Source organism: Bradyrhizobium sp. 26S5 (assembly GCF_036923295.1).
GTDB lineage: Bacteria > Pseudomonadota > Alphaproteobacteria > Rhizobiales > Xanthobacteraceae > Bradyrhizobium > Bradyrhizobium septentrionale.
Genome location: NZ_CP145948.1, coordinates 3490879 through 3546860 on the forward strand (window position 1 = coordinate 3490879; position 55982 = coordinate 3546860).

General features: G+C 64.9%; 55 protein-coding genes and 1 pseudogene (2 of these 56 only partly in view). 36 read left to right on the top strand and 20 right to left on the bottom strand.

Going from position 1 to position 55982, the window contains the following annotated elements; all coding sequences use genetic code 11:
- Positions 1-224: the beginning of a cobalt-precorrin-6A reductase gene (locus V5279_RS16085; protein ID WP_338698912.1), read on the bottom strand. It extends 526 nt beyond the left edge of the window; 224 of the gene's 750 nt are visible here — the first part of the coding sequence; its start codon is at positions 222-224; the stop codon falls past the left edge of the window.
- On the opposite strand from V5279_RS16085, the gene cbiE reads away from it, so the two are divergent.
- Genes cbiE through cobF form a run of 6 tightly spaced genes read left to right on the top strand, consistent with a single transcriptional unit; the run spans position 223 to position 5340 of the window.
- The gene (gene cbiE, locus V5279_RS16090; RefSeq protein WP_338698914.1) at positions 223-1404 is read left to right on the top strand and encodes a precorrin-6y C5,15-methyltransferase (decarboxylating) subunit CbiE; all 1182 of its coding nucleotides are present in this window, start codon (positions 223-225) and stop codon (positions 1402-1404) included. The two genes, V5279_RS16085 and cbiE, sit on opposite strands and share 2 nt — an antisense overlap.
- Positions 1401-1769 carry a cobalamin biosynthesis protein gene (locus tag V5279_RS16095; protein ID WP_166294014.1) on the top strand — a complete coding sequence of 123 codons (369 nt, stop codon included), beginning with the start codon at positions 1401-1403 and terminating at the stop codon, positions 1767-1769. The genes cbiE and V5279_RS16095 overlap by 4 nt, the downstream gene beginning before the upstream one ends.
- Entirely contained in the window at positions 1766-2551 is a 786-nt protein-coding gene (gene cobM, locus V5279_RS16100) for a precorrin-4 C(11)-methyltransferase (RefSeq protein ID WP_338698916.1), read from the top strand. Before V5279_RS16095 ends, cobM begins: the two co-directional genes overlap by 4 nt.
- Positions 2548-3858 (top strand): cobyrinate a,c-diamide synthase, encoded by a 1311-nt coding sequence (locus V5279_RS16105; protein ID WP_338698917.1) that lies wholly within the window; start codon positions 2548-2550, stop codon positions 3856-3858. Before cobM ends, V5279_RS16105 begins: the two co-directional genes overlap by 4 nt.
- A complete protein-coding gene (cobA, locus tag V5279_RS16110; RefSeq protein WP_338698918.1) occupies positions 3855-4583 on the top strand; it encodes a uroporphyrinogen-III C-methyltransferase in 729 nt (242 codons plus the stop codon). Before V5279_RS16105 ends, cobA begins: the two co-directional genes overlap by 4 nt.
- Before the next feature lie 7 nt (positions 4584-4590).
- Positions 4591-5340 carry a precorrin-6A synthase (deacetylating) gene (cobF, locus tag V5279_RS16115; RefSeq protein ID WP_338698920.1) on the top strand — a complete coding sequence of 250 codons (750 nt, stop codon included), beginning with the start codon at positions 4591-4593 and terminating at the stop codon, positions 5338-5340.
- 30 nt (positions 5341-5370) lie between these two features.
- Here cobF and V5279_RS16120 read toward each other — a convergent pair whose 3' ends face one another.
- From V5279_RS16120 to V5279_RS16130, 3 genes are all read right to left on the bottom strand, one after another.
- Positions 5371-5562, bottom strand: coding sequence for a hypothetical protein (locus V5279_RS16120; protein ID WP_166203936.1), 192 nt, complete (start codon positions 5560-5562; stop codon positions 5371-5373).
- A 364-nt stretch (positions 5563-5926) separates the two neighbouring features.
- A complete protein-coding gene (locus tag V5279_RS16125; RefSeq protein WP_338698923.1) occupies positions 5927-6448 on the bottom strand; it encodes a YkgB family protein in 522 nt (173 codons plus the stop codon).
- Positions 6449-6484: 36 nt separating this feature from the next.
- Complete coding sequence (locus V5279_RS16130) at positions 6485-7021, bottom strand: carboxymuconolactone decarboxylase family protein (RefSeq protein WP_338698925.1); 537 nt, start codon at positions 7019-7021, stop codon at positions 6485-6487.
- A 131-nt stretch (positions 7022-7152) separates the two neighbouring features.
- Between V5279_RS16130 and V5279_RS16135 the strand changes: the two genes are divergently transcribed.
- The gene (locus tag V5279_RS16135) at positions 7153-8148 is read left to right on the top strand and encodes an AraC family transcriptional regulator (protein WP_338698927.1); all 996 of its coding nucleotides are present in this window, start codon (positions 7153-7155) and stop codon (positions 8146-8148) included.
- A 54-nt stretch (positions 8149-8202) separates the two neighbouring features.
- On the opposite strand, the gene V5279_RS16140 is transcribed toward V5279_RS16135, so the two are convergent.
- The 4 genes from V5279_RS16140 to V5279_RS16155 form a co-directional block, all read right to left on the bottom strand.
- Positions 8203-8877 carry a peroxiredoxin-like family protein gene (locus tag V5279_RS16140; protein WP_338698929.1) on the bottom strand — a complete coding sequence of 225 codons (675 nt, stop codon included), beginning with the start codon at positions 8875-8877 and terminating at the stop codon, positions 8203-8205.
- A gap of 135 nt (positions 8878-9012) precedes the next feature.
- Positions 9013-9336: a hypothetical protein gene (locus tag V5279_RS16145; protein WP_338698931.1), complete on the bottom strand. Its 324-nt coding sequence runs from the start codon at positions 9334-9336 to the stop codon at positions 9013-9015.
- 143 nt (positions 9337-9479) lie between these two features.
- Complete coding sequence (locus tag V5279_RS16150) at positions 9480-10358, bottom strand: LysR family transcriptional regulator (protein ID WP_338698933.1); 879 nt, start codon at positions 10356-10358, stop codon at positions 9480-9482.
- Between the two features lie 102 nt (positions 10359-10460).
- Positions 10461-11339 carry an SDR family NAD(P)-dependent oxidoreductase gene (locus tag V5279_RS16155; RefSeq protein ID WP_166294031.1) on the bottom strand — a complete coding sequence of 293 codons (879 nt, stop codon included), beginning with the start codon at positions 11337-11339 and terminating at the stop codon, positions 10461-10463.
- A gap of 103 nt (positions 11340-11442) precedes the next feature.
- Here V5279_RS16155 and V5279_RS16160 point away from each other — a divergent pair, with 103 nt between their 5' ends.
- The 3 genes from V5279_RS16160 (at position 11443) to V5279_RS16170 (ending at position 14358) form a co-directional block, all read left to right on the top strand.
- The gene (locus V5279_RS16160) at positions 11443-12666 is read left to right on the top strand and encodes a Rieske 2Fe-2S domain-containing protein (protein ID WP_338698936.1); all 1224 of its coding nucleotides are present in this window, start codon (positions 11443-11445) and stop codon (positions 12664-12666) included.
- A gap of 85 nt (positions 12667-12751) precedes the next feature.
- Positions 12752-13123, top strand: a complete 372-nt coding sequence (locus tag V5279_RS16165; protein WP_338698938.1) for a non-heme iron oxygenase ferredoxin subunit — start codon at positions 12752-12754, stop codon at positions 13121-13123.
- On the top strand, positions 13120-14358 hold the full coding sequence (locus V5279_RS16170) for an FAD-dependent oxidoreductase (RefSeq protein WP_338698940.1): 1239 nt from the start codon (positions 13120-13122) through the stop codon (positions 14356-14358). Before V5279_RS16165 ends, V5279_RS16170 begins: the two co-directional genes overlap by 4 nt.
- Before the next feature lie 17 nt (positions 14359-14375).
- Here V5279_RS16170 and V5279_RS16175 read toward each other — a convergent pair whose 3' ends face one another.
- Positions 14376-15185 (bottom strand): MarR family winged helix-turn-helix transcriptional regulator, encoded by an 810-nt coding sequence (locus V5279_RS16175; protein ID WP_338698942.1) that lies wholly within the window; start codon positions 15183-15185, stop codon positions 14376-14378.
- Between V5279_RS16175 and V5279_RS16180 the strand changes: the two genes are divergently transcribed.
- Positions 15184-16368, top strand: coding sequence for an ABC transporter substrate-binding protein (locus V5279_RS16180; protein ID WP_166294041.1), 1185 nt, complete (start codon positions 15184-15186; stop codon positions 16366-16368). The two genes, V5279_RS16175 and V5279_RS16180, sit on opposite strands and share 2 nt — an antisense overlap.
- 21 nt (positions 16369-16389) lie before the next feature.
- On the opposite strand, the gene V5279_RS16185 is transcribed toward V5279_RS16180, so the two are convergent.
- Positions 16390-17367: a LysR family transcriptional regulator gene (locus V5279_RS16185; RefSeq protein ID WP_338698945.1), complete on the bottom strand. Its 978-nt coding sequence runs from the start codon at positions 17365-17367 to the stop codon at positions 16390-16392.
- Positions 17368-17598: 231 nt separating this feature from the next.
- Here V5279_RS16185 and V5279_RS16190 point away from each other — a divergent pair, with 231 nt between their 5' ends.
- The 5 genes from V5279_RS16190 to pcaG are packed head-to-tail and all read left to right on the top strand — an operon-like array spanning position 17599 to position 21438.
- The gene (locus V5279_RS16190) at positions 17599-18828 is read left to right on the top strand and encodes an ABC transporter substrate-binding protein (protein WP_338698947.1); all 1230 of its coding nucleotides are present in this window, start codon (positions 17599-17601) and stop codon (positions 18826-18828) included.
- Complete coding sequence (locus V5279_RS16195) at positions 18804-19532, top strand: nitroreductase (RefSeq protein WP_338698949.1); 729 nt, start codon at positions 18804-18806, stop codon at positions 19530-19532. The genes V5279_RS16190 and V5279_RS16195 overlap by 25 nt, the downstream gene beginning before the upstream one ends.
- Positions 19533-19546: 14 nt before the next feature.
- Complete coding sequence (locus V5279_RS16200) at positions 19547-20086, top strand: DUF4863 family protein (protein WP_338698951.1); 540 nt, start codon at positions 19547-19549, stop codon at positions 20084-20086.
- Positions 20087-20133: 47 nt separating this feature from the next.
- Entirely contained in the window at positions 20134-20835 is a 702-nt protein-coding gene (gene pcaH, locus V5279_RS16205) for a protocatechuate 3,4-dioxygenase subunit beta (protein ID WP_338698953.1), read from the top strand.
- Positions 20836-21438: a protocatechuate 3,4-dioxygenase subunit alpha gene (pcaG, locus tag V5279_RS16210; protein WP_338698955.1), complete on the top strand. Its 603-nt coding sequence runs from the start codon at positions 20836-20838 to the stop codon at positions 21436-21438.
- Positions 21439-21478: 40 nt separating this feature from the next.
- Here the strand turns inward: pcaG and V5279_RS16215 are convergent, their stop codons facing one another.
- Both V5279_RS16215 and V5279_RS16220 read right to left on the bottom strand, forming a co-directional pair.
- Positions 21479-22405 carry a response regulator transcription factor gene (locus V5279_RS16215; protein WP_338698957.1) on the bottom strand — a complete coding sequence of 309 codons (927 nt, stop codon included), beginning with the start codon at positions 22403-22405 and terminating at the stop codon, positions 21479-21481.
- Positions 22395-25763 carry a hybrid sensor histidine kinase/response regulator gene (locus V5279_RS16220; protein WP_338698959.1) on the bottom strand — a complete coding sequence of 1123 codons (3369 nt, stop codon included), beginning with the start codon at positions 25761-25763 and terminating at the stop codon, positions 22395-22397. The genes V5279_RS16215 and V5279_RS16220 overlap by 11 nt, the downstream gene beginning before the upstream one ends.
- A 168-nt stretch (positions 25764-25931) precedes the next feature.
- Here V5279_RS16220 and urtA point away from each other — a divergent pair, with 168 nt between their 5' ends.
- From urtA to V5279_RS16255, 7 genes and pseudogenes are all read left to right on the top strand, one after another.
- Positions 25932-27194: an urea ABC transporter substrate-binding protein gene (gene urtA, locus V5279_RS16225; protein ID WP_166203950.1), complete on the top strand. Its 1263-nt coding sequence runs from the start codon at positions 25932-25934 to the stop codon at positions 27192-27194.
- A gap of 119 nt (positions 27195-27313) precedes the next feature.
- Positions 27314-28240 carry an urea ABC transporter permease subunit UrtB gene (gene urtB / locus V5279_RS16230; RefSeq protein ID WP_029080655.1) on the top strand — a complete coding sequence of 309 codons (927 nt, stop codon included), beginning with the start codon at positions 27314-27316 and terminating at the stop codon, positions 28238-28240.
- A 16-nt stretch (positions 28241-28256) separates the two neighbouring features.
- Positions 28257-29390, top strand: coding sequence for an urea ABC transporter permease subunit UrtC (gene urtC, locus V5279_RS16235; RefSeq protein ID WP_338698966.1), 1134 nt, complete (start codon positions 28257-28259; stop codon positions 29388-29390).
- 12 nt (positions 29391-29402) lie between these two features.
- Positions 29403-30155 (top strand): annotated as a pseudogene (gene urtD / locus V5279_RS16240) (urea ABC transporter ATP-binding protein UrtD); the annotation flags it as partial.
- Between the two features lie 14 nt (positions 30156-30169).
- Positions 30170-30859 carry an urea ABC transporter ATP-binding subunit UrtE gene (gene urtE, locus V5279_RS16245; RefSeq protein WP_338698968.1) on the top strand — a complete coding sequence of 230 codons (690 nt, stop codon included), beginning with the start codon at positions 30170-30172 and terminating at the stop codon, positions 30857-30859.
- Between the two features lie 24 nt (positions 30860-30883).
- Positions 30884-32113, top strand: coding sequence for a formamidase (gene fmdA, locus V5279_RS16250; protein WP_338698972.1), 1230 nt, complete (start codon positions 30884-30886; stop codon positions 32111-32113).
- A 100-nt stretch (positions 32114-32213) separates the two neighbouring features.
- A complete protein-coding gene (locus tag V5279_RS16255) occupies positions 32214-32564 on the top strand; it encodes a zinc ribbon domain-containing protein (RefSeq protein ID WP_338698974.1) in 351 nt (116 codons plus the stop codon).
- Positions 32565-32579: 15 nt separating this feature from the next.
- Here V5279_RS16255 and V5279_RS16260 read toward each other — a convergent pair whose 3' ends face one another.
- From V5279_RS16260 to V5279_RS16280, 5 genes are all read right to left on the bottom strand, one after another.
- The gene (locus V5279_RS16260; protein ID WP_338698976.1) at positions 32580-33365 is read right to left on the bottom strand and encodes an ABC transporter ATP-binding protein; all 786 of its coding nucleotides are present in this window, start codon (positions 33363-33365) and stop codon (positions 32580-32582) included.
- Positions 33362-34135, bottom strand: coding sequence for an ABC transporter permease (locus tag V5279_RS16265; protein WP_338698978.1), 774 nt, complete (start codon positions 34133-34135; stop codon positions 33362-33364). The genes V5279_RS16260 and V5279_RS16265 overlap by 4 nt, the downstream gene beginning before the upstream one ends.
- A gap of 78 nt (positions 34136-34213) precedes the next feature.
- A complete protein-coding gene (locus V5279_RS16270) occupies positions 34214-35158 on the bottom strand; it encodes an ABC transporter substrate-binding protein (RefSeq protein WP_338698980.1) in 945 nt (314 codons plus the stop codon).
- Positions 35159-35309: 151 nt separating this feature from the next.
- The gene (gene hutC, locus V5279_RS16275) at positions 35310-36053 is read right to left on the bottom strand and encodes a histidine utilization repressor (RefSeq protein WP_338698982.1); all 744 of its coding nucleotides are present in this window, start codon (positions 36051-36053) and stop codon (positions 35310-35312) included.
- Positions 36050-37408 carry a formimidoylglutamate deiminase gene (locus V5279_RS16280; protein WP_338698984.1) on the bottom strand — a complete coding sequence of 453 codons (1359 nt, stop codon included), beginning with the start codon at positions 37406-37408 and terminating at the stop codon, positions 36050-36052. Before V5279_RS16280 ends, hutC begins: the two co-directional genes overlap by 4 nt.
- 84 nt (positions 37409-37492) lie before the next feature.
- On the opposite strand from V5279_RS16280, the gene hutI reads away from it, so the two are divergent.
- Genes hutI through hutU form a run of 3 tightly spaced genes read left to right on the top strand, consistent with a single transcriptional unit; the run spans position 37493 to position 41965 of the window.
- Positions 37493-38707 carry an imidazolonepropionase gene (hutI, locus tag V5279_RS16285; protein ID WP_338698986.1) on the top strand — a complete coding sequence of 405 codons (1215 nt, stop codon included), beginning with the start codon at positions 37493-37495 and terminating at the stop codon, positions 38705-38707.
- Positions 38704-40263, top strand: a complete 1560-nt coding sequence (gene hutH, locus V5279_RS16290; RefSeq protein WP_338698988.1) for a histidine ammonia-lyase — start codon at positions 38704-38706, stop codon at positions 40261-40263. The genes hutI and hutH overlap by 4 nt, the downstream gene beginning before the upstream one ends.
- Before the next feature lie 31 nt (positions 40264-40294).
- On the top strand, positions 40295-41965 hold the full coding sequence (hutU, locus tag V5279_RS16295) for a urocanate hydratase (RefSeq protein ID WP_338698990.1): 1671 nt from the start codon (positions 40295-40297) through the stop codon (positions 41963-41965).
- Between the two features lie 39 nt (positions 41966-42004).
- On the opposite strand, the gene V5279_RS16300 is transcribed toward hutU, so the two are convergent.
- A complete protein-coding gene (locus tag V5279_RS16300; protein WP_414645754.1) occupies positions 42005-43207 on the bottom strand; it encodes an ABC transporter substrate-binding protein in 1203 nt (400 codons plus the stop codon).
- A gap of 47 nt (positions 43208-43254) precedes the next feature.
- Positions 43255-44394, bottom strand: coding sequence for an acyl-CoA dehydrogenase family protein (locus V5279_RS16305; RefSeq protein ID WP_338698992.1), 1140 nt, complete (start codon positions 44392-44394; stop codon positions 43255-43257).
- Positions 44395-44474: 80 nt separating this feature from the next.
- On the opposite strand from V5279_RS16305, the gene V5279_RS16310 reads away from it, so the two are divergent.
- From V5279_RS16310 to V5279_RS16325, 4 genes are read left to right on the top strand one after another with little or no spacing between them, the layout of a single operon-like run.
- The gene (locus V5279_RS16310; protein ID WP_338698994.1) at positions 44475-45341 is read left to right on the top strand and encodes a FadR/GntR family transcriptional regulator; all 867 of its coding nucleotides are present in this window, start codon (positions 44475-44477) and stop codon (positions 45339-45341) included.
- Positions 45342-45397: 56 nt separating this feature from the next.
- On the top strand, positions 45398-46207 hold the full coding sequence (locus V5279_RS16315; protein WP_338698996.1) for an enoyl-CoA hydratase/isomerase family protein: 810 nt from the start codon (positions 45398-45400) through the stop codon (positions 46205-46207).
- An 8-nt stretch (positions 46208-46215) separates the two neighbouring features.
- Positions 46216-48444 (top strand): acyl-CoA dehydrogenase family protein, encoded by a 2229-nt coding sequence (locus V5279_RS16320; protein ID WP_338698998.1) that lies wholly within the window; start codon positions 46216-46218, stop codon positions 48442-48444.
- A gap of 10 nt (positions 48445-48454) precedes the next feature.
- Positions 48455-49648, top strand: a complete 1194-nt coding sequence (locus tag V5279_RS16325) for a CoA transferase (protein WP_338699000.1) — start codon at positions 48455-48457, stop codon at positions 49646-49648.
- Positions 49649-49768: 120 nt separating this feature from the next.
- Here V5279_RS16325 and V5279_RS16330 read toward each other — a convergent pair whose 3' ends face one another.
- Positions 49769-50263, bottom strand: a complete 495-nt coding sequence (locus V5279_RS16330; RefSeq protein ID WP_338699002.1) for a MarR family transcriptional regulator — start codon at positions 50261-50263, stop codon at positions 49769-49771.
- Positions 50264-50460: 197 nt separating this feature from the next.
- Here V5279_RS16330 and V5279_RS16335 point away from each other — a divergent pair, with 197 nt between their 5' ends.
- The 6 genes in view from V5279_RS16335 to V5279_RS16360 are tightly spaced (at most 50 nt apart) and all read left to right on the top strand, a layout consistent with a single transcriptional unit that may run on beyond the window.
- A complete protein-coding gene (locus V5279_RS16335) occupies positions 50461-50787 on the top strand; it encodes a hypothetical protein (protein ID WP_338699004.1) in 327 nt (108 codons plus the stop codon).
- 13 nt (positions 50788-50800) lie between these two features.
- Positions 50801-52120: a Rieske 2Fe-2S domain-containing protein gene (locus tag V5279_RS16340; RefSeq protein WP_338699006.1), complete on the top strand. Its 1320-nt coding sequence runs from the start codon at positions 50801-50803 to the stop codon at positions 52118-52120.
- A gap of 12 nt (positions 52121-52132) precedes the next feature.
- Positions 52133-53095, top strand: a complete 963-nt coding sequence (locus V5279_RS16345; protein ID WP_338699008.1) for a PDR/VanB family oxidoreductase — start codon at positions 52133-52135, stop codon at positions 53093-53095.
- A 27-nt stretch (positions 53096-53122) separates the two neighbouring features.
- Positions 53123-54346, top strand: coding sequence for an ABC transporter substrate-binding protein (locus tag V5279_RS16350; protein WP_338699010.1), 1224 nt, complete (start codon positions 53123-53125; stop codon positions 54344-54346).
- A 50-nt stretch (positions 54347-54396) separates the two neighbouring features.
- Complete coding sequence (locus V5279_RS16355) at positions 54397-55692, top strand: CoA transferase (protein WP_338699012.1); 1296 nt, start codon at positions 54397-54399, stop codon at positions 55690-55692.
- Positions 55689-55982, top strand: the start of a protein-coding gene (locus tag V5279_RS16360) for a thiolase C-terminal domain-containing protein (RefSeq protein ID WP_338699014.1). 903 nt of this gene lie beyond the right edge of the window; only the first 294 of its 1197 coding nucleotides appear in the window; it begins with the start codon at positions 55689-55691; its stop codon lies beyond the right edge, outside the window. Before V5279_RS16355 ends, V5279_RS16360 begins: the two co-directional genes overlap by 4 nt.

The window sequence follows — 55982 nt, forward strand, 5'->3', positions numbered from 1 at the left end:
AAGGGATGCGTCGCGTCGATCACATGGGTAATGGCTTCGCGACGCAGATAGTCGGCAAGACCGCTGACGCCGCCGAAGCCGCCGATCCGGGTCGGCAGCGGCTGGTCGGCCGGCGCACGCGTGCGGCCGCCATAGGAATAGACCGCGTCGATCCCCGCGCGCGCGATTGCAGCGGCGAGCAGATTGGCGTCGGCGGTTCCGCCCAGGATCAGGGCGCGCATCATGAATAATCCCTGGTTGACCATCATCGGCATCGGCGAAGATGGCCTTGACGGCCTCTCCGACGCAAGCCGAAAGGCGCTTCGCGAAGCCGAAACAGTTTTCGGCGGTGAACGCCACCTCGCGCTGGCCGGCATCACCGACCGTGGCCGTGCCTGGCCGGTGCCGTTCGATGCGGGCATCGTGCTTGAATGCCGCGGCCGTCCGACGGCAGTGCTCGCCTCGGGCGATCCGTTCTGGCATGGCGTCGGTGGGAGCCTTGTCGAGACGCTGCAGGCCGGCGAGTGGGTCGCATACTCCGGACCATCGACGTTCTCGCTTGCGGCGGCACGCTTGGGCTGGCGCTTAGAGACCGTCATCTGCCTTGGCCTTCATGCGGCACCGTTCGAGCGTCTGTTGCCGCATCTCGTGCGCGGTGCACGGATCATCTGCTTGGTGCGCGATGGCAAGGCAGCTTCCGATCTCGCGCAATGGCTCACGGGCCGCGGCTGGGGGCCGTCATCGATGTGGACGCTTTCCGCGCTTGGCGGACCCCGTGAGTCCGTCACGCAGCATCGCGCGGACGGCTACGCCGGCGACGCAAGCGACAGCCTGGTCGCGGTCGCGTTGGAGGCGAGGGGAACGCTAGGGATCGCGCGCAGCTCAGGTCTTCCCGACGCACTCTTTGTGCATGACGGGCAACTGACAAAACAGCCGATCCGCGCGCTTGCATTGTCGGCGCTTTCGCCGCGGCCTGGCGAGCGGCTGTGGGACATCGGCGCCGGCTCGGGTTCGATCTCGATCGAATGGGCGCTGTGCGGCGGGACGGCGATCGCGGTCGAGGCCCGTGGCGAACGTGCCGCGAACATCCGCAGCAATGCTGCGAGCTTCGGCTTGGCCCACCGGATCACCGTGATCGACGGCGAGGCGCCCGGCATTCTATCGAATCTCGAAGCGCCCGATGCGGTGTTCATCGGTGGTGGCCTCGATGCGGCGATGTTCGACGCGATCTGGTCGCGTATCGCGACGGGAGCGCGACTGGTTGCGCATGCGGTGACCCTGGAAACCGACGCGCTGCTCTCCGATCTGCATCAACGCCATGGCGGCGACCTGATGCGCGTCGAGATCGCCCATGCCGAGCCGTTGGGGCGGTATCGCTCCTGGAAGGCTACGCGGCCGATCGTGCAATGGAGCGTTATCCGATGAAGGTCGCAGGTTTCGGATTCAGGCGTGACGCCAGTGCCGCGTCCTTGCGCGAGGCGCTCGACGCGGCCGGCGGTTCCGATGGCCTTGCGGCCGTTGCAACGGTGAGTGACAAGGCCGATGCGGTGGCGTTGAAACTGCTGGCGCAGGAACTGGATTTGCCGATCCGGGGGATTTCGGCAGAGAAATTGGCTGAGATAGAGACCGTAACGCAATCCGGGTTCATCAAGGCGAGGTTTGAAACGGGCTCGGTCGCCGAAGCCGCGGCAATCGCTGCGGCAGGACGCGGTGCGCGCCTGATTTCGGTCAGGGCGACGTCACAGGATCGGATGGCCACTGCGGCGATCGCGGAAGGAGACGGCGAATGACGGTGCATTTCATCGGCGCAGGGCCAGGCGCTGCCGATCTCCTGACCTTGCGCGGGCGCGATCTCATCGCCTCTTGCCCGGTCTGTCTTTATGCCGGATCGCTCGTGCCGGAAGGGGTCCTGGCGCATTGCCCAAAAGATGCGCGTATCGTCAACACGGCGCCGCTGTCGCTCGACGAGATCGTCGCCGAGATCGCCTCCGCGCATGCGGAGGGCAAGGACGTCGCGCGGCTGCATTCGGGCGATCTCTCGATCTGGTCGGCGATGGGCGAACAGTTGCGCCGGCTGCGCGCGTTACAGATTCCCTATTCGGTGACACCAGGCGTTCCGGCTTTTTCGGCGGCCGCGGCGGCACTGCAGTCCGAGCTGACGCTGCCGGGCCTTGCGCAATCGGTGGTACTGACGCGCACGCCGGGCAGGGCGAGCGCGATGCCAGACGGTGAAACGCTCGCGGCCTTTGCCGCAACCGGCGCGGTGCTCGCGATCCATCTCTCGATCCATCTGCTGGACAGGGTCATTGCCGAGCTCACGCCGCATTACGGAGCCGACTGCCCGGTGGCGATCGTCTGGCGTGCGAGCTGGCCGGACCAGCGCATCGTGCGCGCGACGCTTTCGACCCTCGACGCCGCCGTTGGCCCGGAACTCGAACGCACCGCGCTGATCCTGGTCGGCAAGACGCTGGGTGCCGATGAGTTCGCCGAAAGCCGCCTCTATGCGGCTGACTACGACCGCCGCTACCGGCCTGTGGGAGCCGAGCCACGCTTTCCGGAACCATCGCGATGAGCGCGGGACTTGTGATCTCGGCGCCGGCATCCGGCGTCGGCAAGACGACGCTGACCTTGGCGCTGGCCCGCGCCTATCGCAATCGCGGGCTGAAAGTGCAGTGCCTGAAGAGCGGGCCTGACTACATCGATCCCGCCTTTCATGCGGTGGCTACCGGACGCGCGTCGGTCAATCTCGATAGCTGGGCGATGGAGCTCGAGGCGATCGAGTGCCTGGCGAGCCGCGGCGCGGACGCCGACCTGGTGCTGGCCGAGGGCTCGATGGGCCTGTTCGACGGCGTTGCCGCGCGCGGCGTGTCCGGCACCGGCGCCACCGCAGATGTCGCCGAGATGATGGGGTGGCCGGTGTTGCTGGTGATCGATCCTTCCGGCCAGGCGCAGACGGCGGCCGCGGTCGCGGCAGGACTACGCGATTTCCGCACCGGCGTGCGGTTGGCCGGCGTCGTTCTCAACCGCGTTGCAAGCAAGCGGCATGAGGATCTGGTGCGCGGCGCCATGGCAGGCGCGGGCATTGCTGTGTTGGGTGCGCTGCCTCGCCATGCCGAGATTGCCTTGCCGAAGCGGCATCTTGGCCTGGTGCAGGCCGAAGAGCAGGCCGAGATCGACGGCCTGATCGAGGAAGCCGCGCGCTTCGTCGCCGAGCATGTCGACCTGGACGCCGTGCTGCGATCGGCCCGCGTCTCGCCGGTGCAATCGTCCACGCGCCGCTTCGGCGTCACGCCGCCCGGCCAGCGCATCGCGCTCGCCCGCGACGCCGCATTCTCGTTTGTCTATCCGCACATGCTCGAAGCGTGGCGCGCGGCCGGCGCAGACATCGTGACGTTCTCGCCGCTTGCCGACGAAGGCCCCGACGCCGACGCCGATGTGTGTTGGCTGCCCGGCGGCTATCCCGAACTGCATGCCGGCCGGCTTGCCGCCAACGGGCGATTTCTCGGGCAATTGCGTGGCTTCGCCGCGACAAAGCCGGTGCATGGCGAATGCGGGGGCTACATGGTGCTGGGCCGCGCGCTGACCGACGCCGATGATGTGCGCCACGAGATGGCGGGGTTGCTCGGCCTTGAGACGAGCTATGCCAAACGCCGCATGCATCTGGGCTACCGGCTTGCCGAGCTCGTTGCACCGATGCCCGGGCACGAGCCGGGCGCACGCCTGCGCGGCCACGAGTTTCACTACTCGACGATCATCGCGCAGCCGGATACGCCGCTCGCGGCGGTGCGCGATGCGACCGGCGCGATCGTGGCCGAAACCGGATCGCGGCGCGGCCGTGCAACGGGGACATTCTTCCATCTGATTGCGGAGGACCGGTGAGCGGATTCGTCTCCTTCGTCTCGGCCGGCCCCGGTGACCCCGAGCTCCTGACGGTGAAAGGGGCGGCGCGGCTGCGCGAGGCCGACGTGGTGCTCTACGATGACCTTGCCTCGGGCGCGATCCTCGATCTCGCGCGCAGCGGCGCCAATCTTGTCGCGGTCGGCAAGCGCGCCGGCCGGCTGTCGGCCAGGCAGCATCATGTCAGCCGGCTGCTGGTCGATTATGCCGCGACCGGCGTGCGCGTGGTGCGCCTGAAACCGGGCGACGCCGGCATCTTCGGACGGCTCGAAGAGGAGATCGAGGCGCTGCGCGCGGCAGGCATCGGGTACGAGATCGTTCCCGGCGTGACTTCGGCCTCGGTCGCCGCCGCACAGGCCGGCATTCCGCTGACGCGACGGCTGACCTCGCGCCGGGTCCAGTTCGTGACCGGCGCCGACGTCACCGGTGAATTGCCTGCGGACCTGAATTGGGCGGCGCTGGCCGATCCGGAAGCGACCACCGTCGTCTATATGGGGCGGCGCACCTTCCCGGCGCTGGCGGCAAGGCTGATCGCGCACGGCCTTGCGCCCGAGACGCCGGCGTTGCTGGCGGAATCGCTCGGCCATGCCGACGAGCGGATTGTTCGCACCACGATCGTGGACCTTGCCGAACGGCTCACGCATGCGGGTGCCGCAACGGCGGCCGCAATTATTCTGTTCGGTGCTTTGGCGCCGGACCAAGGGTGACGCGGTCATGCTGACGCTTTCTCTCATCGGCATCGGTTGCGGCGATCCCCAGCAGCTCACGCGTGCTGCGATCGCCGCGATCAATGCCGCCGATCTGATCCTGATCCCGCGCAAGGGGACCGCGAAGTCGGATCTTGCCGAATTGCGGCGAACGATTTGCGCGGAGGCGTTGAGCAACGACCGGACACGCATTGCGGAGTTCGACCTGCCGGTGCGCGATGCCGGCGAGGAGGATTATCGCCGGGGCGTGGACGATTGGCATGATGCGGTGGCCGCGACTTGGTCGCAGGAAATCGCGCGCCATCTCGGCGGCGAGGGCCGGGTTGCCCTGCTGATCTGGGGCGATCCGTCGCTCTATGATTCAAGCCTGCGGATTGTGCGACGGCTCGATCCGCTGCCATCGATCGAAGTCATCCCCGGCATCACGTCGATCCAGGCGCTGTGCGCGGCGCATTCGCTGCCGCTCAACGAGATCGGCGAGCCGTTCCTGGTCACCACAGGCCGGCGGCTGCGCGAGGGCGGATGGCCGTCCAGCACCGACACGGTGGTCGTGATGCTCGACGGGGGTGCTGCCTTCCAGACGCTGGATCCGGCGGGGCTGCGGATCTGGTGGGGCGCCTATCTCGGCATGGCGGATCAGATCATCATGGCCGGTGAGTTGGCCGAGGTCGGCCCTCGCATCGTCGCCGCGCGGCGTGAGGCGCGCGAGCGACACGGCTGGATCATGGATTGCTACATCCTCAAGCGGCAATCGTGATCCACGGGCGGCGCCAGCGTGCGGGGGCCGCTAATCCTTGAACGCGCGAATCGACGGCTGGATGGTCAGACGGTAGGCGACGAGCTTGTCGCCATCGAACAGCTCGAGCGTCGTCTCGCAGACCGGGCAGCGATACTCGCCCTTGTTTCCTGAGCCGGACGTCAACTCGAGGCGTCGGAATCCAGCCCCGCAGCGCGGGCACGTGACGTCGTCCTTCTTCATCGGCTCACCCCAGAACAACACCGGCGGTATTTTGTAACCCAGACCGCGCGGCTGAACTATGGTCATGGCCGGAGAGCTACCGGATCATTCGTGCATGGCAACGCCGACGCGACTTGGATCGAACAACCGAGCCGATAATTCGATCTCGCACGGGAAACGGATCGGCAATTTCAACGTATTCTGCAAATTCGGCAACGGGTTATGGCGTGACATCGAAGCACGTTCTGAACCTTACCTGCACCGCAACAATCGCCGCCGCGTCGCGATGCCCGTCGGTTTCCCAGTCCGCCCCGCCCCCCGTCAACACGCGATCGCCGGCGAACGCTGGGTTCGCCGGCGATCCGTCGCCATCAGCGGATGCCACCTATTGCCGCGTCAAGCGAACCACGTCCTGTCTCAGCAGGTAGAGCCAGACGGCGAGCAGGACGACATCCTTCATCAGGAAGGGCACGTTGCCGGTCATCGCAGGGAAACCTCCGGCCGCAACGTCCCAGCCTTCCGGCATGAACGGGATGATGGTGACCGTCGCGATGAACGTGCCGGTTGAGCCGAGCGCGCCGAGAACGCCGAGCCGCTTGTCCCAGAAGCCTGCGAGCAGCAGGGATCCGAAGGTCCATTCCGAGGCGCCGAGGAAATAGCTGGCGCCGGCATGGCCGAAGACGGGATACAGCCACCAGATCAACGGCCCGTTGCTGATGAACGGGACCAGCCGTTCGAATTCATACGGGAACCACTTCTGGTAACCGAAGAACAGGAACATGATCACCATCGAGGCCCGGACGATATGGTAGTCGAGATCCTCCGCGAGCAGGCCGGACCGATACAGCGCGCGAACAAGCGGATTTTGCGTGGTGTTGGCAAGCGTGGTGTTGGAAAGCGTGGTCATGGTCGTGATCCTTTGACGTGACATCGCGCGGTCGCTTCACGCGACGGCGGGGAAGTCGATGTCGGTGTCGTTGATGCGGTTGAAGACGTTGGTGAAGACGGTGGTCGCGAACGCCAGGCTGATCTCGACCAGTTGCGCGTCGCTGTAACCGGCCGCCTGGATCGCGGCGAAGTCCTCGGCGCTGACGGTGCCGCTCGACTGCGCAAGCTTGCGAACGAAATTGACCAGCGCATCGCGCTTGGCATCGCCGCTCGGCTCGCCGTCGCGGATCTGCTTCAGCGCGTCGGCCTTCACGCCGGCGAGTCTCGCGAGGTGCGAATGCGCGGCGACACAGTAATCGCAGCCGCCCGCGGCGCTGATCACGAGCTTGATGACCTCCTGATCGCGCTTGGGCAGGCTGCTGCCGGCCAGCACCGCATCGGCGGCGAGGATCGCCTTCAGCGCGGCCGGACCGTGGGCGGCGATTGCCGCGTAGGTGTTCGGGACGCTGCCGATCGCCTTCTTGATCTGGGCGTAGATCTGGCCCGACGGGCCGGTGTCGGTTTCGAGATTGGGGACTGAAAGACGGGACATGGTGGCACTCCGTGTTGGGGTTGGTGATCGATTACGGAGTGACAATAGAATTGCGATATGAGACATTGAATGTCGTCAAAGCTCACATATATGCTCTATCGTCTCAATCTGGCCGCTTCAGGAGATCGCCCATGGATTGGCTCAGCCGGCTGTTCGAGATGATGCCGGTGCGCGGCTGGCTCGACCTGCGCTGCAGCTACGGCGTGCCCTGGCGCATCGACCAGGGACCGGGGGTGAGCAACGAGATCCCCTATCATGCGGTGCTCGCCGGCTCGGCGATCCTGGACGACCCAGCGGGCGGCCGGCCGTTGCAGCTGAAGGCGGGCGACATTCTTCTGCTTCCCGGCAACCCGCGACACGTGATGCATGACGGCGGCGGGACACCACCGCTGCCGGCGCGCAACCGGGCGGCGCAGAATTTCACGATCAGCGAAAACCTGGGTTCGGACGAGCGGCTCGACCTGCTGTGCGGACACTTCGCTATCGCACCTCCGCACGACCGCCTGTTGCGCACCTATCTCCCGCCGCGGCTTGTCGTGCATGCCGGACCGCAGGTGGGAGAGGGGACGGCCGCACAACTCGCCGGACTTGTCTCGCTGATGCGCAGCGAAACGGCGGACGATCATCTGGGCGGCCGCGCCATGCTGAACGCGCTGTCCACGGCGATGTTTGCGCTTGTGCTGCGGCTTGCGAGCGAGACCGACGCAAAGTCACGCGGTCTGCTTGCGCTGGCCGGTGATCTTCGTCTTGCGCCGGCGGTGGCCGCCATGTTCAACGAGCCTGCGCGCGCATGGTCGCTGCCGGAGCTTGCGCGTCTCTGCAACATGTCGCGCGCAACGCTGGCACGGCAGTTCCAGGAGAAGCTCGGGCGATCGGCCAGCGATCTGCTCACCGATATCAGGATGACGCTGGCGGCGAACGAGTTGAGGCGATCGTCGCTCTCGACCGGCGGCGTTGCGGAAATGGTCGGCTATCAGTCGGAGGCCGCATTCCAGCGCGCCTTCAAGAGCCACATGGGCGTCACGCCGGCGCAGTGGCGAAAAGCGCAGCATTCCGGACAGGACGTGCTGGCGGACCGGGTCGCATCGGCCGATCCGAAGGCGATGTCCGCTGCTGTTGATCGATAGCCTGCGAAAGAGAGGCGGCCGATGGGCGATCGCCACCGGCCGCTTCGTGTGCCATCACGCCCGCACGGCGGCGGCCTGCTGCAGAACCGGGATCATGTCTTCCGGCTCCGGGCGGCTTGTGTAATCCGGGTTGACCTCGGAGTAGAGGATCACGCCGTTCTGTCCGATCACGTAGCGCCCCGGCATCGGCAGCGTCCAGCTCGGATCGTCGTTGAAGCTCGGCAGATCGTTCTTCAGCTGCTTGTAGAGCGCGACCAGATCATCGGGCAGATGGAAGCGCAGTCCGAAGGCCTCGCTGACCTCACCCTTCACGTCGGACAGGATCGGGAAGGAGAGCTTGTTCTGGCGCACCGATTTGCGGCTGTTCGGCGCGGTCTGCGGCGAGATCGCGACCAGTGAGGCACCGTATTTGTCGAACTCCGCTTTGGCGGCTTCGAGCGCCTGCAGCTCCATGTTGCAATACGGACACCAGACGCCGCGGTAGAAACTGAGCACCAGCGGGCCGCGCTGCAGCAGATCGGCCGAATTGACGACGTTGCCGTCGGGATCCCTGAGCGAGAACGACGGGGCGACATCGCCGGCCCGCCTGGCGCGCTGCGCGGCGCCGGACTCGATCAGCTCCGCGGTGGCGCGGTGCATGATCTCGATGACCGGCCGGGGAACGCTGTAGGGCGGCTTTCCGGCTTCGAAATCGGCTTTGAAAGCGTCGAGCTTGGCTTGAAGCGACATGCTTGGCTGCTGAGTGGTGGACGGCGGCGCCGTCCGTGTTGTTGAACTCACACGCAGCAAGCTAAAGGAGATCGCGGGGCCGGGTAGCGCTGCCGTCCGACTAGTCCTTATTCCCGTCGGGAATAAATCGAGTGGTCAGCAGCCGCGGCAGATGACCAGCCTGTGGTCGAGGTCCTGGTCGAACTGCTGTTGCTGTCGCTCCCATGCCGACACGGTCTCGGGCCTGGGAGCGTCGGCGCGCTGCGGCTGCCGGTGGCCGACCGGTGCCAGCCAGGGCCGGCGCGAGGTCAGCGCAGCCGCCTTGACGTCGGCATGATCCGCCATCGCGCTGATCTGCAAATCGGGAAACACGCGGATCGTATCGGACTGGTTGGCGTTCGCAGGTGAAAGCAGGCTGGCGAAGACGAAGGCCGCGGCGGCGGTATGGGCAGCGCGCTTCACGATCGAGATGCGGGACATGGCGACACTCCTTGGCGGGAGGCTCGGGATGAGCAACTCCATTGCCGCCACCCTACGCCGCGGTGCGCCGCGCTGAATGCCATCGGGGATCGAAGACATGCTCATTCGTCTCACCGGCCGCCGACGCGGGCCGGGGGACGTCGTCATTCGTTGAACGTGCGCTCGAAGAACGTCACGAACGTCCGCGCCTTGGCGGTCGCCGCGCGCCCGCCCGGAAGCACGGCCCAGAGATCGAGCGCGGGCAGACCCCATTCCGGCAACACCGCCCGCACGGCGCCCGACCGGAGTTCGGGGCTGAACATCCATTCCGATGCGACGGCGATGCCTGCATCGGCAAGCACTGCGGCCCTGACGCCTTCGGCGGCGGTCACCCGCAGCCGGCTCTGCACGGTGACGGCGAGCTCGGTGCTGTCGCGCCGGAACGACCACACGCTGCCCTCACGGAGATACACGACGGCCTGATGCCGGCTCAGCTCGCTCGGCGTGGACGGCGTGCCGGCGCGCTTGAAATAGGCCGGCGTACCCAGCACCAGGCGTTTGCATCTGGCGACACGGCGTGCGGTCAGCGTCGAGTCAGTCATCTTGCCCATTCGCAGCGCTACGTCGATGCCCTCCTGCACGAGGTCGATCTGACGGTCGTCGAGCACGACTTCGAGTTCGAGCTCCGGGTTCAGCGCCAGAAACTTCGGCAGCATCGGAATGAGGTGGATGCGGGCGAAGGTGACGGCGGCGCAGATCCGCAATCGGCCCTTGAGGCCGGCGCCGGCGCCGCGCGCGGCGAGCTCTGCTTCGGCGGCCTCTTCCAGCGCGCGCCTAGCGCGCTCGAGATAGCCCAACCCCGCTTCCGTCGGGGTGAGGCCACGGGTCGAACGGGTGAGCAGTTTGACCCCGAGGAATTCCTCGAGCTGCGCGATGGACTTCGAGACCGCCGGCTGGCCGATCCGAAGCTGCCGCGCGGCGCCGGAGAAGGATCCGGTTTCGATCACCCGAACGAAGGTCTCCATTGCCGCCAGGCGGTCCATGATATTCTCCGCAGGAATGAGCAGGTCCATCCTTTCTGCCATGCCCTGCGAAGGTTGACCACGCGTCCGCCGGTGCGCGCCCTCGGCCGCTCGATGGCGTCGCTAACGGTCGAACAGGGTTGGCTTGAACACGGAGAGCGGCGCGGGATCGCGGCTCGGCGGCGGCGGGACCTTTCCGTCGATATCGGTGAAGCCGTATTCGGCTGCCAGCTCCGAGGCGAGCAGGATCTGGCCGCTCTTGGCCATCACGTCGGGATCGGCGGCAAGGGCGGCGACCGCGCGGCCGGCGAACACCGGCGTCTCGCCGCGCTCGGCAATCAGCCTAGCGAGCGCCGGCGGCACGCGGTCGGGCTGCGCCGCAAGCTTCTCGCTCTTGATGTAACCGGGCCAGATCGAGACCGCGGCAATGCCGAAAGGCTGCAGCTCATGCGCCATGTCGCGCGCCATCCGGTCGACGCCTGATTTCTGAACGCCGAACGGGACATTGAAGGTGTATCTGACGCCGCCGCCCGACGAGGTGTTGACGATCAGGCCGCGCGCTTGCGGCAGCATCAGCGGGACCGCGAGCTGGCTGGCGACGAAATGCGAGCGCAGGCCGACACGATGCAGGGTGTCCCACAGCGAGGCCGGCACCTGCCAGAACGGGACATTGACCGGCATCACGTTCGGTGCCGCAAACACATTGTTGACGAGCACGTCGAGGCGGCCATGGTCGCGCCGGATCAGGTCGAAGATCTCCTGCACCGAACCGTCGTCCGAATGATCGCACAGCAGGCCGATGCCGCGGCCGCCGGCCTCATCGATCGCGGCGATGGTTTCATCCAGCGATCCCGGCCATTCCGATCCGCCGCGGTTGCGTGTGCGCGCCGTGACAATGACGGTCGCGCCGGCTTCGGCGAGGCCGATGGCCACGCCCTTTCCGACGCCGCGGCTTCCTCCCGTCACCAGCGCGATGCGATCCTTGAGGCGTCCCTTGGTCATGCGATCTCCCGATATGGCTTCTTCGGAAGATAACTTGACAATAATCTTCCTGGGAAGATATTAGGCTCAGAACGTCGAAGGCGTCAACCAGGGAGGTTTTGCGATGGTCACGAGGGAAGAGAATGAATTGCTGTGCCGCGTCACGGGTGACGCGCCGATGGGACGGATGCTGCGGCAGCATTACTGGCTGCCGGCCGTTCTCTCGGTGCGCGTGCGCAAGGGAGAGGCGCCGGTCCGGGTCAAGCTGTTCGGCCGCAACTTCGTGGCGTTCAGGGGCAAGGACGGCACCGTCGGCTTCCTCGATGAGGCCTGTCCGCATCGCGGCGCCTCGCTTGCGCTGGCGCGGGTCGATGATTGCTCGCTGACCTGCCTGTTTCACGGCTGGAAGATCAACGCCAGCGGCGAGGTACTGGACGTTCCGAACGAGCCGAACAACCCCAGGGAATTCGCCAAGACCGTGAAGGCGAAATCCTATCTGGTGCGGGAAGGCGCCGGGCTGATCTGGGTCTGGCTCGGGGAGGGCACCGCGCCGCCCGCGCCCGACTTCGAGTGGATGGATCTGCCGCCGGATCAGGTTTACACGGCCGGCATCGAGCTCAATGCCAACTGGCTGCAGGGCGTCGAGGCCACCATCGATTCCTCGCATGTCGCGCTGCTGCACCAGAGCTGGACCGCAACATCGTCGAGCGACTTCGGCGCGACCCGCGTCAATACCGAAGTCGGCTACGAATTCGAGAAGAAGTCCTACGGCTTCCGCGCCGCGGCGCTGCGCACCGCGCCGGATGGATCGTGCCTCGCCCGCGTCACCGAGTTCGTGATGCCCTACTATGGCCTGATCGCGCCGATCTTCTCCGGACCGCAGCAGGATCGCACTGCGATCATTGCGGTGCCGATCGACGACGAGAACCTGATCCAGTGGTACATCTTCTACAATCCCGAGAAGCCGGTGGATTCCTGGCGCAAGGTGCAGCGCGCCAACCAGTGGCCGATGGCCGGCGGCCTGCCGGGTGACCAAACCAACAATTGGGGACAGAACCGCCAGATCATGGATGCCGGCAACAGCACCGGTTTCCACGAGATCGTCATCGAGGATTTCGTGGTGATGGTCAGCATGGGGCCGATCGTCGACCGTTCGCAGGAATATCTCTGCTCGGCGGACCAGGCGATTGTCAGGGTGCGTCGCCAGCTGCTCGACGAGGTGCGCGGCTTCATGGAGGGCAAGGCGCCGAGGAGCGGCCAGAGCGAGACCATGTCCTACAAGGAAATTCGCGCGGTCGGCGGCCGGCTCGCCTCCGCCTCGGAGGATTGGCGGCAGATTCCCCGCTGATCGGATTGGACCCCCAAGGGAAGTCGAGGGCGCGGACGGTGCGTCCGCGCCCATGTCCCGGCCCTGGCCCAGGAGACGCCATCTCATGACATTGCAAAAATCGACCTGGCATCATCTATGTGCCGCCGCGAAACTGTCGGAAGGCGAGCCGCTCGGCTTCAAGGTGGGCGCCCGGCGTGTCGCGCTCTACAAGGTCGACGACGACATCTTCGCAACGGACGATGTCTGCTCGCACGCGTTTGCGCTGCTGTCCACCGGGTTTCTCGAAGGGCATGTGATCGAGTGCCCGCTGCATGGCGCGATGTTCGATGTCCGTGATGGCAAATGCCGGTCGAGCGCCTACAAGGATATCGAGGCGTTCAAGGTCGAGATCCGCGATGGCGAGGTCTATGTGCAGCTCGACGGCGGTGCTGCGCTCGAAACTGCGCGTGACGGCGGCGTGAGCGTCAAATCGTGAGCGGCCTTGTCGTCATCGGCGCATCCTATGCCGGCATTCAGGCGGCGCTTGCGGCGCGTGATGCCGGCTATGCCGAACCGGTGACCGTGATCGCCGACGAGAGCGCGCTGCCGTATCAACGGCCGCCGCTTTCCAAGGACTTTCTGCTCGGCGAGATCGGCGCACAGGAGCTCCTCATGCACGACGAGGCCATTTTCGCGGGCAAGCGAATCGAGCTGCTTCTGGGCCATCGCGTCGTTGAGATCGATCGCAGTGCTGGCCGGGTCACGTCGGCGGATGGCGCGGTACTCGCCTTCGACAGCCTCGTCATCGCCACCGGCTCGCGTGCGCGAAGGATCGCTATCAGCGGCGCTGAACTCGACGGCGTCTGCTGTCTGCGATCAATCGCCGATGCCGTCGATCTCAAGGCGCGGCTCGGGCAGGCCAGCGAGATCGTCATCGTCGGCGGCGGCTTCATCGGGCTCGAGGTGGCGTCCTCCGCGGCCAGGCTCGGCAAGCGGGTGAGGGTGATCGAGGCCGCGTCCCGATTGCTCGAGCGGGCGGTATCTCCGGTGGTGTCGCGCTTCCTGCTCGATCGTCACGTCCGGGCGGGCGTTACGGTGAAGTTCGGCACAGCCGTTTCGGCCATGATCGGAGAGGGCGGACGGGTCGTGGCGGTCGAACTGAACGGTGGTGTTCGTCTCGGCGCCGACCTTGTCGTCGTCGGCATTGGCGGCATCGCCAATGATGAGCTCGCGATTGCCGCGGGGCTCGAATGCGCCAATGGCATTGTGGTGGATGAGCATGGCCGGACGGCACGCCCGGGCATCTACGCCGCCGGCGACTGCGCCAATCACTACAGCCGGTTCGCGGAGGGCTGGATCAGGCTGGAGTCGGTTCAGCATGCGCAGGATCAGGGAGCGGCCGCAGGGCTTGCGATCGCGGATCGCCACGAGCCGTACTGCAGTGTGCCGCGGTTCTGGTCGGATCAGCACGATCTCAAGCTTCAGATCGTCGGCTGCGCCGGGCGCAGCGACCGGACAGTGATCCGCGGCGCGATCGACGCCGGACGGTTCTCCGTGTTCAATTACCGACATGGCAGGCTGGTGGCGGTCGACAGCATCAACAATCCGGCCGACCAGATGGTGGCGCGGCGCCTGATCGCTGCCGGCATTTCGCCGACACCGGACCAGGCCGAAGACAGCTCATGTGATCTCAAATCGCTGTTGAAGCCGGGCAACAAGGCTGTTGCGTAGTGTGTCGGCGGAGGCGGTCAATCGGCTGCGGCAAGCCGGCCGGACTTCTTCGGCGCCTTCACGGTTCGGACGGCGAGCAGCTTGCGCAGGCATCGGTCGAGCATGGCGAGCTCCGCCTTGGTCAGCCCGCTTGCCTCCGTCACGCCCTCAACGACCCTCGCCACCTCGGCAATGCCGCGGTCGGCGGTCGCAAGGCCCTTGGCGGTGAGGCGGACCAGCTCCGAGCGGCCGTCATCGCTGGCCGAGACGCGCAGCACGAAGCCGCCTTCCTGGAGCCGGGCCACGCGCTTGGTCATGGCGCCCGATGTGACGAGGAGGGCGCGGAACAGGTCGGTCGGACGCAACTCGTACGGCTTTCCCGAGCGCCTGAGCGCGAGCAGGACATAGAGCTCACCGGTCTGCAGGCCGACGGCCTTCGCTATGTCCTGCAGGCGCATCTCATGAAGCTGGTTGACGCGCTCGAGCCGCAACAAGGTGCAGGCGGCGGCGAGGTCGAGGTCGGGGCGCTGTTCGAGCCAGGCGGCCTCGATGTCGTCGTAAAGGGTGCTGTCGGGTGCAGGCGGCTGCTTGATCGCAGGTTCGGCGCGGCGTGACACGCTGCTCTTCTTCATTCCCTTCCAGTCCCCTTCGTCCCGCGCCAGCGGCGCGGCATCATCCGTACGATAATCTAACACCGTCGAATTGATGTGTCGCCCCGCAAGTTCCTGGACTCGCTCCAGGCGCTGCACATCGCTCTCCGGAGCGGCCATTTGCCGCTTGAGGTTTGGGTTGACAATTATCTTCCTAGGAAGAATATTCCGGGTAAGAAAACAGAGGGAGGCGCGCATGCGCGGACTTCGCGCGACATTCTGGTTCGCAGCCTTGCTGGCTGCTTGCGGTTCGGCCAGGGCGGCCGAGACCGAGTTGATCCTTGGACAGACCATGCCCTACAGCGGCCCTGCGTCGGCGCTGAGTGCCGTCGGCAAGGTGCAGACCCGCTATTTCCAGATGATCAACGACCGCGGCGGCATCAATGGCCACAAGGTCAGGCTGATCTCGCTCGACGATGGCTATAGCCCGCCGAAGGCCGTGGAGCAGACGCGCCGGTTGATCGAGAATGACGAGGCGGTCGCGATCTTCGGCAGCATGGGAACCGCGCAGAATGCGGCGGTCCAGAAATATCTCAACGCCAAGAAGATCCCTCAGCTGTTCGTGTTCGCGGCCAGCGAGCGCTTCGCCGATCCGAAGACGAGCCCCTACACGATCTCGGGGATGACGCTGTTCAGCACCGAGGCTGCGATCTATGCGCGGCTGGTGGCCGAGCACATTCCGGCGTCGCGCGTCGCCGTGCTGTACCAGAACGACGACTACGGCCGCGAATATCTCCGCAGCTTCAAGGTCGAACTGGCCCGGCTCGATCCCAAGGCCGAGATCGTCGCGGCGTCGCCTTACGAGGTCACGTCGCCGACGGTCGATTCGCAGGTGGTCTCGCTGGCCAGTACCAATGCCAACGTCTTTCTCAATGCGTCGACCGGCAAGTTCACCTCGCAGGCGATCCGCAAGGCAGGTGAGCTCGGCTGGCGTGCGCAGCAGTTCCTGCCGATCGGCAGCAACTTCGTGCCGACGATCCTCAAGCCGGCCGGGCTCGACAACGCCAAGGGGGCGATCTCGGCGACACCGACCAAGTCGGTCGGCGATCCGGAATGGGCCAACGATCCCGCCTATCTCGAGTGGCTGGCCTTTATGAAAAAGTACTATCCCGAGGGCGACATCGAGGATCAGCTCAACTTCACCGGATGGAACATCGCTGTCCTCATGACCAAGGTCATCGAGGCCTGCGGCGATGATCTGTCCCGGCAGAACCTCATGAAGCATGCCACCGCGCTGAAGAACGTTGCGCTTCCGGGGCTGATTCCGGGCATCACCGTCAACACCAGTCCGGACGATTATCGTCTGATCGCGTCGCTGCGGCCGCAGCGTTTCGATGGTGAGCGTTGGGTTCCGATGTCCGGGGCCATGGCCGCGCAGTGAGGTGTGCGCCGGTGATTGCCGCTAACGCCCACGCCTGAGCTCTTCGGTGGCGCGGCGGAGCACCTCGTGAAGCCATTCGTGCGATGGTTCGTCCTCGACGCGTTCGTGCCAGAGCAGCCGAACCTCAACGGGCGTCGTGGTGTAAGGCAGCTCATGGGTCGTGATCGCATGCGCCTGCTCGAGCGCCCGCGCCAGCGGCCGCGGAACGATCGCCGCCAGTTCGGACTCGACCAGCAGCGCGGGCAAAGCAAGGAAATGTGGCAGCGAGACCGCGATCCGTGGCGGGTGGTCACTGTCGGACAGCGCCCGTTCAAGCGCGGGGCGGTCATACATCTCCGAACGTCTGGCAAGCCCGCGCTCGGAGATGTAACCACCGATCGCGCCTTCCTGCTCGCCGCCAAAGGACACGACGACCAGCGGCAGGGTCGCGAGCTTTGCCTTGTCGAGCCGGCCAAGCTTGCGTTTTTTGCCGACGATCAGCACGTCGTCATATTCGAACAGCAGGGCGGTGCGGAAGCGGCTCGGCGGCGACGAGAACACGCCGATCGCGACATCGATGCGGCCGAGGTCGATCTGCTCGGCAAGATCGATCCGCGTCACCGGCTTGATGGTGAGGTCGATCGCGGGAGCCTCCCGGCTCAAGATCTTCAAGAGCGGCGGCGCCAGCACCATCGTCGTGAAGTCGTTGGCGGCGAGCGTGAACGGCTTGGTCGAGACCGCCGGAACGAAGGTCGGCAGCTCGACCGCGGCCTCCAGCGACCGCAGCGCCTGGCGGACCTGCGGGGCCATCGTCAACGCGCGGGCCGTCGGCTGCATGCCGGTCGCCGTGCGCACGAACAGGTCGTCATCCAGCATCTCGCGCAGCCGCGCCAGCGAATGGCTCACGGCAGACTGGCTCAGCGCGACCTTCTGGCTGGCGCGCAGCACGCTGCGCTCCTCCATGACGGCGTCGAACACCTTGAGCAGGTTCAGGTCCAGTGTCTTGAAGGAAACGGACACGATGGCAGTCCCGTCTGTAGCGGATCGCTCGCTCCGGCAAATCGTTACGATCGTGTGCAGTTAAGGCCAGGCGTACGGTGGATGCAACCGACCGGATCGTCCGGGAGCGCATCGCAGTATCGCTGCCATTGGCGATCTGAAGCCGGTTCAGGATCAAGCTGCAAGACTTTCACTTCCGCAACGCGACGTTCTGGCCAAGATTGCCGCCACCGGGTTTGGAGGAGAAAAACGATGAAGCCCTGGGTGAGATCGGCCCGAAGTGGTGTGCGCAAATCAGTTGGACTGGCGCTGACGCTCCTGGCTGTGGCGCCGTCCGCGGTTGCACAGAACGGGCCGGTCAGGCTCGGCGTGCTGACCGACATGTCGTCGCTCTACGCGGACAATGGCGGCCAGGGCTCAGTCGTCGCCGCGCAAATGGCGGTGGATGATTTCAAGGGCAAGGTGCTCGGGCGGCCGATCGAGATCGTCGCGGGGGATCACCAGAACAAGGCGGATATCGGCTCGGTGATTACCCGGCGCTGGCTGGAAAACGAGAACGTCGAGGCGATCCTCGATGTTCCGAATTCCGCGGTCGCGCTGGCGGTGCAAGGCATCACGCGCGACAAGAAGAAGCTCTTCCTTGCTACCGGCGCAGCGACGTCCCGGCTGACCGGCGACGAGTGCTCGCCGACCGGCATCCACTGGACCTACGACACCTATGCGCTGTCGCAGGGGACGACGCGCGCGATCTCGCGTCTCGGCGCCAGGTCCTGGTTCTTCCTGTCGGCCGACTATTCGCTCGGAGCGCAGCTCGAGGCCGACAGCCGCAAGGTGATCGATGCCACCGGCGGCAAGGTGGTCGGCGCGGTGAAGCACCCGATCAACACGCCCGATTTCTCGTCCTTCCTGCTGCAGGCGCAGGCCTCCAAGGCCGACGTGATCGCGCTCGCCGACGCCGGCGGCGATTTCATCAACGCCGTGAAGCAGGCGGGCGAGTTCGGCGTGACGCGCGGGCAAAAGCTGGCCGGCCTGATCGTCTTCATCGCCGACATCCACAGCCTCGGCCTGCAAAGCGCGCAAGGCCTGATGCTCAGCTCAGCCTACTACTGGGACCTCAACGATGAGACGCGGGCGTGGTCGAAGCGCTTCATCGAGAAGACGAAGAAAGTGCCCACCATGATCCATGCCGGCACCTATGGCGCTGTCATGCACTATCTCAAGGCGGTCGAAGCCACCGGTACGCTCGATGGGCCGACCGTCGCCGCCAAGATGCGCGAATTGCCGGTGAACGATTTCATGACCCGTAACGGCAAGATCCGACAGGACGGAAGGCTGGTCCGCGACATGTATCTGTTCCGCGTCAAGGCTCCGGAAGAGTCGAAGTACCAGTTCGATTACTACCAGCTGTTGGCGACGATCCCGGGGGACGAAGCTTTCAGACCGATGGAGGACGGCGGATGCCCGTTCGTGAAGAAGTCGTGATTGATGGGGTCGGCGCGTGCGGAGCTGCGCGCAATCCAATCGACGACGTGATCGCGAGCCGCCTTTCGTGCCGTCAGTTCTCCGACAGTCCGGTCGCGCGGTCGACCATTGAGCAAATCCTGCATGTGGCGCGGTTTGCGCCGAGTGGCGCAAACATCCAGCCCTGGCACGTCTACGTGCTCGCGGGCGCTGCCAAGACCGAGGTGTCGGCGGCCCTCCTGCACGCCTATGAGCGGGAGCCGAGCGAGCACGTCTCCGAGTATCAATACTACGCCACCGAGTTCCCCGAGCCGTATCTCAGCCGTCGCCAGGAGTTCGGCCGATTGTTCTATGGCTCGCTCGGGATAGAGCAGAGCGATGCCGCGGCGCGGAGCAGGCAGACCGCCAAGAATTTTGCCTTCTTCGGTGCGCCGGTCGGATTGATCGTGACCATCGATCGCCGCCTCGCCATGGGAAGCTGGCTCGATCTCGGCATGTTCATCCAGACCATGATGCTGGCTGCGGTGGGACGCGGACTGCAATCCTGCCCGCAGGAAACGCTCGCCAAGTACCACCGGATTTTGCGTTCGATGCTGTCGATCCCCGCGGAGCAGATGGTGGCCTGTGGCATCTCGATGGGCCATCCGAGGGAGCAGGCGAGAGCGCGGCTGATGCCGCGCGCGGATTTGGAGGCGTTCGCCTCCTTTGAGGGTTTTGAGAACTAGAACAGGAGTAAGTCATGGGAAGCCGGGAACAGCTTATCGAACGCAGCATTCCGTTTCTGCGCGAAGTCAAGGACATGACGCCGAGCGCGGCGATGGAGCGATGGCTCAACGAGACCTACGGGGAAGAGAGTGCGCTTTACCAGGATCTGGCACGCCTCATCAAATTGGGCGTCGAGGAAGGCTGGGCGGCGAACCAGGAAGTGGAGGGTCCGAACTATCGGCGCAGCCGCATCCTTGAGCCGGTCCCCGAGACGTTCCAGTTCAGCATCACCGCGGTTTACATGAACAGCGCCGATCCGCGCCGCTTCAAGGACGACGACGATCATGACGTGCTGCGCGGGCAGTATCACGGTCATCCCTACGGCGAGCTCAACCTCGTCGTTCCCCTCGACAAGGGCGCGCAGTTGAAGGGCTTGCAGGGCTGGCAGGGGCCGGGCTGGACGGCGCCGGATCCGGGCAGCCGACACTATCCCGAGGTCAGGGGCGGCGCGGTGATCGCCCTGTTCTATTTGCCGGCCGGGCGCATCTCCTACGATTTCAAGGTGCCGGCCTGACGTCCGGCGCCGGTGGCATCGGCAGCAACTCGGTCTGGAGCAAACCCATGACGTTGATCTATCCGGTCGCTTCGAACAGCGTCCATCCCGCGCGGCTGTCCCCTGCGTACCGGAGCGCGATCAAACGCGCGCCGCAAAAGCCGCTGATCCCGATGCGGCACACGCTCTCGGAGCTGACCGGGCCGGTCTACGGTCATGAGACCGTGCGCGAGCACGACAATGATCTCACCATCCAGGCGAGGGGTGAGCCGCTCGGCGAACGCATCATCGTGCACGGCCATGTGCTGGACGAGGACGGCCGCGGCGTGCCTAACACGCTGGTCGAGCTGTGGCAGGCCAATGCCTGCGGCCGCTACATCCATGTCGTCGACCAGCATCCGGCGCCGCTCGATCCGAATTTCACCGGCGCCGGCCGCACGCAATCCGATGCAGCCGGCTATTACAAGTTCATCACCATCAAGCCCGGTGCCTATCCCTGGGGCAATCACCACAACGCCTGGCGGCCCGCCCACATCCACTTCTCGGTGTTCGGCCACGCCTTCGTCTCGCGTCTGGTGACGCAGATGTATTTCCCCGGCGATCCCCTGTTTCCGTACGATCCGATCTTCAACTCGGTGACCGACGAGAAGGCGCGGGCGCGGATGATCTCGTCGTTCGATCTCGACAACACCAAGCCGGAATGGGCGCTTTGCTACCGCTTCGATATCGTGCTGCGCGGCCGCAACGCCACGCCGATGGAGACCAGGTAAGTGTCGAACCCGCGTCCTGATGGAATCACGCCCTCGCAGACCGTCGGTCCCTATTTCAAATACGGCCTGACGCCGAACGGCGAATACGAATGGAACGACGCCTTCACCAGCAACCTCTTGACGGGCGATGTCTCGGGCGAGCGCATCCGCGTCGAGGGCAAGGTCTATGACGGCGACGGCGCTTTGATCCCGGATTGCATGCTGGAGATCTGGCAGGCCGATGGCCAGGGCCGCTTCTCCGATCCGCAGGATGCGCGCGCACTGCCGAATTCGTCCTTCAAGGGTTTTGGCCGCTGCGGCACCGACAAGAGCGGCAGCTACGCCTTCGACACCTTCAAGCCGGGTGTGGTGCCGGATGCCGACGGCAAGCCGCAGGCGCCGCACGTCGCGCTCGCGGTGTTCGCGCGCGGCATGCTGTTGCATCTCTACACGCGGATCTATTTTGACGATGAGGCCGGCAACGCCGGCGATTCCGTGCTGGCGCTGGTGCCGGCTGATCGCCGCGCCACCTTGATCGCCAAGCGCAACGCCGGTGCGGGCAATACCTACAGTTTCGACGTCCATCTGCAGGGCGACAACGAGACGGTGTTCTTCGACGTCTAGCCGGTTGGGACGAATAGCTCAGCTCAAGCGGGGGACCGCCTCAGGACTTGCGGTGCCTCGCGTTGACCGCGATCGCGGCCGCGGCGGTGCGGTTCTCGACCCCGAGCTTGGCGTAAATCTGCTCGAGATGCTTGTCGACGGTGCGCGGGCTCAAGCCCAGGATCTGCGCAATGTCGCGGTTGGTCTTGCCCTTGGAAAGCCACGACAGCACCTCGCCCTCGCGGGTGGTCAGGCCGAGCTCGCTGGAGAATTCGGCCGGCATGTCGCCGCTGGTGTCCTTGGCCAGCCGCAGCAGGAATTCGTTGGGGCCGAGCTTGCCCATGAATTGGAGCCGAAGCTGCTCGTTGCCTGGAAACGACGCCACCGTCGCGGTCTTCTTTCCGGCACCGCCTTTTTGCGCCTGCTCGAGCCATTGCGGCATCGGCTCGGGCAACGCGAAATTGTCGGCGGCGTCGGCCAGCGTGTCGGACAGCAGTTTCTGTGCCTGCGGCGTCGCCCACAGCAGCGCGCCCGCGCTGTTGACCGCGAGCAGATAGCGGCCGGAGACGTCGAGCGCCGCACGGGCGCTTTGCGTCATCCGCGCATTGGCGAGATGGACGCGAATGCGGGCCAACATCTCCTCGACCACGATCGGTTTGGTGACATAGTCGACGCCGCCGGCCTCGAGCCCACGCACGATGTGCTCGGTTTCGGCCAGTCCCGTCATGAAGATGATCGGGACGCCGTCGAGCCCGGCGTCGCGCTTCAGCCGCCTGCAGGTCTCGAAGCCGTCCATGCCGGGCATCACGGCATCGAGCAGCACGATATCCGGCGTGATCTGGTCGACGATGCGCATCGCGGAGGCCCCGTCGAGTGCGACCATCACGGTCATGCCGGCGCCATCGAGCGCGTCGGTGAGGAGGCGCAACGTCTCCGGGGAGTCGTCGACGACGAGCGCTACGTCGCGCTTTCTTTGTTCAATGGTCATAGCTGTGCAATATCTTCAATGTCGCCATATACTGATCGAGATCGAACCGGTCGATCAGCGTGCGCATCTGGCCGACGAAATCGGCGTGTTCGGGATGTTCGTTGCCGATTTCGTCGAGCTTGAGCTGGATCGCCCTGATATAACCGAGCTGGCCGAGGCTGATCAGCTCTTCGACATATTTCACGGGCGGACGAGAGCCACCATCGGGTTTCCATTGCGGGGCCGGAGCCTGCTCGGCCTCATACTGCCACTCGATCTTGAGCAGCAGGCGGATGGTCTCTAACAGTCGCGGGATGTCGATCGGCTTCATCAAATAGCCGTCGTGGAACGGCTGCGCCAGCGGTGCGCCGTGAGCCTCCAGCGCGCTTGCCGAGATCATCAGGATGCGGGCCTGGTGATGACCTTCGGAACGCAGGGTCTCGGCGACCGTCCAGCCGTCCATGCCCGCCATCGAGATGTCGAGCAGGAACATGTCCGGCCGGCAATGCTGTGCGAGTGCAAGGCAGCCGGGTCCGTCCGGTGCGCTGAGCAGGATGAAGCCAAGCGGCGCCAGGATCTCGCGCAAAAGGTCGCGGTGGGTCGGGTCGTCGTCGGTGATCAGGATCGTCTTGCGCGGGCCATGATAGCCGTAGACGGGAGCATCGACCGGTGCATCGCGACGCGGATTGGTGACTTCGGAGAGCAGCAGCTTGACGCGGAACGTGCTGCCGGTGCCGACCGTGCTCAAGACCTTGATGTCGCCGCCCATCACGCCGGCGAGCAGGCGGCTGATGGTCAGGCCAAGCCCGGTGCCGGTCTGCGGTTGGGTGACGCCGAGCGCGCCGCGCTCGAAGGGCGCGAAGATCCGCTCGAGGTCGTCGGGCTGGATGCCTGGCCCGGTATCGATCACCTCGAACTCGGCGACCGGGCTGCGGTAGTGCACGACGAACTGCACCCGTCCGGTTTGGGTGAATTTGATCGCGTTCGAGAGCAGGTTGATCAGGATCTGCCGCAGCCGCTTCTCGTCGGCATAGACCACGACGGGCAGCACGGCCGGCCGCCTGAACACGAAGTCGATGCCCTTGGCGGCGGCCTGCAGGCGGAACATGCCGACCAGCTGCTCGAGGAAATCGTTCAGCCGCACCTCGTCGCGCGAGAGATAGAGCCGGCCGGCCTCGATCTTGGAGATATCCAGAATGCCGTCGATCAGTCCCGACAAATGATCGGCGCTGCGGCGGACCACGCGCACCTGGTCGCGCGGCCGAGTCTGCAGGCTGTTGTCTTGCTCCAGCAGTTGCGCGTAGCCGGAGATCGCATTCAGCGGCGAGCGGAGCTCGTGGCTGAGGCCCACGACGTATCGGCTTTTGGCGAGATTGGCTGATTCCGCGACTTCCTTGGCGCGCTGCAGTTCGGCATCGGTGCGCTTGTGGGCGTCGATCTCCTGGATGAGGAGGGTGGTCTGGCGGCGCGTTTCTTCTTCGGCGGCGCGCCGGCTCTGTTGCGCCAGCACGAACAGCCAGGCGACGACGCCGATGATGAGGGGCAGCGCAAAGAATACCTTCCACAACACGTCGGCCAGCAATTCGTTGGCATGCACGGCCGCCGTGGTCTGCAAATAGATCAGGCCGAGCACCAGTGCCACCAGACCGGCCGAGACTGCGAACACGCCGAGGTAATGTCCGAGCTGCGAGTTGAGGCGCGCATAGATCGGCTGCGGCATCACCTTGCCGAGGGCGTCCGAGACCTGCGCGCCGATCCGCGCGTGTGGCTTGCAGAGATCGTGGCAGCGCGCGTCGAGCGAGCAGCACAATGAGCAGATCGGGCCGGCATAGGCCGGGCATGAGGCCATGTCCTCGGGCTCGAATGCATGGTCGCAGATACAGCACTGGATCGATTCCAGGTTCTGCCAGCTGCGCTTCGGCTTGCGTGCGATGTAGTATTTGCCGTCGGTCGCCCAGGCAATCAGGGGGGCCGCGATGAACGCGACGGCCAGCGCAACGAAGGCGGACAGCGCCTTCGCCGTCGGGCCGAACAGGCCGTAGAACGCGCTGATCGAGACCACCGTCGCAATCGTCATCGCGCCGACGCCGACCGGATTGATGTCGCAGAGATGGGCGCGCTTGAACTCGATATGCTGCGGCCGCAAGCCGAGCGGCTTGTTGATGACGAGATCGGCCACCAGCGCGCCGACCCAGGCGATCGCGACATTCGAGTAGAGCGCGAGCGTCTGCTCCAGCGCCTTGTAGACGCCGATCTCCATCAACAGCAGCGCGACGACGACGTTGAACACCAGCCACACCACGCGGCCGGGATGCGAGTGGGTGAGGCGGGAGAAGAAGTTCGACCAGGCGATCGAGCCGGCATAGGCGTTGGTGACGTTGATCTTGACCTGCGACAGGATCACGAAGGTCCCCGTCAGCGCCATTGCGAGATCCGGCTGCGACAGCACGTAACGGAAGGCTTCGAGATACATGTTGGCGGGCTCGGCCGCGTGCTCGGCCGAGACGCCGTGGCTGAGCGCGAAGAAGGCCAGGAACGAGCCGGCCAGCAGCTTCAGCGCGCCGAGCACGATCCAGCCCGGACCGGCGCTGAGCAGGGCGATCCACCAGGCCTTTCGCGAGGTGCGGCGGTCACGCGGCAGGAAGCGCAGGAAGTCGACTTGCTCGCCGATTTGCGCCACCAGCGCGAACACGACGGAGGCCGCGGTGCCGAACAGCAGGAGATCGAGGTTGCCTGCGGGATCGCCGTGATCGCCAGCGAATTTGCGCCACTCGGTGAACGAATGCGGGTTGGCCCAGGCGATCGCCGCGAACGGCATGATGTGGAGGATGATCCACAACGGCTGGGTCCAGAGCTGGAAGCGGCTGATCAGCGTGATGCCGTAGATCACAAGCGGAATGATCACGACCGCGCTGATCAAATAGCCGATCGGTCGCGGAATGCCGAAGCACATGTCGAGTGCGCTGGCCAGGATCACGGCCTCGATCGCGAAGAAGATGAAGGTGAAGGAGGCGTAGATCAGCGAGGTGATGGTCGAGCCGATATAGCCGAAGCCGGCGCCGCGGGTCAGCAGATCGATATCGATGCCGCATTTCGCCGCGTGGTAGGCGATCGGCAGCCCGCAGAGAAAGATGATGACGCTGACGACCAGGATCGCGGCGGAGGCGTTCATCGCGCCATAGTTCAGCGTGATGGTGCCCCCGATCGCCTCCAGCGCAAGGAAGGAGATCGCGCCAAGCGCGGTGTTGGCGACGCGGGCGGCGGACCAGCGCCTGGCGCTCTTGGCGGTGAAGCGCAGCGCGTAGTCTTCCAGCGTCTGGTTGGCGACCCATTGATTGTATTGGCGCCTGACGCGGTCTATCCGCTGCCGCCCTGCCACTCGTTCTTACTCCTGGTCCACGATGCTCTGATCGCGGGCAAATCCCGTAAAAAAACCTACGTCGCTATTTTGCGGTGCAGTATACGCGATCTCACGTATCAGTGCGGTGCACAAAAGTAAGCAATCCTCGCCTCATCAATAAGCGTTCTCGAACCAGATGGGGTGCTCATGTCAGACGAAACAAAACCAGGCCTGCAGTCTCCGCTTCGGCGCAAGCTCTTGATGGGAATGGCCGCTTTGCCGGCCGTTTCGATGCTGGGCCGTCCGGCATTTGCCGATGTTCCTGCAACCTCCGCGGTCAACACCACGGGTCTTGCAGTCACCGATAGCGAAGTCACGGTCGGTATCCTGCACTCGGTGACCGGCACCATGGCGATCTCCGAGACCGGATCGGTCGAGGCCGAGAAGCTCGCGATCGAGCAGATCAACGCCGCCGGCGGCGTGCTCGGCCGCAAGATCAAGTTCATCCAGGAAGACGGCGCGAGCGACTGGCCGACCTTCGCGGAAAAGGCGAAGAAGCTCCTGGTCAACGACAAATGCGCGGCCGTGATGGGCTGCTGGACCTCGGCCTCGCGCAAGGCGGTGCTGCCGGTGTTCGAGCAGTACAACGGCATGCTGTATTACCCGACCTTCTATGAAGGCCTCGAGCAGTCCAAGAACGTCATCTACACCGGCCAGGAGGCGACGCAGCAGATCATCGCCGGCCTCGACTGGGTCAACAAGACCAAGGGCGCCAAGAGCTTCTATCTGCTCGGCTCGGACTACATCTGGCCGCGCACCTCGAACAAGATCGCGCGCAAGCACATCGAGAACCACCTGCAGGGCTGCAAGGTGGTCGGCGAAGAGTACTTCCCGCTCGGCTCGACCCAGTTCAACTCGGTCATCAACAAGATCAAGCTGACCAAGCCGGACGTGATCTACGCGATCATCGTCGGCGGCTCCAACGTTGCGTTCTACAAGCAGCTCAAGGCGGCCGGCATCGACCTGTCGAAGCAGACGCTGCTGACGATCTCGGTCACCGAGGACGAGATCGACGGCATCGGCGGTGAGAACATCGCGGGCGCCTACGCCTGCATGAAGTACTTCCAGTCGCTCGACAATCCCAACAACAAGGCGTTCGTGCCCGCCTTCAAGAAGATGTGGGGTGAGAAGACCGTGATCGGAGACGTCACGCAGGCCGCCTATCTCGGCCCGTGGTTGTGGAAGTTGACGGTGGAGAAGGCGGGCTCCTTCGACATCGACAAGATCGCGGCGGCATCTCCCGGCGTCGAGTTCAAGGGCGCGCCGGAAGGTTACGTCCGGATCCACGAGAACCATCATCTGTGGTCGAAGACCCGCGTCGGACGCGCCAAGGCCGATGGCCAGTATGAACTGATCTACGAGACCGCCGATCTCGTCGAGCCGGATCCGTTCCCCAAGGGCTACCAGTGAGGCGGCGCGCTTAGCGCGCCACCCTCAACCTCAACGCATCGCGGCGTGGACGTCACCGCCCACGCCGCCGATCGGGCGCCGCTGCGCGGCGGCGTATGCTCCTTGGACTGGAGGATCAGATGTTCGGCGACTATTCGATCGGTGATCTCGGCGCCATCCTTGCGATGCAGGGATTCGCCGGGCTCATCCTGTTCTCCGTCTATGTGCTGATGGCGCTGGGGCTTGCCATCATCTTCGGCCAGATGGGCGTCATCAACATGGCCCACGGCGAGTTCATGATCCTCGGCGCCTACGTCACCTGGATGACGTCGAACACCGTGCAGCACATCGCGCCCTGGCTGTTTCCCGGCTACTTCTTCATCGCAATGATCCTGGCGTTCATCGCCTCAGGCGCGCTCGGCATGCTGGTCGAGTGGGCGCTGATACGCCATCTCTACAAGCGTCCGCTCGATACGCTGCTCGCGACCTGGGGCCTGAGCTTGATCTTGCAGCAGGCCTATCGCTCGATCTTCGGCGCGCGCGAGGTCGGCGTCGAGCTGCCGGAATGGATGATGGGCTCCTGGCAGGCGACCGACTCGATCCAGATCCCGATCAACGGCATGTTCGTGATGGCGCTGACCATCCTGATCACGATTGCGGTCGCTTACGTGCTGTTCTGGTCGAGCTGGGGCAAGCAGGTGCGCGCCGTGGTGCAGAACCGTGTGATGGCCGGCGCCGTCGGCATCAACACCGAGAAGGTCGACCGCTACACCTTTGCCCTCGGTTGCGGCATCGCCGGCGTCGCGGGCTCGGCCTTCACCATGATCGGGTCGACCGGGCCGACCGCCGGCCAGCTCTACATCGTCGATACCTTCCTGGTGGTGGTGTTCGGCGGCGCCGCGTCCCTGTTCGGCACCATCGCCTCGGCCTTCTCGATCTCGCAGACCCAGTCGACGCTGGAATTCTTCCTGTCGGGATCGATGGCAAAGGTGATCACGCTGCTCACGATCGTCGCGATCCTGATGGTGCGTCCGCAGGGGCTCTTCGCGCTCAAGGTCCGCAAATGAGAACAACAGGCAGGTCATGATCATCAACTCGCGCTTTTTCAATCGCTCCGAACTGATCGGCTTTTTTGCGCTCGCGGTGCTGTTGTTTGTCATCCTGCCGCTGTCGCTGGATATCTTCCGCCTCAACCTAGTCGCGAAATACCTGACCTACGCCTTTGTCGGCATCGGCCTCGTGCTGTGCTGGGGCTATGGCGGCATCTTGAGCCTGGGGCAGGGCGTGTTTTTCGGCCTCGGCGGCTACTGCATGGCGATGTATCTCAAGCTCGAGGCGTCCTCGGTTGCGAACACCAAGATCCAGTCGACGCCGGGCATTCCTGACTTCATGGACTGGAACCAGATCACGCAGCTTCCGCTGTTCTGGAAGCCGTTCCACAGTTTTCCGGTCACGGTACTGGCGATCTTGCTGGTTCCCGCCTTCTTCGCGCTGATCATCGGAGCGGCGATGTTCAAGCGCCGGGTCGGCGGCGTCTACTTTGCGATCATCACGCAAGCGATCGCCGCGATCCTCACCATTCTGATCGTGGGACAGCAGGGCTACACCGGCGGCATCAACGGCATCACCGACTTGCGTACGCTGCACGGCTGGGACATCCGCACCGATCACGCCAAATTCATTCTGTACTTCGTCGAGGTTGTGTTGCTGTTCGGTTGCATCGTCGCCGCGCAGTTCATCCGCCTGACAAAACTCGGGCGCATCCTGGTGGCGATGAGGGAGCAGGAGGACCGCGTGCGCTTCTCCGGATACAGCGTCGCCAACTTCAAGATCTTCGCGTTCTGCGCCGCGGCGGTGTTCGCCGCGATCGGCGGCGCGATGTTCACGCTCGAGGTCGGCTTCATGTCGCCGTCCTTCGTCGGCATCGTGCCGTCGATCGAGATGGTGATCTACACCGCGGTCGGCGGCCGGATGTCGATCTTCGGCGCGGTCTGGGGCGCGCTGCTGGTCAATTTCGCCAAGACCAGCCTTTCGGAATCCTTCCCGCAGCTCTGGCTGTTCGGCCTCGGCGCACTGTTCATCGCGGTCGTGCTGGCCTTCCCGAACGGGCTCTCCGGCATCTGGGCGGACCACGTCCAGCCGCGCATCGATCGCCTCTTGGCATCGCGAAGATCAAAATCGGCGGGCCTTGTCGCCGACGGCGCCCCGGCCGAGTGAGGAGGAACCAACATGCTCGTCGGCCATCAGCCCAAGGATTTTCTGCTCGCCGTCTCCGGACTCACCGTGTCCTTTGACGGCTTCAAGGCCGTCAACGATCTCTCCTTCTATGTCGAGGAGAACGAGATCCGCGTCATCATCGGCCCGAACGGCGCCGGAAAGACCACGGTGCTCGACCTGATCTGCGGCAAGACTCGGGCCACATCGGGCTCGATCCAGTTCCGCGGCCAGGAGCTGACCAGGCTGCGCGAGAACGAGATCGTGCAGGCCGGCGTCGGCCGCAAGTTCCAGACGCCGTCGGTGTTCGAGGACCTCACCGTGTTCGAGAACCTCGAAATCTCCTACCCGCGTGGCCGCACCGTGTTCGGCTCACTGGCCTTCCAGCGCGACGACGCGGTCAAGCAGCGGGTCGAGGAGGTCGCCGAGATGATCTTCCTGAAGGATCGCCTCAACACCTATGCCGACCAGCTCAGCCATGGTCAGAAGCAATGGCTCGAGATCGGCATGCTGCTGATCCAGGACCCGGACTTGCTGATGCTCGACGAGCCGGTCGCCGGCATGAGCGTGTCCGAACGCGCCAAGACCGCCGAGCTGCTCAACCGCATCATCAAGGATCGCTCGGTGCTGGTGATCGAGCACGACATGAAATTCGTCGAGGACATCGCGCACAAGGTCACGGTGCTGCACCAGGGGCAGATCCTGTCCGAGGGGACGATGGAGCACGTCAAGAACGATCCCAAGGTTATTGAAGTGTACCTGGGTCACCAAGGAGCGCGTCGATGCTGGCAATCAATGATCTTCACGTCGCCTATGGCCAGAGCGAGGTGCTGCACGGCCTCAACGTCTCCGTCGCGCCCAACGAGATCGTTGCGATCATGGGCCGCAACGGCATGGGCAAGACCACGCTGATGAAGTCCCTGATGGGCATCCTGCCGACCAAGAGCGGCAAGGTGACCATGGACGGCACCGAACTCGGCGCCATGAAGAGCTATGAGCGGGTCGCCAAGGGCCTGGCCTATGTGCCGCAGGGCCGCATGATCTTCTCCACCATGACGGTGAAGGAGAACATCGAGACCGGGCTCGTGGTGTCAGGCGGTTCCGAGGTTCCCGGCGATATCTACGAGCTGTTCCCGGTGCTGCTCGAGATGAAGGGCCGCCGCGGCGGCAATCTCTCGGGCGGGCAGCAGCAGCAGCTCGCGATCGCCCGGGCGCTTGCGACCAAGCCGAAGGTGCTGCTGCTGGACGAGCCGACCGAGGGCATCCAGCCATCAATCATCAAGGACATGGCGCGGACCTTGAAGCGGATCCGCGACGAGCGGGGACTGTCGATCGTCGTCTCCGAGCAGGTCCTGAGCTTCGCGCTCGACATCGCCGACCGTGTGCTCGTCATCGAGAACGGCGAGATCGTCCGCGACGATCCACGCGACGGCGTCGATGCCTCGCAGATCTCGAAATATCTGTCTGTCTAACCAGTAACCCAAGGGGAGCAAGCGATGCCAGATACACTGATCAAGGTTGATCTCAGCAAGTCCGCCTATGAAAACGACAAGATCCACAACCGCTGGCATCCGGAGGTTCCGATCGTCGAGTGGGTCAGCCCGGGCGACGATTTCATCATCGAGACCGTCGACTGGACCGGCGGCTTCATCAAGAATAACGACTCGGCCGACGACGTTCGCGACATCGACCTGTCGATCGTGCACTTCCTGTCGGGCCCGATCGGCGTCAAGGGTGCCGAGCCCGGCGACCTCCTGGTTGTTGACCTGCTCGACGTCGGTCCGCTCAAGGAGAGCCTGTGGGGCTTCAACGGCTTCTTCTCCAAGCAGAACGGCGGCGGCTTCCTCACCGACCATTTCCCGCTGGCGCAGAAGTCGATCTGGGACATCAAGGGCCTCTACACCTCGTCGCGTCACGTCCCCGGCGTGAACTTCGCCGGCCTGATCCATCCCGGCCTGATCGGCTGTCTGCCTGATGCCAAGATGCTGGCGGCCTGGAACAAGCGCGAGGCCGAGCTGATCGCGACCAATCCGACCCGGGTGCCGGGCCTCGCCAATCCGCCGTTCGCGCCGACCGCACATGCCGGCCAGGCCAAGGGCGATGCGAAGGCCAAGATCGGTCTTGAGGGCGCCCGCACCGTGCCGCCGCGCGAGCATGGCGGCAATTGCGACATCAAGGATCTGTCGCGCGGCTCGAAGATCTATTTCCCGGTCTATGTGCCGGGCGGCGGGCTCTCGATGGGCGATCTGCATTTCAGCCAGGGCGACGGCGAGATCACCTTCTGCGGCGCCATTGAAATGGCCGGCTGGCTGCACATCAAGGTCGATGTCATCAAGGACGGGGTGGCGAAGTACGGCATCAAGAACCCCGTGTTCAAGCCGTCGCCAATCACGCCGAACTACAAGGACTACCTGATCTTCGAGGGCATCTCGGTCGATGAGGCCGGCAAGCAGCACTATCTCGACGTCCACATCGCCTATCGCCAGGCCTGCCTGAACGCGATCGAATACCTGAAGAAGTTCGGCTACTCCGGCGCCCAGGCCTATTCGATCCTCGGCACCGCACCGTGTCAGGGCCACATCTCCGGCGTGGTTGACGTGCCCAATGCCTGCGCCACGCTGTGGCTGCCGACGGAAATCTTCGACTTCGACGTGATGCCGTCGTCGGCGGGACCGATCAAGCACATCAAGGGCGACATCCAGATGCCGATCTCGCCCGACAAGTAATCCTTCAAGTGATCCCTGCGCGAAGGATGCGGGACGGCTGCGTATTGGCCGCCCCGCATCCGCCGCGGGAGACCTCACACGATTGCGCGAGGATACGGAAATGCCGATCTACGAATATCTCTGCAACGACTGCGGTCCCTTCACCGACATGCGGCCGATGGCCGAATGCGACCTGCCGCAGGACTGTCCGCAATGCGAGACGACGTCGCCGCGCGTGATCCTGACCGCGCCGGCGTTCTTCTGCATGTCCTCGGACAAGCGCAAAGCTCACGCCACCAATGAGCAGAGTCGGCACGCGCCGAAGACGCTCGATCAGTACAAGGCCGCGCACGGCCTGGGCTGCGGCTGCTGCTCGACCACGGGAAAGAAGAAGCCGGCTCGGCTGATGACCAAGACCAAGAGCGGGGCAAAAGGCTTTCCGACCGCGCGTCCCTGGATGATCAGCCACTGACGACGGGGCGGGCCGTCAGGCCTGCTCGGCGACCTTCAAGGCCTCGGTGCGGATCTCCTCGACCAGCCGTTCCTTCAGGGTGACGAATTCTGGCGTGGTCTTGATCTTGTAGGAGCGGGGATGCGGCAGGTCGACCGTAATCTCGGCCTTGATACGGCCGGGACGCGCGCTCATGACGATGACGCGGCTGCCGAGGAAGATCGCTTCCTCGATATCGTGGGTGACGAACAGCACCGTCTTCTGGTCGCGCTCCCAGATGCCGAGCAGCATCTCCTGCATCAATGCCCGCGTCTGGTTGTCGAGCGCGCCGAACGGCTCGTCGAGCAGCAGGATCTTCGGATCATTGGCCAGCGCCCGGGCGATCGCGGTGCGCTGCTGCATGCCGCCCGACAGCTGTTTGGGCCAGTGATTTTCGAAGCCGGATAGTCCGACCCGGCGAATGAAGGCGTCGGCGATCTCGTGGCGCTCCGCCTGTCCAACGCCGCGCTCGCGCAGGCCGAAGGCGATGTTCTCGCGCACGGTCAGCCATGGAAACAGTGTGTAGGACTGAAATACCATGCCGCGATCGGCGCCGGGGCCTGTGACCTCGCGGCCATCGAGCGTGACCCGCCCGCTGGTCGGCCGGTCGAGCCCGGCAATGATCCGGAGCAAGGTGGACTTTCCGCAGCCGGAGGGGCCGAGGATGGTGACGAAATCGTTGTCGCCGACATCGAGCGTCGTCGGCTCGAGCGCCCGGGTCGGCGCGTGGCCGGCGCGGGCGGGGAAGGTTCGCGAGACCTGATCGATCCTGAGCGCGGTCATGCGAGCTTCCACGGGAACAGCCAGGCGTTGAAGGCCTTGAACAGGAAGTCGGAGATCAGGCCGATCAACCCGATGACGATGATGCCGAAGATGATCTGGCCGGTGTTGAGCAGCGCCTGGCTGTCGGTGATCATATGCCCGATGCCCGACGACGAGCCGATCAACTCGGCGACGATGACGTAGGTCCAGGCCCAGCCCAGCACCAGCCTGAGGATTTCGGCAATCTCGGGGGCTGCGGACGGCAGTAGCACGCGGCGGATGATGCCGCGGTCGCGCGCGCCGAGCGTGTAGGCGGCTTCGACCAGGTCGCGCCGCGTGGCGCCGACGGTCACCGCCACCATCAGGATGATCTGAAACACCGCGCCGATGAAGATCACGAGCAGCTTTTGCAGCTCGCCGATGCCCGCCCACAGGATCAACAGCGGGATGAAGGCCGACGCCGGCAGATAGCGCGCAAAGGACACGAAGGGTTCGAGGAAGGCTTCGATCGGCTTGTAGGCGCCCATCAGCACGCCGATCGGCACCGCAATCACGGCGGCAAGGGCAAAGCCGCCGACGACCCGCCAGACCGTCATCCCGATGTCGAACAGAAAGCCTTGCTTGGCGATCAGCTCATAGCCCTCCTGCACCATGGTCAGCGGGTTGGCGAGGAATGTCTTCGACACATGGCCGCCGAACGTGGCCCAGGACCAGAGGGCGACGAACAGCACGAAGAAGGCGAGGCCATAGGCCACGCGCTGCGTCGATGTCGTGGGCTCGAGGGGACGCATCACGGTATCCAGGCGTATCTCACGCGCCGGTCCCGCGCGCAGTGTCGCGAGGCGGGGCCGGCCGAAATGATTGTTGCGTTACTTGATGAAGCTTGCGTCGTAGATGTCCTCGACCTTCGGCGCAGCCTTGATGATGCCGACCTCAAGCAGCAGCTCGGCGGCGTCCTTGTTGAAGCTGAGGAAGTCGCCGGCGAAGAACTTCTGGTTGGCGGCCTTGTCCTGCCAGCGCAGGTATTTTGCCGAGTTGCCGAACTGCTCGCCGGACTGCTTCACGTCCGCGCCCATGATCTCGTAGGCCTTGGCCTGATCCTTGGCGATCATGTCGAGCGCCTCGAAATAGCTGTCGGCGAGCGCCTGGGCGGCCTTCGGATTCTCGCTGAGGAATTTCGGCGTGCAGCCGAACGTATCCATCACCATCGGATAGTCGAGCGTGGTCGCGATGATCTTGCCCTTGTCGGGCGCCGCGCGCACCGTCGATAGATAAGGCTCGTAGGTCATCGCGGCATCGTTCTGACCGGAGACGAAGGCCTGCGCGGCGGCAGCGGGCTCCAGATTCACCACGGTGACGTCCTTCACCGTGAGGCCATTCTTCTTCAGCATCCAGGCTAGCGCGAAATAGGGCGAGGTGCCCGGCGCGGACGCGGCGACGGTCTTGCCCTTCAGGTCCTTGATCGCGGCGACGTCGCTGCGCACCGCCATGCCGTCGGCGCCATAGCTCTTGTCGAGCTGGAAGATCTGCTTGGTCGCGACGCCGTTGGCATTCCAGGAGATCCAGGTCTCGACCGTCGTGGCGGCGCACTGGATGTCGCCCGAGGCAATCGCGAGATGCCGGTCCTTCTGCGGGATCTTCTTCAGCGTCACGTCGAGGCCGTTCTTCTTGAAAATGCCGGCCTCCTTGGCGAGCGTCAGCGGTGCGAAGCCGGTCCATCCGGAGATGCCGACGCCGACCTTGACCTCATCAGCGAATGCGGCGGTGGACGCGAGCAAAGCTGCGACTGCGGGCAATAGCTTGAAGGAACGCATGATTGTCGACCCCTTGGACGATGGATTGAACCCTGTTGATCTCTTCACGTCAGTGATCTCTTCACGTCAGTCGCGGCGGATTGCCGCATGAGACGCGTCTGTGAATGGTGGCCCATGATGCATTGCATGAATTATGCCGCGCAAGGCGTCCTCAGCCTCCCTTGAAGCGAGCCACCAGGCGGTGCGTCTCGCCCGGATAATGCAGCCGCACCGCGGTCAGCGTCCGCGTGCTACGCCAGGTGTAGCGGTCGATGACGAGACAGGGCGCGCCGACCGCGATGTCGAGTGCCTCGGCGGTGCGATCGTCAGCAACGACGGCGCTGATTGTATGTTCAGCCTCGGTCCACGGCACATGATGCAGTAGCCACGATCCCGGCGGTTCGCGTGCAAAGTCGGCCGTCGCGGCCTCCGGCACGGTGGTGAGATCGATCAGCCTGTCCTCGACGGCGAACGGCACATTGTCGGCGCTGTGCCGGCAGGCGATCGCGATCACCTTGCCGGCCTTGCTTGCGCCGAGCCGGGCGCGATCGGCTGATGTGGCGGTGCGCCGCCGGCAATCGATCAGCTGATAGCCATAGCTGCGCCCGAGCGCGGTGATCTCGGCGCGGATGTCCGCGATCTTCAGCACCGCCGACAGATGCTGCGGACGGCGCACGAAGGAACCGGCACGGCGCCGCCGCTCGATCAGGTCGGCCTGTGCCAGCTCCGACAGCGCCTTGTTCACCGTCATGCGCGAGCAGTGATAGCGCGCCATCAACTGGTGCTCGAAGGGGATGCGGTGACCCGGCGGCCATTCGCCGGTCAGGATCCGGGTCTCAATGTCGAGCCGGATCCGCTTGTAGAGCGTCGGCTTGCTGGCTGCATCGAGGCGGGCCCGATCGGAGGCGAGACTCATGCGACGAGCCTCCGGACGCTTGCATTGAATTGCTCGCACGCCCTGGCACGCAGCCGGTGCCGTCCGCCCGCGACCAACTTGTCGCCACCGGCCCAGACGCAGTCGATCGCGTCGGCTCCGGCCGCAAACAGCCAGCCGTCGAGAATGGCGTCGCCCGATCGTGCGGCGAGCGACGGATGCGCGGTGTCGAGGCTGACGATGTCGGCCCGTGCGCCGGGCATTAGTCCTGCACTGGTTTGTGCCAGAGCCTGCGCGCCGCCCGCGAGCGCGTGATCGAGCAGCGCGCGGCCGGTGGATGCGCCGGGACGCCCGGAGAGCACATTGCGCTCCCGGTGCTTCAGCCGCTGGCCGTACTCGAGCTGGCGCAGCTCGTCGGCGACACCGACCAGCACGTTGGAATCGGTTCCGATACCGAACCGGCCGCCTGCGGCAAGGAATTCGCGCGCCGAAAAGATGCCGTCGCCGAGGCTCGCTTCGGTGACCGGGCAGAGGCCGGCCACTGCGCCGCTGCGGGCGAGCGCAACGACTTCCTGATCGCCCATGTGGGTCGCGTGAATCAGGCACCAGCGCTGATTGACGGGCGCATGTTCGAGCAGCCATTCCACCGGCCGCCGCCCGGACCAGGCGAGGCAATCCTCGACCTCACGCACCTGCTCGGCAGCGTGGATATGGATTGGATCCGCCTCGGCAAGCGGGATGATCGCTGCGAGTTCATCCGGCGCCACTGCGCGCAGGCTATGCGGCGCGATGCCGATATTGGCGCCAGGCAATTTTCGGATCGCCTCGCGCGACGCAGCCATCAGCGCGGCGAACTGATCGACCGAGCAGATGAAGCGACGCTGCCCCGCATGCGGCGCTACCCCGCCAAAAGTGCTGTGGGCATAGAAGCTCGGCAGCAGCGTCAGCCCGATGCCGGAAGCCTCAGTCGCTTCCGCAATGCGCACCGCCATCTCCGCGGGATTGGCGTAGGGCGCGCCGTCGCGATCATGATGCAGATAGTGAAACTCGCCGACGCGGGTAAAGCCCCGCTCGAGCATCTCGACATAGAGCAGGGTCGCTACGGCCGCGACGTCGTCCGGCGTCATTTCCAACGCAAAGCGATACATCGTCTCACGCCAGGTCCAGAACGTATCGGTGGTGTCGCCGCGCAGCTCGGCGAGGCCGGCCATGCCGCGCTGAAAGGCGTGGCTGTGCAGGCTCGCCAATCCCGGAACCGCCAGTTGGTGACGTTCGTCGCCGGCGGTCGCCGCCACGCCCGGCGTCACCGAAGCGATCGTGCCGCTGGCGACGGCGACCTGCACGTCACTGGCCCAGCCCGAAGGCAGCAGCGCGAATGCGAAATGCAGTCGTGTCATTTTCCACGCCGGCTGGACAGAACCGGCACACGATTATATGTCTAGACATATAAGTCAAGCATCCCACCTCGAGGGGACGATCGCATGGCAGAGCGTTTCGACCGCATCTGGCACAACGCCCGGCTCGCCACGATGCGCGGCGATCGCGCCGATCTCGGCGAGATCGAGCGGGGCCTGATCGCGGCGCGTGACGGCCGCATCGTCTATGCGGGCGCGCAATCGGATTTTCCTGTGGATGCGGACGCCATTCAACGGATCGATTGCGGCGGCCGCTGGATCACGCCCGGGCTGGTCGATTGCCACACCCATCTCGTTTTTGGCGGCAACCGCGCGCATGAGTTCGAGCTTCGCCTAAAGGGCGCGAGCTATGAGGAGATCGCGCGCGCGGGCGGCGGCATCGTCTCGACCGTGGCGGCGACGCGCAAGGCGACCGAGGCGGAGCTTGTCGCCGGCGCACTGCCGCGGCTCGACGCGCTGATCGGCGAGGGCGCAACCACCGTCGAGATCAAGTCCGGCTATGGCCTCGATGCCGAGACCGAGATGCGGCAGTTGGCCGCCGCACGCAGCCTCGGCGAGTTGCGGCAGGTTGCGATCCGCGCGTCCTTTCTCGGTGCGCATGCGCTGCCGCCCGAAGCCGATGGCGACAAGGATCGCTACATCGATCTGGTCTGCAACGAGATGCTGCCGGCCTTGGCCAAGGCCGGTCTTGCCGATGCGGTCGATGCTTTCATGGAGGGCATCGCATTTTCCGGAGAGCAAACGGCGCGAGTGTTCCAGGCGGCGCGTGCGCTCGGACTACCCGTGAAGCTGCATGCGGATCAGCTGTCAAATCTTGGCGGTGCAGCACTCGCCGCAAAGTTCTCCGCGCTGTCAGCCGACCATCTGGAGCACACCGATGAAGCCGGCGTCGCCGCGATGGCAAAGGCGAGGACCGTCGCGGTCCTGCTGCCCGGCGCGTTCTACTTCATTCGTGAGACGCAGAAGCCGCCGGTCGAGCTGTTCCGCGCCCACGGCGTGCAGATGGCGCTGGCGACCGACTGCAATCCCGGCAGCTCGCCGCTCACCTCGCTCTTGCTCGCGATGAACATGGGCGCAACGCTGTTCCGAATGACGGTCGCCGAATGCCTCACGGGGGTGACGCGGGAAGGGGCGCGCGCGCTCGGCATGCTCGCCGAGACCGGCACGCTCGAAGCTGGCAAATGGTGCGATCTCGCCATCTGGGACATCGAGCGCCCGGCTGAACTGGTCTACCGCATTGGCTTCAACCCGCTGCACAGCCGGGTGTGGAGGGGGCAATGAACGATCGCGATGCGCCTGTCGTCGTGACCCCCGGAACCGTCGGCCTGGACGTGCTGGCGCGGGTGCTTGCAGGCGCGACCATCGTGCTCGATCCATCATGTTGGCCGCGCGTCGAAGCGGCCGCGGAGATCGTGGCGAAGGCCGCGCGTATCGACGTTCCCGTCTACGGCATCAATACCGGCTTCGGGAAACTGGCATCGACGCGTATCGCGCCCGACCAGACTGCGCTGCTACAGCGCAACCTCATCCTGTCGCATTGCTGCGGGGTAGGGCCAGCCACGCCCGAGCCGATCGTGCGCCTGATGATGGCGCTCAAAGTGATCTCGCTCGGCCGCGGTGCGTCCGGCGTGCGCCGCGATGTCATCGAGCAGTTGCAGGGCATGCTGGCGCGCGGCGTTGATCCGCTGGTGCCGCAGCAGGGCTCGGTCGGCGCCTCCGGGGATCTGGCGCCGCTCGCCCATATGACCGCCGTCATGATCGGCGAGGGACAGGCAATTCTTGACGGCAAGGTCGTGCCGGGCGGCGAAGCGCTCGCGGCTGCCGACCTCGCGCCGTTGACGCTCGGCCCCAAGGAGGGGCTCGCGCTGATCAACGGCACGCAGTTTTCGACCGCCTATGCCATTTCCGGAGTGCTGCGCGCGCATCGTCTGGCGTGTGCTGCGCTGGTGACCGGTGCGCTGTCGGTTGATGCGGCGATGGCCTCCACGGTGCCGTTCCGCCCCGAAATCCAGGCATTGCGCGGCCATGACGGGCAGATCGCCGCCGCTGCGACCTTGACCGCATTGCTCGACGGCAGCGACATCAGGCAATCGCATCTCGAAGGCGACGAACGGGTGCAGGACCCTTACTGCCTGCGCTGCCAGCCGCAGGTCGCGGGCGCCGTGCTCGATCTGCTCGCGCAAGCCGCGCGCGGGCTGGCCGTTGAAGCCAATGCCGTGACGGACAACCCGCTGGTCCTGGTTGAGACCGGCGAGATCGTCTCGGGCGGCAATTTCCACGCCGAGCCTGTGGCGTTCGCCGCCGACCAGATTGCGCTCGCGCTGGCGGAGATCGGCGCGACCAGCGAGCGCCGGATCGCGACCCTCGTCGACCCCGCCCTGAACTTTGGCCTGCCGCCGTTCCTGACGCCCGAACCCGGCATCAATTCCGGGTTCATGATCGCCGAGGTGACGGCGGCCGCGCTCTATGCCGAGAACAAGCAGCGCGCATTGCCATGCTCGATCGACTCCACGCCGACCAGTGCCAATCAGGAGGATCACGTCTCGATGGCCGCGCATGCCGCGCGCCGGCTGTCCGACATGGCTGACAACCTTGCCGCCATCCTCGGCATCGAGCTCTTGGTCGCCGCGCAAGGCATCACGCTACGCGCGCCACATTCGACAAGCGCGCCGCTCGCGGCCGTCATCGCCGCGTTGCGCGAGCACGTTCCGGCGCTCGCTGCTGATCGCTACATGGCCGACGATCTCGCCAAGGCTGCGGCGCTGATCGAGGCCGACACACTACCGGCTGCCGCGATCGCCGCCCTTTCAGCCGATCCGTTTCCAAGACTCGCTTAGAAGACTTGCTTAGCCGACAGGAACATCCGTCATGAACCGCCGATTGGACAACGAACGCATCATCCGTGCTCCCCGTGGCACCGACATCAGCGCCAAGAGCTGGCTGACGGAAGCACCGCTGCGCATGCTGATGAACAATCTGGATCCAGATGTCGCCGAGCGTCCGAGCGAGCTTGTGGTCTATGGCGGCATCGGGCGTGCGGCGCGCGACTGGGAGAGTTTTGATCGGATTGCCGCCTCGTTGCGCAAGCTCGAAGGCGACCAGACGCTCCTTGTGCAATCCGGTAAGCCGGTCGGGATTTTCCGCACCCATGCGGATGCGCCGCGCGTCCTGATCGCGAACTCGAACCTGGTGCCGCATTGGGCAACGCTCGATCATTTCAACGAGCTCGACCGGCAAGGCCTGATGATGTTCGGCCAGATGACGGCGGGCTCGTGGATCTATATCGGCAGCCAGGGCATCGTGCAGGGGACCTATGAGACGTTCGTCGAGGTGGGGCGCCGGCATTATGGCGGCAGTCTCGCCGGCAAATGGATCCTCACGGCGGGCCTCGGCGGCATGGGCGGCGCGCAGCCGCTGGCCGCGACGATGGCGGGCGCCTCGATGCTGGCGGTGGAATGCCAGCCGAGCCGCATTGAGATGCGGCTGCGCACGGGTTACCTCGACCGCCAGGCGACGACGCTCGATGAAGCGCTGGCGATCATCGCCGAGGCGGCCAAGAGCCAAAGGCCGGTTTCGGTCGGCCTGCTCGGCAATGCGGCCGAGATCTTTCCGGAACTGGTGCGCCGCGGCGTGCGTCCGGACATCGTGACCGACCAGACCAGCGCGCATGATCCGATCAACGGCTACTTGCCGAAGGGGTGGACGCTCGCCGAGTGGGAAGCCAGGCGCGCGGCTGACCCGAAGGCGGTGGAAAGCGCAGCCAAGGCCTCGATGGTCGATCACGTCCAGGCCATGCTGGATTTCCACGCGCAGGGAATCCCGACGCTCGACTACGGCAACAACATCCGCCAGATGGCGAAGGACATGGGCCTGAAGGCGGCGTTCGATTTTCCGGGCTTCGTTCCCGCCTATATCCGTCCGCTGTTTTGCCGTGGCGTGGGACCGTTCCGCTGGGCGGCGCTATCGGGCGATCCCGAGGACATCTTCAAGACCGATGCCAAGGTCAAGGAGCTGATGCCCAACGACAGCCATCTGCACAACTGGCTCGACATGGCAAAGGCGCGCATCAAGTTTCAGGGGCTACCGGCGCGGATTTGCTGGGTCGGTCTCGGCGACCGCCATCGTCTCGGCCTTGCCTTCAACGAGATGGTGGCGCGCGGCGAGCTCAAGGCGCCGATCGTGATCGGCCGCGATCATCTCGACAGCGGATCGGTGGCGAGCCCAAACCGCGAGACCGAGGCGATGCGCGATGGCTCCGACGCAGTGTCCGATTGGCCGCTGCTCAATGCGCTGCTCAACTGTGCGAGCGGCGCCACCTGGGTGTCGCTGCATCATGGCGGCGGCGTCGGCATCGGCTATTCGCAGCACGCCGGCATGGTGATCGTTGCCGACGGCACGCCGGAGGCGGCGCGCCGGCTCGAACGCGTACTGTGGAACGATCCGGCCACGGGCGTCATGCGTCACGCCGACGCCGGTTATGAGACCGCAGTCGAATGCGCCCGTGCCAATGGGCTTGATCTGCCGAGCTTGGGCGCCTGAGGTGACGTTGGCGAGAAGCGGGGTTTCTCGCCAAGCGTTTCAATCCGCCGAGAGCGGCTCGCCGGTCAGCGACCAGCTTTCGCCGTCGAATGTCGCAATCCGCAGCGTTCGGAACGGCGTGTAGTCGCCGGGCCGGGTGCTGATCGAGATGCCCGGCAGCATCATCGGCAGTCGTTCCCCGTTCAGCGACGTCGCCTCCTTGATCAGGTTCTCGCGGGTCAATTGATCGCCGCACTTGCGCAATGCCAACTCCACGGCATGCACGTTCATGTAGGCGACCAGCACGGAATAATCGTCCGGATTGGCCGAGGGGGCGTATTTCTTCAAGAAATCCTTGTAGGCGTTGACCTCGTCGTCCTTGGCCCAGGCCGGATCGCCGGGTTGCTTGAGGAACTGCGTGGTGACCAGCCCCTTCGACGCTTCGAGGCCTGCCGGCTTCAGGATGGTGTCGACCGATGCCGTCGAGCCGCCGATCACGTGCAGGGGTTTCCAGCCGAGCTCATAGACCTTGCGGATCGATTGCGCGGCGGCTTTCGACGACGACTGCTCGATCAGGGTGTCGACGCCGGCGGCCTTGAGCTGGACGATCTGCGAGTCGATCGTCGGGTCAGCGAGTTCGTAGGAGGCCTGGGCGACGATCAACTCCGCCTTGGAGCCGAGGCCGGCGCGGAGGCCCTTGAGGTAATCCTTGCCATAGTCGTCATTCTGGTAAAGCACGCCGATCCTGGCGTCCGGCTTTGCGGCCAGGATATACTTGGCGACGACGCGGCCTTCGGTTTCGAAGTCCGGATAAAGCGGGATGGTCCAGGGGAACGCCTTGGGATCGTTGAAGCGGCGTCCGCCGGCGGTGATGAAGAGCTGCGGCACCTGCTTGGCGTTCAGATATTTCTGGATCGCGACGTTGGGCGCCGTGCCGATCGTGCCGACCTCGGCCAGTATGCCGACGTCCTCGATCAGCTTGCGTGATTGCTCGACCGCCTTCGGCGCGCTGTAGGCGTTGTCGAGCTGCGTGAAGTTGATCTTGCGGCCATTGATGCCGCCTTGTGCGTTCAGCATTTCGAAATAGCCGACCACCGCGCGCCCGGCGCCTGCGCCGAAAGCAGAGGCGGGGCCGCTCAGCGGCGTCGACTGACCAAGCTTGATCTCGGTGTCGCTGGCGCCGGGACCATAGGCCTTCTGCGCGTCGGCAGGCGCCGCCAGCAGGGCGCACAGCGCCACGGCCGCCAGCGCCCGGTTGATGATGGGGTTCAAGGTCGTTCCTCCCTGTAATTCGTTTCTTGTTGAAATCGCTAGCGCAGCAACTCGCGGGCGATCACCACGCGCTGGATCTGGTTGGTGCCTTCAAAAATCTGGGTGAGCTTGGCGTCGCGCATCATGCGCTCGACCGGGTAGTCCATCGTGTAGCCGTAGCCGCCGAAGATTTGGACGGCGTCGGTCGTCACCTTCATGGCCATGTCGCTGCCGACGCATTTGGCCATGCTGGCGAGCACATTGAGGCGCTTCCAGTCGCCGGCATCGCCGGCGCGGGCGCATTCATAGACCAGCGCGCGGGCAGCCTCGATCTGCATCGCCATGTCGGCGAGCATGAACTGCACGCCCTGGAATTCGGAGATTGGCTTCTTGAACTGCTTGCGCTCCTTGGCGTAGGCGATGCAGGCATCGAGCGCGCCCTGCGCAAGGCCGACCGACTGGGCGCCGATGGTTGGTCGGTTGAGGTCGAGCGCGCGCATCGACGCGCGAAAACCCTTGCCTTCCTCGCCGACGAGATTCTCGGCGGGAACCCGGACATTGTCGAAGAAGATCGGCGTGTTGGGGGCGCCGCGAAAGCCCATCTTGCGCTCGTGCCGTCCGAACGAGATGCCCGGCATCTTTTTCGGTTCGACGATGAAGGCACTGATGCCATCAGCGCCGGCGCCGTCACTGGTCCGCGCCATCACCACGATATAGTCGGCGACGACGCCGTAGCTGCACCATTGCTTGCGGCCGTTCAGGACATAGCTGTCGCCGTCCTTCCGGGCGCGGGTGCTGAGTGCGGCGACATCGGAGCCGGCCTGCGGCTCGGAGATTGCAATCGCCGTGACGACGCCGCCCTCGGCGATGATGGGCAGATATTTCCGGCGCTGCTCCTCCGAGCCGAAATGCAGCAGCGGCATGATGAACATGGTGTTGAGTGCCGCGATCGATGCGCAGGCAGGGGAGACCTTCGAGATCTCCTCCCGCGCGATGCAGGCCATGGTCAAATTGCCGTTCGGGCCGCCGTAGCGCTCCGGCACCCAGAGCTGCATCAGTCCCATCTCGCCGAACAGCTTGACCAGCTCGAGCGGGAAGCGGTCGGTCTCGTCGATCTCGGCGGCGATCGGCGCCACATGCCTGGCGACCATCCTGCGCACGTTGTCGCGGAATGCGACCTGCTCCTCGGAAAAACTCATGCGGCTCCCCGTCTGTTTTCTTTGCCGGAAGCCAAAAAGGGGCTTCCATTGAATGGGTGATCCATTTAATAATTCACCGCATGAGCACCAAGTCAAGCCCTCGCGCTCCGCAGCGCCCTCGTGCCGCCTCGCCGAACCGGCGGGAGCGGGCCACAGATCTTCGTGCGGCCGGTTCCGCGGCCGCGCCGACCTTCAAGCCGATCCACACAAGGCGGACGTTCGAGGAAATCTGCGAGCGCATCCGCGAGCAGCTGGCACTCGGCGTGCTGAAGCCCGGCGACAAGCTGCCGGCCGAGCGTGAGTTGGCGCAACAGCTCGGCGTCAGCCGGAATGTGCTGCGCGAAGCGCTGCGCAGCCTCGAGATGGCCGGCGTGCTGCGGCTGCAGAAGGGCGTCAAGGGCGGCGCCTTTATCCAGCAGGGCGATACCCGCCGCATGAACGAGGTCATGCGGGACATGCTGAGCCTCGGTACGATCTCGGTGCGGGAATTATCGGAGGCGCGGGTCCATGTGCTCGACCTCGTGGTGCAGCTGGCCTGCGCCAATGCGCGGCGCGCCGACCTCGATGCGCTCGAAGCCAATATTGAGCGGACGGAGCTCGCTACGAAGGAGGGCCGGCTGCTCGATCGGGTCGAGTGCTCGCGCGAGTTCTACAAGCTGCTCGCGGCGTCGACCGGCAACAAGGTGATCGCGATGATCGTGGATTCCGTTACCGAGATCCACATGCGCTTCGTCTATGCCAAGGTCGCCTCGAGCGGGGTTGCGATGGCGCGGCTGGCAGAGAAGCGGCGGCAATTCCTGGCGGCGCTGAGCGAGCGCGACGTGGCGCTGGCAAGCCGGCTGCTGCGGTCGCACCTGGAATCCGTGCAGCGCATGCTGGAGCAGGATCCCGGGGCCATGTCGCTTCACGTCGCATTGGCTGACGTGCAGCCGGGGATGCGCCGGTAGCGCGCCGGGCCGGCAGAACAAATCAACGCTCAAACAGCAATACAAGGGAGGCAAACGTGTCCAATTACGCCAAATATGAATGTCTGACGGTCGAGGTTTCGCACAAGGTCGCGACCGTGACCTTGAACCGTCCGCAGGCGCGCAATGCCATCAATCAGAAGCTGATCCGCGAATTGCGGACGATCTGGGATGATCTCGCCGACGACCATGCCGTCAATGCCGTGGTGCTGACCGGCGCCGGCGACTTCTTCAGCGTCGGCGGCGACGTGAAGGCGATGTCGGAGCGTCCGGGCGGCGACGTGCTGGAAGAAGGCGAGGTGCACGATCCCATGATCAGCCGGCGCGGCGTCACCCGTCAGCTCGAGCTCGACAAGCCGATCATCGCCGCGATCAACGGCGACGCCATCGGACTCGCGGCGACCCACGCGCTGCTCTGCGACATCACCGTAATGGCCGAGGACGCCCGGATCGGCGACACCCACGTGTCCCGCGTCGGCCTGGTCGCGGGCGACGGCGGCACCGTGATCTGGCCGCTGCTGATCGGCATCAACAAGGCCAAGGAATTTTTGATCCGCGGCACGCTGCTGAAGGGCAAGGAGGCGGAGCGGATCGGGCTCGTCAATCACGTCGCGCCGCGCGCCGAGGTGTTGGCCAAGGCTCGCGAGATCGCGGTCGAGCTTGCGAACGGCCCGACCTGGGCCATCCGCTGGACCAAGCTGTCGATCAACCAGATCGTCAAGGAGCGCGTCAATATGCTGCTGGAGGCCTCGATGGCGCTCGAGCAGGTGACATTCGAGACCGCGGACCACAAGGAAGCGACCATGTCGTTCAAGGAGAAGCGCAAGCCCAGGTACGGCCAGGCATAGGCCGGGCGATGGTCGCGACCGAACTGTCGGGAGACGACGTCACAGGGATGCTGCGTGACTCCTTGCGTGGCTTCCTCGATGAGCATTGGCGCACACGTGGCCAGGCTGCCTCTGTCTCACCGGAGGAAGTCGCGGCGATCTGGCGCAGGCTCGTCGGGCAGGGGGTAGCCACGCTCGGTACGGAGGGTGGCGAAGGCGGGCTCGCCGAAATTCTCGTTGTCATGGCGGAGCTCGGCCGCGCCGGATGTCCGGCGCCGATGTGGTCCGTGGCGTTGGCCAATCTTGCGGTCTCCGGGTCGCAGATCGCTGCTGCCGCTGATTTGCTGAAGCGGCTGCATTCCGGCAAGGCGATTGTTGCCTTCTCATTCGCCGCGCTGGATCCCGATCCCGGCGCGGGCTCGATCCAGGTTGCGGGCCTCAAGGCAACGGGCGTGCTCCGCTTCGTCGAGACTGTGGCAAGCGCGACGCATCTCCTGGTCGCGCTCGATCAGTATCACCTTGCGCTGATCGACCTCGGCGGTCCCGGTGTCGAATACGTCGCGACCCGCGCGATGGGCGCGTCAGCGCTCTACGAGATCAGGCTGAACGCGGTGCCGGCCACGCTGATTCCCGTGGGATCGGTCGATGTCGGCGATCTCCGCCGCAAGGGCAAGACGGCGTTGATCGCGCGCGCCTGTGGTGCCGCCCGGCGCGCGTTCGACCTGGCGGTGGACTATGCCAAGGAGAGGCATCAGTTCGGGCAGCCGATCGGAAAATTCCAGGCCATTCAGCACAAGCTTGCAAACTGCCTGATCGCGCTCGAGGGCGTCAGGTTGATCCTGGAGCATACCGGCCGGTTGCATGACAATCGCGACGACGACTGGCGTTACTTCGCCGACTGCGCATCGGCATTCTCGGCCGATGCGCTGCGGCGGGTTTCGCTGGAGACCCAGCATATTTTCGGTGCGATCGGCTATGCCGAGGAGCACGAGGCGCCGGCCCATTTCAAGCGGGTGCACCTCGATACGATCGCGCTTGGCGGCGCGACGGATGCGAAACGCCGACTGGCGGCGCGGCTGCTGGACGCGGGCGGCGCGGGGCTGCCGCAATACGACCTCAGGCCGGCCGGCAATGCGTTGCGCGAGCAAGTCCGGCTTTGGCTCGAGCAGAACTGGTCCGGAAGCCGGAAGGACGCGTTCGACCAGAGGCCATTCGCCAAGCGCGAGTTCGATGCAAGCTTCACCCGCGACATCGGTGAGACCGGGTGGATCGGCCTCGGATGGCCGCAAGAATTCGGCGGCCAAGCGCGCTCTCCGCTGGAGCAGATCGCCTTCATGGAGACGATGGAGCGAGGCGAGGCACCGCGGATCGGCGCGGCGATCCAGGCCAACGCGCTGATGATGTTCGGCACGCCGGAGCAGCAGCAACAATACCTTCCGGAAATCCTGCGCGGCGAAGCCATGCACGGCATGGGTTACAGCGAGCCGCAGGCTGGTTCCGATCTTGCCGCGCTGCGTACCAGCGCTGTCAGGGACGGCGGCCAGTGGGTGATCAACGGCCAGAAGATCTGGACCACCACCTGGTGGGGAAAATACATGTTCCTCGCCGCGCGCACCGACAAGGACGCCAAACCGCCGCACGCCGGGATCAGCATGTTCATCGTTCCGATGGATGCGCCGGGCATCACGATCCGTCCGTCGGTTACGATGTATGACGGCACGTTCGCCAACATCTTCTACGACGATGTTCGCATTCCCGCCGAGAACCTGGTTGGCGAGGTCAATGGCGGCTGGAAGGTGCTGACCGGCGCGCTGGCCTTCGAGCGGGGGCTGGTCGGTGGCGGCATTGTGCTGAAGGTCGCGCATGCCTTCGAGCAGCTGCGTGCGCATGTCATCGGCGATCGGTCCCTGGCTGATGACCCGATCGTCCGCGACAGGATCGCGACTTTGGCGTCCGAAATCGAGATCGGTCGTCTCTTGATGATGCATTGCGCCGAGCTCGCCGCCGACGGCGTGACGCCACCGGAATATGGCGCGATTAGCAAGGTGTTCTCCGGTGAGCTGATGGAACGCTTCGGCGAGGCCGCGCTCGACATTCTCGGCATGCGCGCCGCGCTGTCCGAGCAGATGCCGGGTGCGATCGACAATGGCCGCTTCGAGCAAAACCTGCGGCATTCGCTGATGTGGGTGATCAGCATCGGGACCAACGAAATTCAGCGCAGCCTGATCGCGCAGCGCGCGCTCGGACTGCCGAGGTAGGAGAAGTCGGATGCAGAAGGATGGCGACAGGGCGCCGCTTGCCGGTGTGCGGGTGCTGGATTTTTCCATCATGGTGGCGGGGCCCTATTGCGCGCGGCTGCTGGCCGACGTCGGCGCCGAAGTCATCAAGATCGAGCCGCCGGAAGGCGACGACATGCGGTTGCGGACGCCGCTGCGCGAAGGCCACAGCACCTATTTCGGCCAGCTCAATGCCGGCAAGCGCAGCCTGGCACTGGACTTGAAGAACGCCGATGCGATCAAGCTCGTGCATCGCATGGTCGCGGAGATGGACATCGTCGTCGAGAATTTCCGTCCGGGGGTCATGGACCGCCTCGGTCTTGGCTACGAGGCGCTTTGCGAGATCAACCCGCGGCTGATCTATTGCTCGATCTCGGGATATGGCCAGACAGGCCCCGCTGCCGAGCGTGCGGCCTACGCCATGATCGTGCATGCCGAAAGCGGATTTGATACCTCGCTGATGCGCTACGCCGGTGACCGGGAGCGACCGGCTGCCGGGGCGATCTTTGTCGCCGATATCCTCGGCGGCATTTTCGGCTATTCCGCGATCCAGACCGCGATGGTCCAGCGTGCGCGCACCGGCAAAGGTCAGCGCGTCGACGTGGCGTTGATGGATTGCATGCTGAACCTCTTGGTCTACGAGCTTCAGGAGGCGCAATTCCCGATCCACTCGCCGCGGCCGACCTATGGCCCCGTGCGCACGCGCGATGGCGATATCCTGATCGCCCCGGTCACGCCGCGCAACTTTGCGGCGCTGTGCGAGGTGACAGGGCAGGATGAGCTGGCGAACGACCCGCGCTTTGCGACTATTCCGGCGCGCGGCGCCAACTGGACCGCCATGATGCAGGTGATCGAGCAATGGACCGAGCGCCACACCGTCGCCGAAAGCATCGCGGCGCTGGACCGCGCCGGCGTTCCCTGCGCCGAATATCGCGCACCTGGCGCGGCGCTGAGCGATCCTCATTTGCGCCAGCGCGGTGTGTTCGGGACGGTTGGGGACGGCGCCGGCGAATTCGTCGGCGTCAATGCGCCGTGGCAGATGTCGGGGGCTGATACGCCGATCGGGCGTCAGGTTCCCGGTATCGGTGCGCAGCGGGACGATGTGCTGTCGCGGCTTCTTGGATTATCGCCCGACGCAATCGCGGCACTCGCTGCCGCCGGCACGTTTGGAACGGCGCCGGTCTAGCATGATCCGGAAAAGTGCGAAGCGGTTTTCCGAAAAGATCATGCTCAAACAACGGGCTAAAGCGCGATGACGGTTCAGCCGAATCTCATCGCGCTTTAGGCGGCCCGGGCGCCGACGATCTCAAGCATCCGACGGCGCGTCCGGCGGCGGAGCCTTCGCGATCGCCAGCAGGCATTTCAGGAAATGGGCGCGGTCTTCCTTACGCAAGGGAGCCAGCATGATGTCTTGCAGCTCGGCGGCGGCCGGAATGACGGCGAGAAGCGCTTCCTCGCCCTTGGCGGTGATCTGCACCTGGAGTGAACGGCGGTCGTCCGGATTGTCCTTCTTTGCCACCAGCCGGCGCGCGACCATCCGTTTCAGCATTTCGCTGAGCGTGTTGCGGTCGCAGCTGATCCGGTCCGCCAGCACGGAGGGGGTAAGCGGGCCCAATTGGTAAAGCGCCATCAGGACGCCGAACTGCCGCGGCGTGATGTCGCTCTGGCGCGTCATGCTTTGGTAAAGCCCGTCGTAGCGGGCCTCCAGCAGCCGCAGCAGAAATCCGACGCCGCCTTCCAGTTGCCAGTTGCGCGCAATGTCTGCGGCCGAGCTCGTCTTCATTGCCTTGTCGGCTGCCATGCCGTCGTTGGACCCTGATTTTGCGAATTCGCGTTAGCCGTTAGCAGCTTGGCCTGACGTCCTCAACCCTGCGGTGAACCGCCGCCCGAGTCTGTTCGCAGGCGATGCAATGGCTCTCGGCCCTTGTCAGCCATCCGGCAATGTAGTACGTATACGTATCAAATGCGATGCGGAGACATCGTCTGGGGAGGTCGGTTTTGGACCTGCGTGAGCTGCTCTCTATTCCCTATCTGCTGGAGGCTGAGGCGGTCGAAACCGAGCCGGGGCAGTGGCGGGTTCGTCTCGCCTATCCGGAGCTCCCGGGATGCACGGCCGAAGCGGTCGTCGTCGAGGACGCATTGAGGGAACTGGAACGGCGCCGCATCGAGCTGATCGTCACCCTGGTCGAGGAGGGCAAGCAGCCTCCCGTTCCACGAAAACCGCTCACCGCATCCGATCCGCTTTGGACCGCTCAGGATCTCGGACAGTCTGACCGCGTCGCCGCGCTTCTCGGCGGAGCGGCAAGTCCGACCACCCGCAATTGATGGAGGCACACGCATGCTCTCGCGCGAAGACAATGAACGTCTGGTGAGGGTCGGCAAGGGCACGCCGCTCGGCGATCTCTTCCGCCTTTACTGGATTCCCTTCCTGCCGTCGGCGGACCTCGCCAAGGACGGGCAGCCGAAGCGCATCCGGCTGCTCGGTGAGGATCTGGTCGCCTTCCGCGACACCGAAGGACGCGTCGGGCTGGTCGACCAGGCGTGCCCGCATCGCGGTGCGCCGCTGATCTTTGGACGAAACGAGGATTGCGGGCTGCGCTGCGTCTATCACGGCTGGAAGTTCGACGTCACCGGCGCGGTGACGGACATGCCGGCGGAGCCGGTGCGCAGTCGCCTCAAGGAGCGCGTACGGATCAAGGCCTATCCCTGCAAGGAACGCAACGGGATGATCTGGACCTATATGGGTCCCGACCAGACCGAGCTTCCGCCGCTGCCGAATCTCGAATGGAATCTGGTGCCGGCTGAGCAGGTGCACATCTCGGTTCGCGTCCAGGAGTGCAACTGGCTGCAGGCGGTCGAAGGCGAGATCGACTCGGCGCATGCACCGCTGCTGCATGGACGGCTGGATGCCCAGGGCACGACCAGCGCCTGGATCCAGAAGCGCGACCTGCGGCCGACCTTCGAATGCATCAAGCAGGACTTTGGCATGAGCATCGCGGCGCGGCGCAACTACGATGCCAATACGCTGTATTGGCGCGTCAACCAGTTCCTGCTGCCGTTCTATACGCTGGTGCCGCCGCTGTCGCCCTTCCCGGATCTGAGCGGGCACGCCTGGGTGCCGATCGATGACGAGAACACGCTCTGCATCATGTTCTCCTATCATCCGTCGGAGCCGCTGCTGGAGAAGACGCGGCAGGTCTTTGCCGAAGGACACAAGGGCCGCGAAAGCGGCCACGCCAGCCGCCACGCCCTGGTGCAGCACCCGGTGACGGTCCCATACGCGGGCTACTGGACCAAATACAATCCGCAGAACGGTTTTCATTTCGACTATGAGGCGCAGCGGACCACCTGGTTCTCGGGCCTGCCGGGTCTGTGGGTGCAGGACGGCGCCTGCCAGAGCGGCGTCTCGCCGATCTTCGATCGCTCCAAGGAGACGCTCTGCTCGAGCGACACCGGCATAGCGATGACGCGGCGCTTCATTCTCGAAGCGCTTGGTGCCTATCGCGATCACGCGATCAAGCCCAAGGGCGTCTCGGACCCCGACGTGTTCATGGTGCGGGCGGTGTCGTTGCGGCTGCCGCCGGAGGAATCCTGGGTCGATGTCGGCGCGCCGTTCATGCGGGCGAAGCTCGGTGCCGATTTCGGGTACGAGCTGTGAGCGCATCCCGCCATGGCTGACGTGACGCAGGACGTGCTGGTCAAGCGCATCGGCTATGAGGCCGAGCGGATCAATTCCTACGAGCTGATCGCCCGCGCCGGCGGCGAGCTGGCGCCGTTTACCGCCGGCAGCCACATCGATCTGCAATTGCCGAACGGCATGATCCGCAGTTACTCGCTGGTCAACGACCAGCGCGAACGGCATCGCTATGTGATAGCGGTCAATCGGGATGGCGAGAGCCGGGGTGGCTCCAGCTTTGTCCACGACTGCATCAAGGCGGGAGATATCCTCACGATATCTCGACCACGAAACAACTTCGCGCTCCACGAAGAGGCCGAGCACTCGATCCTGATCGCGGGGGGCATCGGTATCACGCCGCTGCTGTCGATGATCCGCCAGCTCGAGACGTTGGGACGCCGCTGGGAGCTGTTCTATGCCGCGAGGAGCCGCGCCGCCGCCGCCTTTCTCGACGAGTTTGCTGCATTCCGACCGGATGTCCATTTGAACATGCATGTCGATTTCGACGACGAGCGATCGGGACGTGTCTTCGATATCCCGGCTATCGTCAGGAACGCACCGGCTCACGCGCATCTCTACTGCTGCGGCCCGGTGCCGATGCTCGAAGCATTCGAGGCGACGACCGCCGATCGTCCGGCCGATCACGTCCATGTCGAGTATTTCAAGGCGCGCGAAGCACCGGCCACCGAGGGTGGCTTCGACGTCAGGCTCGCGCGGAGCAACCGCACGATTGCGGTCGATGCCGGCAAGACGATCCTCGATGCGCTGCTCGATGCCGGAGTTGCGGTGAACTACGCCTGCGCTGAGGGGGTCTGCGGCACCTGCGAGACGCGCGTGCTCGAGGGCATTCCCGATCATCGCGATCAGTTCCTGAGCCAGGACGAGCAGGCGGCGAACCAGAGCGTCATGATCTGCTGCTCGGGCGCCAAATCGCGGACGCTGGTGCTCGATCTCTAAGACAACAACATATTAAGGGTGGTAACAGTGAAATATCTTTCGCGTATAGTCAGAATATCGCTGCTGGCCGTTTGGGCCAGTTCTCCCGCATCGGCGGACGCTGCGCGCACCATCAAGATCGGCGTGCTCAATGACGCATCCGGTCCCTACTCGGACAATGCCGGCGAAGGGTCGGTGACGGCAGCCAGGATGGCCGCCGAGGATTTCATGCGGCTTCATCCCGATTTCAAGGTCGAGATCGTCTCGGCCGACCACCAGAACAAGGCCGACGTCGGCGCTGCAATCGCGCGCCGCTGGATCGATCAGGAGAAGGTCGATGCGGTCGCCGACGTGCCGAACTCGGCCGTTGGGCTCGCCGTCAACGAGGTCGTGCGCGGCACTAGGGCGGCGCTGATTGCATCGAGCGCGGCGTCGTCGGACCTGACCGGGAAACATTGCTCGCCCAACACGATCCAGTGGACGTTCGACACCTGGGCAGCCTCGCACACGATCGGCGCCTACCTCGTCCGTCACGGCGGCAAGAGGTGGTACTTCATCGCGACCGACAATGCGCTCGGCAAGTCGATGGTGCGCGACGGGACGGCGGTGATAGGTGCCGGCGGCGGCTCCGTGCTCGGGTCGGTCAATGTGCCCATCAACAATGCGGACTATGCCTCGTTCATTCTGCAGGCCGAGGGCTCGGGCGCGGACGTGATCGCGTTCGCAACGGCAGGCGGCGACACGGTCAGCCTGATCAAGCAATCCGCAGAATTCGGGCTGAAGCAGAGCGGGCGGACCTTCGCGGCGCTGCTGACCACCACCAACGATGTCGAATCCAGCGGGCTTGCGGTCGGCGAGGGGCTGATCATCACCCAGCCGTTCTACTGGAACCTCAACGAGGCCAGCCGCGCCTGGTCGGCCAGGTTCAGCGAGCGGCAACATGGGCAGTCACCGACCGCGTTCCACGCCGGCGTGTACTCTTCGGTGCTGGCCTATCTCAACGCGGCGCTGGTGGCAGGCAGCAACGATGCCCAGGTCGTGATCCGCAAGCTGAAGGAGACGCAGATCGATGACGTCTTGTTCGGGCCAGTTGTCGTTCGCGCGGATGGCCGCGCCATTCACAATATGTACATCTTCAAGGTGAAGAGCCCGACTGCCTCGAAGAGCAAGTGGGATCTGCTGGAGCAGGTCGGCGTGCTGTCCGGGCCGGAGGCGTTTCGGCCGCTCGATCAGGGCGGCTGCTCGCCCGTCGAGTCATCGAAGAGCAATTGAACGTTTGCGGCAAACGTGGATCAACACTTCTCAAACCGACGGATGTCCTGATGTTGGATCAGCTTGAAGCCGAATTCCCGGAGCACACGCCTCGCGCCTCCAATGCGCCAAGGGCGCTTCAGGGGATTCGGGTGGTCGATTTTTCCCATTTCATCGCGGGACCGTTTGCCACCATGATCCTGGCCGACATGGGCGCCGAGGTGATCAAGGTCGAGGCGCCCGGCCGCGGCGACGATTTGCGTCGCTATCCTCCTGTGCATCCCGATCTCAAGCACGGCGCGCCGTTTCTCTGGACCAACCGCAACAAGCGCAGCGTTGCGCTCGATCTCAAATCCCCCGAGGGCCTGAAGGTTGCGCGTGAGCTGATCGCCACGGCCGACGTCGTCGTCGAGAATTTCTCCGCCGGCGTCATGGCGCGGCTGGGGCTCGACTACGAGAGCTGCCGCAAGATCAAACCCGAGATCATTTATTGTGCGGTATCAGCCTATGGACGCGATGGGGCATTTTCGGATCGGCTCGGTTTCGACCCGATCGCGCAGGTCGAAAGCGGCTTCGTGTCGATGAACGGCTATGCCGATCGCGAGGGCGTGCGGGCATTGTCGCCGGTGATGGATATCAGCACCGCGATGATGGCGAGCAATGCAATCCTCGGGGCTCTGTTCGCACGCGAGCGCAGTGGGCAGGGACAGGCCATCGAGGTATCGTTGTTCGAGAATGCCGTGCTGATGACGGGATACGCGACCATGCAGTCGCTCTTCAACGATGCCGATCCGAAGCGAAGCGGCAACACCAGTCCCGACACCTGCCCGTCGGGCGTGTTCCTGGCCAGCGATTGCTCGTTCTACATCAATTGCGGCAATGACAAGATCTTCCAGCGCTTGATGTCGCAGGTGCTCGGGCGCGAAGACCTCGCCGCGGCCGAGATTTATGCGACAGGCCCGGACCGGATCCGCCGGCGTGAGGAATTGTTCGCGATCCTCGGTGACGCATTTGGCAAGCAGCCCTGGTCACACTGGCAGAGACGGATGCGGGCGGCCGGTGTGCCCTGCGGCCAGCTGCGCACTGTCGGCGAAGCGATCCGCTCACCCGAGGCGAGGGAGCGCGCCATCGTCACCCGGATTCCGCACGAGACGGTCGGCTGGGTGCCGAATGTGAACCTGCCGATCCGCTACTCGCGGACGCCGATCGTCGATCCGGTCGCGGCGCCGGCGATCGGCCAGCATACCGAAGGCGTGCTGCGCGAGCTGCTCGGCTATGACGAGGCACAGATCGCGCGTCTTGCCGCGGGCGGCGCTTTCGGCAGCCAGCCGTCACGGAAGGATGCCAAAGAGGACGTCAAGGCGTGACGGCGCGAGCGCGAGACGAGCGGACGCTGCGGGGCCGTGTCGCCGTGATCGGGATCGGCGAAACCGAATATTATCGCCATGGCGCGTCTCCCGACCCGGAATTCAAGCTCGCGCTGAAAGCCATTCTGGCGGCGTGCGAGGACGCCGGGCTCGATCCCCGCGACATCGATGGCTTTTCCTCCTACAGCGACGATCGCAGCGAGGCGTCGCGGCTGGCGGCGGCGCTCGGCACACATCGATTGCGCACAGCGACCATGCAATGGGGCGGAGGAGGTGGCGGCTGCTGCGCG

What these genes read in the sequence shown, in the direction of transcription:
- cbiE (WP_338698914.1), top strand. Translation starts at nt 223, where the DNA reads ATGAATAATCCCTGGTTGACCATCATCGGCATCGGCGAAGATGGCCTT.
- V5279_RS16095 (WP_166294014.1), top strand. Translation starts at nt 1,401, where the DNA reads ATGAAGGTCGCAGGTTTCGGATTCAGGCGTGACGCCAGTGCCGCGTCC.
- cobM (WP_338698916.1), top strand. Translation starts at nt 1,766, where the DNA reads ATGACGGTGCATTTCATCGGCGCAGGGCCAGGCGCTGCCGATCTCCTG.
- V5279_RS16105 (WP_338698917.1), top strand. Translation starts at nt 2,548, where the DNA reads ATGAGCGCGGGACTTGTGATCTCGGCGCCGGCATCCGGCGTCGGCAAG.
- cobF (WP_338698920.1), top strand. Translation starts at nt 4,591, where the DNA reads ATGCTGACGCTTTCTCTCATCGGCATCGGTTGCGGCGATCCCCAGCAG.
- V5279_RS16120 (WP_166203936.1), bottom strand. Translation starts at nt 5,562, where the DNA reads ATGAAGAAGGACGACGTCACGTGCCCGCGCTGCGGGGCTGGATTCCGA.
- V5279_RS16125 (WP_338698923.1), bottom strand. Translation starts at nt 6,448, where the DNA reads ATGACCACGCTTTCCAACACCACGCTTGCCAACACCACGCAAAATCCG.
- V5279_RS16130 (WP_338698925.1), bottom strand. Translation starts at nt 7,021, where the DNA reads ATGTCCCGTCTTTCAGTCCCCAATCTCGAAACCGACACCGGCCCGTCG.
- V5279_RS16135 (WP_338698927.1), top strand. Translation starts at nt 7,153, where the DNA reads ATGGATTGGCTCAGCCGGCTGTTCGAGATGATGCCGGTGCGCGGCTGG.
- V5279_RS16140 (WP_338698929.1), bottom strand. Translation starts at nt 8,877, where the DNA reads ATGTCGCTTCAAGCCAAGCTCGACGCTTTCAAAGCCGATTTCGAAGCC.
- V5279_RS16145 (WP_338698931.1), bottom strand. Translation starts at nt 9,336, where the DNA reads ATGTCCCGCATCTCGATCGTGAAGCGCGCTGCCCATACCGCCGCCGCG.
- V5279_RS16150 (WP_338698933.1), bottom strand. Translation starts at nt 10,358, where the DNA reads ATGGACCGCCTGGCGGCAATGGAGACCTTCGTTCGGGTGATCGAAACC.
- V5279_RS16155 (WP_166294031.1), bottom strand. Translation starts at nt 11,339, where the DNA reads ATGACCAAGGGACGCCTCAAGGATCGCATCGCGCTGGTGACGGGAGGA.
- V5279_RS16160 (WP_338698936.1), top strand. Translation starts at nt 11,443, where the DNA reads ATGGTCACGAGGGAAGAGAATGAATTGCTGTGCCGCGTCACGGGTGAC.
- V5279_RS16165 (WP_338698938.1), top strand. Translation starts at nt 12,752, where the DNA reads ATGACATTGCAAAAATCGACCTGGCATCATCTATGTGCCGCCGCGAAA.
- V5279_RS16180 (WP_166294041.1), top strand. Translation starts at nt 15,184, where the DNA reads ATGCGCGGACTTCGCGCGACATTCTGGTTCGCAGCCTTGCTGGCTGCT.
- V5279_RS16175 (WP_338698942.1), bottom strand. Translation starts at nt 15,185, where the DNA reads ATGCGCGCCTCCCTCTGTTTTCTTACCCGGAATATTCTTCCTAGGAAG.
- V5279_RS16190 (WP_338698947.1), top strand. Translation starts at nt 17,599, where the DNA reads ATGAAGCCCTGGGTGAGATCGGCCCGAAGTGGTGTGCGCAAATCAGTT.
- V5279_RS16195 (WP_338698949.1), top strand. Translation starts at nt 18,804, where the DNA reads ATGCCCGTTCGTGAAGAAGTCGTGATTGATGGGGTCGGCGCGTGCGGA.
- V5279_RS16200 (WP_338698951.1), top strand. Translation starts at nt 19,547, where the DNA reads ATGGGAAGCCGGGAACAGCTTATCGAACGCAGCATTCCGTTTCTGCGC.
- pcaH (WP_338698953.1), top strand. Translation starts at nt 20,134, where the DNA reads ATGACGTTGATCTATCCGGTCGCTTCGAACAGCGTCCATCCCGCGCGG.
- V5279_RS16215 (WP_338698957.1), bottom strand. Translation starts at nt 22,405, where the DNA reads ATGACCATTGAACAAAGAAAGCGCGACGTAGCGCTCGTCGTCGACGAC.
- urtA (WP_166203950.1), top strand. Translation starts at nt 25,932, where the DNA reads ATGTCAGACGAAACAAAACCAGGCCTGCAGTCTCCGCTTCGGCGCAAG.
- urtB (WP_029080655.1), top strand. Translation starts at nt 27,314, where the DNA reads ATGTTCGGCGACTATTCGATCGGTGATCTCGGCGCCATCCTTGCGATG.
- urtC (WP_338698966.1), top strand. Translation starts at nt 28,257, where the DNA reads ATGATCATCAACTCGCGCTTTTTCAATCGCTCCGAACTGATCGGCTTT.
- urtE (WP_338698968.1), top strand. Translation starts at nt 30,170, where the DNA reads ATGCTGGCAATCAATGATCTTCACGTCGCCTATGGCCAGAGCGAGGTG.
- fmdA (WP_338698972.1), top strand. Translation starts at nt 30,884, where the DNA reads ATGCCAGATACACTGATCAAGGTTGATCTCAGCAAGTCCGCCTATGAA.
- V5279_RS16255 (WP_338698974.1), top strand. Translation starts at nt 32,214, where the DNA reads ATGCCGATCTACGAATATCTCTGCAACGACTGCGGTCCCTTCACCGAC.
- V5279_RS16260 (WP_338698976.1), bottom strand. Translation starts at nt 33,365, where the DNA reads ATGACCGCGCTCAGGATCGATCAGGTCTCGCGAACCTTCCCCGCCCGC.
- V5279_RS16265 (WP_338698978.1), bottom strand. Translation starts at nt 34,135, where the DNA reads ATGCGTCCCCTCGAGCCCACGACATCGACGCAGCGCGTGGCCTATGGC.
- V5279_RS16270 (WP_338698980.1), bottom strand. Translation starts at nt 35,158, where the DNA reads ATGCGTTCCTTCAAGCTATTGCCCGCAGTCGCAGCTTTGCTCGCGTCC.
- hutC (WP_338698982.1), bottom strand. Translation starts at nt 36,053, where the DNA reads ATGAGTCTCGCCTCCGATCGGGCCCGCCTCGATGCAGCCAGCAAGCCG.
- V5279_RS16280 (WP_338698984.1), bottom strand. Translation starts at nt 37,408, where the DNA reads ATGACACGACTGCATTTCGCATTCGCGCTGCTGCCTTCGGGCTGGGCC.
- hutI (WP_338698986.1), top strand. Translation starts at nt 37,493, where the DNA reads ATGGCAGAGCGTTTCGACCGCATCTGGCACAACGCCCGGCTCGCCACG.
- hutH (WP_338698988.1), top strand. Translation starts at nt 38,704, where the DNA reads ATGAACGATCGCGATGCGCCTGTCGTCGTGACCCCCGGAACCGTCGGC.
- hutU (WP_338698990.1), top strand. Translation starts at nt 40,295, where the DNA reads ATGAACCGCCGATTGGACAACGAACGCATCATCCGTGCTCCCCGTGGC.
- V5279_RS16305 (WP_338698992.1), bottom strand. Translation starts at nt 44,394, where the DNA reads ATGAGTTTTTCCGAGGAGCAGGTCGCATTCCGCGACAACGTGCGCAGG.
- V5279_RS16310 (WP_338698994.1), top strand. Translation starts at nt 44,475, where the DNA reads ATGAGCACCAAGTCAAGCCCTCGCGCTCCGCAGCGCCCTCGTGCCGCC.
- V5279_RS16320 (WP_338698998.1), top strand. Translation starts at nt 46,216, where the DNA reads ATGGTCGCGACCGAACTGTCGGGAGACGACGTCACAGGGATGCTGCGT.
- V5279_RS16325 (WP_338699000.1), top strand. Translation starts at nt 48,455, where the DNA reads ATGCAGAAGGATGGCGACAGGGCGCCGCTTGCCGGTGTGCGGGTGCTG.
- V5279_RS16330 (WP_338699002.1), bottom strand. Translation starts at nt 50,263, where the DNA reads ATGGCAGCCGACAAGGCAATGAAGACGAGCTCGGCCGCAGACATTGCG.
- V5279_RS16340 (WP_338699006.1), top strand. Translation starts at nt 50,801, where the DNA reads ATGCTCTCGCGCGAAGACAATGAACGTCTGGTGAGGGTCGGCAAGGGC.
- V5279_RS16345 (WP_338699008.1), top strand. Translation starts at nt 52,133, where the DNA reads ATGGCTGACGTGACGCAGGACGTGCTGGTCAAGCGCATCGGCTATGAG.
- V5279_RS16355 (WP_338699012.1), top strand. Translation starts at nt 54,397, where the DNA reads ATGTTGGATCAGCTTGAAGCCGAATTCCCGGAGCACACGCCTCGCGCC.